The sequence below is a fragment of the Arthrobacter sp. Dra40 genome, from assembly GCF_059091905.1.
This window is the reverse complement of the sequence record NZ_JBNHHB010000028.1, coordinates 1-57671: the sequence shown is the minus strand read 5'-3', so window position 1 is coordinate 57671 and position 57671 is coordinate 1. Positions and strand designations below refer to the sequence as shown.

54 protein-coding genes (1 of these 54 running past the window's edge) are annotated in these 57671 nt (G+C 66.5%); 34 read left to right on the top strand and 20 right to left on the bottom strand.

Translation table 11 applies throughout. The features are described 5' to 3' along the window. On the bottom strand, positions 1-848 hold the 5' portion of the coding sequence (coaA, locus tag AC5RWT_RS14200; RefSeq protein WP_494045963.1) for a type I pantothenate kinase. 130 nt of this gene lie to the left of the window's left edge; only the first 848 of its 978 coding nucleotides appear in the window; the start codon lies at positions 846-848; its stop codon lies beyond the left edge, outside the window. A gap of 152 nt (positions 849-1000) precedes the next feature. Between coaA and glmS the strand changes: the two genes are divergently transcribed. Beyond that, positions 1001-2902 carry a glutamine--fructose-6-phosphate transaminase (isomerizing) gene (gene glmS / locus AC5RWT_RS14195; protein WP_494080736.1) on the top strand — a complete coding sequence of 634 codons (1902 nt, stop codon included), beginning with the start codon at positions 1001-1003 and terminating at the stop codon, positions 2900-2902. A 240-nt stretch (positions 2903-3142) separates the two neighbouring features. Further along, positions 3143-3493 (top strand): holo-ACP synthase, encoded by a 351-nt coding sequence (locus AC5RWT_RS14190; protein ID WP_494080735.1) that lies wholly within the window; start codon positions 3143-3145, stop codon positions 3491-3493. Between the two features lie 3 nt (positions 3494-3496). On the opposite strand, the gene AC5RWT_RS14185 is transcribed toward AC5RWT_RS14190, so the two are convergent. Further along, positions 3497-4060: a dihydrofolate reductase family protein gene (locus AC5RWT_RS14185; protein ID WP_494080734.1), complete on the bottom strand. Its 564-nt coding sequence runs from the start codon at positions 4058-4060 to the stop codon at positions 3497-3499. Between the two features lie 175 nt (positions 4061-4235). On the opposite strand from AC5RWT_RS14185, the gene AC5RWT_RS14180 reads away from it, so the two are divergent. Further along, positions 4236-4625, top strand: coding sequence for a VOC family protein (locus AC5RWT_RS14180; RefSeq protein ID WP_494080733.1), 390 nt, complete (start codon positions 4236-4238; stop codon positions 4623-4625). A gap of 12 nt (positions 4626-4637) precedes the next feature. Here AC5RWT_RS14180 and AC5RWT_RS14175 read toward each other — a convergent pair whose 3' ends face one another. Beyond that, positions 4638-5003, bottom strand: coding sequence for a hypothetical protein (locus AC5RWT_RS14175; protein ID WP_494080732.1), 366 nt, complete (start codon positions 5001-5003; stop codon positions 4638-4640). A gap of 9 nt (positions 5004-5012) precedes the next feature. Then, positions 5013-6737 carry a glycoside hydrolase family 10-like protein gene (locus AC5RWT_RS14170; RefSeq protein ID WP_494080731.1) on the bottom strand — a complete coding sequence of 575 codons (1725 nt, stop codon included), beginning with the start codon at positions 6735-6737 and terminating at the stop codon, positions 5013-5015. A gap of 255 nt (positions 6738-6992) precedes the next feature. On the opposite strand from AC5RWT_RS14170, the gene glgX reads away from it, so the two are divergent. From glgX to AC5RWT_RS14130, 8 genes are all read left to right on the top strand, one after another. Continuing rightward, the gene (gene glgX / locus AC5RWT_RS14165; protein WP_494080730.1) at positions 6993-9308 is read left to right on the top strand and encodes a glycogen debranching protein GlgX; all 2316 of its coding nucleotides are present in this window, start codon (positions 6993-6995) and stop codon (positions 9306-9308) included. Further along, positions 9305-11611, top strand: a complete 2307-nt coding sequence (gene treY, locus AC5RWT_RS14160) for a malto-oligosyltrehalose synthase (protein ID WP_494080729.1) — start codon at positions 9305-9307, stop codon at positions 11609-11611. The genes glgX and treY overlap by 4 nt, the downstream gene beginning before the upstream one ends. Next, on the top strand, positions 11608-13416 hold the full coding sequence (gene treZ / locus AC5RWT_RS14155; RefSeq protein ID WP_494080728.1) for a malto-oligosyltrehalose trehalohydrolase: 1809 nt from the start codon (positions 11608-11610) through the stop codon (positions 13414-13416). Before treY ends, treZ begins: the two co-directional genes overlap by 4 nt. A 10-nt stretch (positions 13417-13426) precedes the next feature. Continuing rightward, complete coding sequence (locus tag AC5RWT_RS14150) at positions 13427-14602, top strand: DUF6226 family protein (protein WP_494080727.1); 1176 nt, start codon at positions 13427-13429, stop codon at positions 14600-14602. A gap of 54 nt (positions 14603-14656) precedes the next feature. Continuing rightward, positions 14657-16309 (top strand): NAD(P)H-hydrate epimerase, encoded by a 1653-nt coding sequence (locus AC5RWT_RS14145; RefSeq protein ID WP_494080726.1) that lies wholly within the window; start codon positions 14657-14659, stop codon positions 16307-16309. Positions 16310-16653: 344 nt separating this feature from the next. Then, a complete protein-coding gene (locus tag AC5RWT_RS14140) occupies positions 16654-17052 on the top strand; it encodes a hypothetical protein (RefSeq protein ID WP_494080725.1) in 399 nt (132 codons plus the stop codon). 214 nt (positions 17053-17266) lie between these two features. Beyond that, the gene (gene mgrA, locus AC5RWT_RS14135; protein WP_494080724.1) at positions 17267-18307 is read left to right on the top strand and encodes an L-glyceraldehyde 3-phosphate reductase; all 1041 of its coding nucleotides are present in this window, start codon (positions 17267-17269) and stop codon (positions 18305-18307) included. Between the two features lie 3 nt (positions 18308-18310). Continuing rightward, on the top strand, positions 18311-18766 hold the full coding sequence (locus tag AC5RWT_RS14130) for a GNAT family N-acetyltransferase (RefSeq protein WP_494045976.1): 456 nt from the start codon (positions 18311-18313) through the stop codon (positions 18764-18766). A gap of 52 nt (positions 18767-18818) precedes the next feature. On the opposite strand, the gene AC5RWT_RS14125 is transcribed toward AC5RWT_RS14130, so the two are convergent. Then, positions 18819-19220: an SHOCT domain-containing protein gene (locus AC5RWT_RS14125; RefSeq protein WP_494080723.1), complete on the bottom strand. Its 402-nt coding sequence runs from the start codon at positions 19218-19220 to the stop codon at positions 18819-18821. Positions 19221-19658: 438 nt separating this feature from the next. On the opposite strand from AC5RWT_RS14125, the gene AC5RWT_RS14120 reads away from it, so the two are divergent. The 3 genes from AC5RWT_RS14120 to AC5RWT_RS14110 all read left to right on the top strand — a co-directional run bounded on the left by AC5RWT_RS14120 (position 19659) and on the right by AC5RWT_RS14110 (position 22084). Beyond that, on the top strand, positions 19659-20075 hold the full coding sequence (locus AC5RWT_RS14120) for a hypothetical protein (RefSeq protein WP_494045978.1): 417 nt from the start codon (positions 19659-19661) through the stop codon (positions 20073-20075). Between the two features lie 134 nt (positions 20076-20209). Next, entirely contained in the window at positions 20210-21379 is a 1170-nt protein-coding gene (locus AC5RWT_RS14115) for an AI-2E family transporter (protein WP_494045979.1), read from the top strand. Positions 21380-21433: 54 nt separating this feature from the next. Further along, a complete protein-coding gene (locus AC5RWT_RS14110) occupies positions 21434-22084 on the top strand; it encodes a GAP family protein (RefSeq protein WP_494045980.1) in 651 nt (216 codons plus the stop codon). A gap of 46 nt (positions 22085-22130) precedes the next feature. Here the strand turns inward: AC5RWT_RS14110 and AC5RWT_RS14105 are convergent, their stop codons facing one another. The 3 genes from AC5RWT_RS14105 to AC5RWT_RS14095 are packed head-to-tail and all read right to left on the bottom strand — an operon-like array spanning position 22131 to position 23909. Next, positions 22131-22592 (bottom strand): DUF3817 domain-containing protein, encoded by a 462-nt coding sequence (locus AC5RWT_RS14105; RefSeq protein ID WP_494045981.1) that lies wholly within the window; start codon positions 22590-22592, stop codon positions 22131-22133. A 38-nt stretch (positions 22593-22630) separates the two neighbouring features. Next, complete coding sequence (locus AC5RWT_RS14100; RefSeq protein WP_494045982.1) at positions 22631-23482, bottom strand: class II glutamine amidotransferase; 852 nt, start codon at positions 23480-23482, stop codon at positions 22631-22633. Between the two features lie 40 nt (positions 23483-23522). Continuing rightward, entirely contained in the window at positions 23523-23909 is a 387-nt protein-coding gene (locus AC5RWT_RS14095) for an SHOCT domain-containing protein (protein WP_494045983.1), read from the bottom strand. Positions 23910-24309: 400 nt separating this feature from the next. On the opposite strand from AC5RWT_RS14095, the gene AC5RWT_RS14090 reads away from it, so the two are divergent. The 3 genes from AC5RWT_RS14090 (at position 24310) to AC5RWT_RS14080 (ending at position 28991) form a co-directional block, all read left to right on the top strand. Beyond that, positions 24310-25689: an ATP-binding protein gene (locus AC5RWT_RS14090; RefSeq protein ID WP_494080722.1), complete on the top strand. Its 1380-nt coding sequence runs from the start codon at positions 24310-24312 to the stop codon at positions 25687-25689. Between the two features lie 64 nt (positions 25690-25753). After that, on the top strand, positions 25754-26386 hold the full coding sequence (locus tag AC5RWT_RS14085; RefSeq protein WP_494080721.1) for a TetR/AcrR family transcriptional regulator: 633 nt from the start codon (positions 25754-25756) through the stop codon (positions 26384-26386). Positions 26387-26390: 4 nt separating this feature from the next. Beyond that, positions 26391-28991: an MMPL family transporter gene (locus AC5RWT_RS14080; RefSeq protein ID WP_494080720.1), complete on the top strand. Its 2601-nt coding sequence runs from the start codon at positions 26391-26393 to the stop codon at positions 28989-28991. A 39-nt stretch (positions 28992-29030) separates the two neighbouring features. Here AC5RWT_RS14080 and AC5RWT_RS14075 read toward each other — a convergent pair whose 3' ends face one another. From AC5RWT_RS14075 to AC5RWT_RS14060, 4 genes are all read right to left on the bottom strand, one after another. After that, positions 29031-29342 (bottom strand): MmcQ/YjbR family DNA-binding protein, encoded by a 312-nt coding sequence (locus AC5RWT_RS14075; protein WP_494045987.1) that lies wholly within the window; start codon positions 29340-29342, stop codon positions 29031-29033. A gap of 46 nt (positions 29343-29388) precedes the next feature. Continuing rightward, the gene (locus AC5RWT_RS14070; protein ID WP_494080719.1) at positions 29389-29685 is read right to left on the bottom strand and encodes a hypothetical protein; all 297 of its coding nucleotides are present in this window, start codon (positions 29683-29685) and stop codon (positions 29389-29391) included. Between the two features lie 90 nt (positions 29686-29775). Further along, positions 29776-30159, bottom strand: coding sequence for a hypothetical protein (locus AC5RWT_RS14065; RefSeq protein WP_494080718.1), 384 nt, complete (start codon positions 30157-30159; stop codon positions 29776-29778). Positions 30160-30208: 49 nt separating this feature from the next. Further along, positions 30209-31546 (bottom strand): family 4 glycosyl hydrolase, encoded by a 1338-nt coding sequence (locus AC5RWT_RS14060; protein WP_494080717.1) that lies wholly within the window; start codon positions 31544-31546, stop codon positions 30209-30211. A 211-nt stretch (positions 31547-31757) separates the two neighbouring features. Between AC5RWT_RS14060 and alr the strand changes: the two genes are divergently transcribed. The 6 genes from alr to tsaD all read left to right on the top strand — a co-directional run bounded on the left by alr (position 31758) and on the right by tsaD (position 36698). Continuing rightward, positions 31758-33068, top strand: coding sequence for an alanine racemase (gene alr / locus AC5RWT_RS14055; RefSeq protein ID WP_494045991.1), 1311 nt, complete (start codon positions 31758-31760; stop codon positions 33066-33068). A gap of 50 nt (positions 33069-33118) precedes the next feature. Continuing rightward, positions 33119-33796 (top strand): tRNA (adenosine(37)-N6)-threonylcarbamoyltransferase complex ATPase subunit type 1 TsaE, encoded by a 678-nt coding sequence (gene tsaE, locus AC5RWT_RS14050; protein ID WP_494080740.1) that lies wholly within the window; start codon positions 33119-33121, stop codon positions 33794-33796. Between the two features lie 123 nt (positions 33797-33919). Then, the gene (locus tag AC5RWT_RS14045) at positions 33920-34339 is read left to right on the top strand and encodes a VOC family protein (RefSeq protein ID WP_494045993.1); all 420 of its coding nucleotides are present in this window, start codon (positions 33920-33922) and stop codon (positions 34337-34339) included. Positions 34340-34417: 78 nt separating this feature from the next. Further along, positions 34418-35086 carry a tRNA (adenosine(37)-N6)-threonylcarbamoyltransferase complex dimerization subunit type 1 TsaB gene (tsaB, locus tag AC5RWT_RS14040; RefSeq protein WP_494080716.1) on the top strand — a complete coding sequence of 223 codons (669 nt, stop codon included), beginning with the start codon at positions 34418-34420 and terminating at the stop codon, positions 35084-35086. A gap of 35 nt (positions 35087-35121) precedes the next feature. After that, positions 35122-35634, top strand: coding sequence for a ribosomal protein S18-alanine N-acetyltransferase (rimI, locus tag AC5RWT_RS14035; protein WP_494080715.1), 513 nt, complete (start codon positions 35122-35124; stop codon positions 35632-35634). Continuing rightward, the gene (tsaD, locus tag AC5RWT_RS14030) at positions 35631-36698 is read left to right on the top strand and encodes a tRNA (adenosine(37)-N6)-threonylcarbamoyltransferase complex transferase subunit TsaD (RefSeq protein ID WP_494080714.1); all 1068 of its coding nucleotides are present in this window, start codon (positions 35631-35633) and stop codon (positions 36696-36698) included. Before rimI ends, tsaD begins: the two co-directional genes overlap by 4 nt. A gap of 31 nt (positions 36699-36729) precedes the next feature. Here tsaD and AC5RWT_RS14025 read toward each other — a convergent pair whose 3' ends face one another. Together AC5RWT_RS14025 and AC5RWT_RS14020 are read right to left on the bottom strand one after the other, a co-directional pair. Next, positions 36730-37878, bottom strand: a complete 1149-nt coding sequence (locus AC5RWT_RS14025; RefSeq protein ID WP_494080713.1) for a glutamate--cysteine ligase — start codon at positions 37876-37878, stop codon at positions 36730-36732. A gap of 89 nt (positions 37879-37967) precedes the next feature. Beyond that, positions 37968-39230, bottom strand: coding sequence for a THUMP-like domain-containing protein (locus AC5RWT_RS14020; protein WP_494080712.1), 1263 nt, complete (start codon positions 39228-39230; stop codon positions 37968-37970). A gap of 145 nt (positions 39231-39375) precedes the next feature. Here AC5RWT_RS14020 and AC5RWT_RS14015 point away from each other — a divergent pair, with 145 nt between their 5' ends. Both AC5RWT_RS14015 and AC5RWT_RS14010 read left to right on the top strand, forming a co-directional pair. Continuing rightward, positions 39376-39555, top strand: coding sequence for a hypothetical protein (locus AC5RWT_RS14015; protein ID WP_494046000.1), 180 nt, complete (start codon positions 39376-39378; stop codon positions 39553-39555). A gap of 79 nt (positions 39556-39634) precedes the next feature. Continuing rightward, positions 39635-40234 (top strand): maleylpyruvate isomerase N-terminal domain-containing protein, encoded by a 600-nt coding sequence (locus AC5RWT_RS14010; RefSeq protein WP_494046001.1) that lies wholly within the window; start codon positions 39635-39637, stop codon positions 40232-40234. Positions 40235-40244: 10 nt separating this feature from the next. On the opposite strand, the gene AC5RWT_RS14005 is transcribed toward AC5RWT_RS14010, so the two are convergent. Then, complete coding sequence (locus AC5RWT_RS14005) at positions 40245-41594, bottom strand: MFS transporter (protein WP_494080711.1); 1350 nt, start codon at positions 41592-41594, stop codon at positions 40245-40247. 236 nt (positions 41595-41830) lie between these two features. On the opposite strand from AC5RWT_RS14005, the gene AC5RWT_RS14000 reads away from it, so the two are divergent. Then, the gene (locus AC5RWT_RS14000) at positions 41831-42220 is read left to right on the top strand and encodes a VOC family protein (protein WP_494080710.1); all 390 of its coding nucleotides are present in this window, start codon (positions 41831-41833) and stop codon (positions 42218-42220) included. Between the two features lie 61 nt (positions 42221-42281). On the opposite strand, the gene AC5RWT_RS13995 is transcribed toward AC5RWT_RS14000, so the two are convergent. From AC5RWT_RS13995 to AC5RWT_RS13980, 4 genes are read right to left on the bottom strand one after another with little or no spacing between them, the layout of a single operon-like run. Then, positions 42282-43040, bottom strand: a complete 759-nt coding sequence (locus tag AC5RWT_RS13995; protein WP_493940042.1) for an iron ABC transporter ATP-binding protein — start codon at positions 43038-43040, stop codon at positions 42282-42284. Next, positions 43037-44044 carry an iron chelate uptake ABC transporter family permease subunit gene (locus tag AC5RWT_RS13990; RefSeq protein WP_494046003.1) on the bottom strand — a complete coding sequence of 336 codons (1008 nt, stop codon included), beginning with the start codon at positions 44042-44044 and terminating at the stop codon, positions 43037-43039. Before AC5RWT_RS13990 ends, AC5RWT_RS13995 begins: the two co-directional genes overlap by 4 nt. Further along, positions 44037-45068: an ABC transporter permease gene (locus AC5RWT_RS13985; protein ID WP_494080709.1), complete on the bottom strand. Its 1032-nt coding sequence runs from the start codon at positions 45066-45068 to the stop codon at positions 44037-44039. The genes AC5RWT_RS13990 and AC5RWT_RS13985 overlap by 8 nt, the downstream gene beginning before the upstream one ends. Before the next feature lie 54 nt (positions 45069-45122). Further along, positions 45123-46070 (bottom strand): siderophore ABC transporter substrate-binding protein, encoded by a 948-nt coding sequence (locus AC5RWT_RS13980; RefSeq protein WP_494046005.1) that lies wholly within the window; start codon positions 46068-46070, stop codon positions 45123-45125. Between the two features lie 347 nt (positions 46071-46417). Between AC5RWT_RS13980 and groES the strand changes: the two genes are divergently transcribed. The 3 genes from groES (at position 46418) to guaB (ending at position 50191) form a co-directional block, all read left to right on the top strand. Next, entirely contained in the window at positions 46418-46714 is a 297-nt protein-coding gene (gene groES / locus AC5RWT_RS13975; RefSeq protein WP_127511177.1) for a co-chaperone GroES, read from the top strand. A gap of 134 nt (positions 46715-46848) precedes the next feature. Further along, on the top strand, positions 46849-48453 hold the full coding sequence (gene groL, locus AC5RWT_RS13970) for a chaperonin GroEL (RefSeq protein ID WP_494080708.1): 1605 nt from the start codon (positions 46849-46851) through the stop codon (positions 48451-48453). Positions 48454-48685: 232 nt separating this feature from the next. Further along, on the top strand, positions 48686-50191 hold the full coding sequence (gene guaB / locus AC5RWT_RS13965; RefSeq protein WP_127511179.1) for an IMP dehydrogenase: 1506 nt from the start codon (positions 48686-48688) through the stop codon (positions 50189-50191). Positions 50192-50367: 176 nt separating this feature from the next. Here guaB and AC5RWT_RS13960 read toward each other — a convergent pair whose 3' ends face one another. Further along, complete coding sequence (locus AC5RWT_RS13960) at positions 50368-51366, bottom strand: hypothetical protein (protein WP_494080707.1); 999 nt, start codon at positions 51364-51366, stop codon at positions 50368-50370. Between the two features lie 219 nt (positions 51367-51585). Between AC5RWT_RS13960 and AC5RWT_RS13955 the strand changes: the two genes are divergently transcribed. The 5 genes from AC5RWT_RS13955 to guaA all read left to right on the top strand — a co-directional run bounded on the left by AC5RWT_RS13955 (position 51586) and on the right by guaA (position 57655). After that, positions 51586-52725 (top strand): GuaB3 family IMP dehydrogenase-related protein, encoded by a 1140-nt coding sequence (locus AC5RWT_RS13955; protein WP_353917477.1) that lies wholly within the window; start codon positions 51586-51588, stop codon positions 52723-52725. Between the two features lie 25 nt (positions 52726-52750). Further along, positions 52751-54475 carry a glycerol-3-phosphate dehydrogenase/oxidase gene (locus AC5RWT_RS13950; protein WP_494046009.1) on the top strand — a complete coding sequence of 575 codons (1725 nt, stop codon included), beginning with the start codon at positions 52751-52753 and terminating at the stop codon, positions 54473-54475. A gap of 73 nt (positions 54476-54548) precedes the next feature. Further along, entirely contained in the window at positions 54549-55442 is an 894-nt protein-coding gene (locus tag AC5RWT_RS13945; RefSeq protein WP_494080706.1) for an SURF1 family protein, read from the top strand. Between the two features lie 5 nt (positions 55443-55447). Beyond that, positions 55448-55939 (top strand): DUF3817 domain-containing protein, encoded by a 492-nt coding sequence (locus AC5RWT_RS13940; protein ID WP_494080705.1) that lies wholly within the window; start codon positions 55448-55450, stop codon positions 55937-55939. 126 nt (positions 55940-56065) lie between these two features. Then, a complete protein-coding gene (gene guaA / locus AC5RWT_RS13935; protein WP_494046012.1) occupies positions 56066-57655 on the top strand; it encodes a glutamine-hydrolyzing GMP synthase in 1590 nt (529 codons plus the stop codon). Positions 57656-57671: the final 16 nt, after the last annotated feature.

The window sequence follows — 57671 nt, the reverse complement described above, 5'->3', positions numbered from 1 at the left end:
AGCGCCGTCTCGGTGGCCTCGGTGTCGGTGAGCGAGGCGTAGCGGTGGAAATAGGATTCCGGGTCGGCGAACGACGTCCGTCGCAGTTTGTGGAAGCGGTTGACGTACCACTGCTCAATATAGGAGGTCTTGGCGTCCACATAAATGGAGAAATCGAAAAAGTCGCTCAACGCCAGTCCGGTCCGTCCGTCCGCCCGCGGGCGCGCCGGAGCCAACACGTTCAGACCTTCAACAATCAAGACATCCGGGCGGTGGACCACCACTTCCTTGTCCGGCACGATGTCGTAGGTCAGATGCGAGTACCAGGGCGCCCGCACTTCTTCGGCACCGGACTTGACCTCGGACACGAACCGCAGCAGCGCCCGTTGGTCGTAGGACTCCGGGAAGCCCTTGCGTTCCATCAGGCCGCGCCGCGCCAGTTCGGCATTCGGGTAGAGAAACCCATCAGTGGTGATCAGTTCCACGTTCGGGGTGTCCGGCCAGCGGCGCAGCATCTCGCGCAGCACGCGTGCCGTGGTGGACTTTCCGACGGCGACCGAACCGGCCACGCCGATCACGAACGGGGTGCGGCGGGTGGTTTCGCCCAGGAACGTGGTGGTGGCTTTGTGCAGCTCGCCGGCCGCGCCCACATACAGGTTGAGCAGGCGGGACAGCGGCAGGTAGACCTCGCGGACCTCATCCAGGTTCAGGGCGTCGCCCAGGCCCCGGAGCCGCTCAATATCATCCTGGTCCAGGGGCTGTTCAATCTCGTTGGACAGCCGGGACCAGGTCTGCCGGTCCAGCTCAACGTATGGTGTGAAATTACTCTCACCGCTTGACGCCGTCGTCTTCGGTGTCGCATCAGTCACCTATGAATTGTGCCTGCTGCGGGTTTCAAATCCCAAAAGGCGCGCGACGGCGGCGCGCCGGGTTACGCCGCCAGCTCACCCTCAGCGGCTGATGGCCGGGCGAAGGGGACATGCTGTCAGCAGCTGGTCTGCGGGCAGGTACCCTTAACCCCATGTGTGGAATCGTAGGATATGTTGGCCGCCGCGACGGCGGGGCCGGAGTCGGCGTTGCTGATCACAGCGCCCTGGATGTTGTGCTCGAGGGTCTTCGCCGCCTTGAATACCGCGGCTACGATTCCGCGGGAGTGGCGGTCATTTCCGAGTCCGGAATCGAATCGCGGAAGAAGTCGGGCAAGCTGAGCAACCTGCTGGACGAACTTGAGGCCGACCCGCTGCCCGAGTCGCTGACCGGCATCGGCCACACCCGCTGGGCGACGCACGGCGGCCCCACCGACCAGAACGCGCACCCGCACCTGGCCGACGATGACCAGCTTGCCGTGATCCACAACGGCATCATCGAGAACTTCGCCGAACTCCGGGCGTCCCTTTTGGCCAAGGGCTACACGCTGCGCTCGGAAACCGACACCGAAGTGGCCGCAGTGTTGCTCGGAGACATTTACCGTTCGCTGGTGGCCAAGGACCCTGCCACCGCCACCTTGGCCAAAGCCATGCAGGCGGCCTGCCAGCGGCTGGAGGGTGCCTTCACCCTGCTGGCCATCCACCGGGACCAGCCCGACGTCGTCGTCGCTGCTCGCCGCAACTCGCCGCTGGTCGTGGGACTGGGCGAGGGCGAGAACTTCCTGGGCTCCGACGTTTCCGGTTTCATCGACTTCACCCGCCGCGCCGTGGAGCTGGAGCAGGACCAGATCGTCACCATCACCCCGGACGCCTTCGAAATCACGGACTTCTTCGGCAACACCGCCCAGGGGACCGAATTCGAGGTCAACTGGGACGCGGCTGCCGCGGAAAAGGGCGGCTACCCGTCCTTCATGGAGAAGGAAATCAACGACCAGCCCGAGGCTGTCGGCCAAACTCTGCTCGGCCGGGCCGACCTCAACGGCCGGCTGACCCTGGACGAGCTGCGGATCGATCCGGAGCTGCTCAAGACGGTCAGCAAGATCATCGTGCTGGCCTGCGGCACCTCGGCCTACGCCGGCCAGGTGGCGAAGTACGCGATCGAGCACTGGTGCCGGATTCCGGTGGAGGTGGAGCTTTCGCACGAGTTCCGCTACCGCGACCCGATCGTGGATGCGAACACGCTGATTGTGGCCATCTCCCAGTCCGGCGAAACCATGGACACCCTGATGGCCGTCCGCTATGCCAAGGAGCAGGGCGCCAAGGTACTGGCCATCTGCAACACCAACGGTTCAACCATCCCGCGTGAAGCCGATGCAGTGCTCTACACGCACGCCGGTCCGGAAATCGCCGTTGCCTCGACGAAGGCCTTCCTGGCGCAGATCACCGCAGCCTACCTGCTGGGCCTCTATCTGGCGCAGCTTCGCGGCAACAAGTTCCAGGGCGAGATCAGGGACATCCTGGCCGATCTGGGCAAGATCCCGGCCAAGATCCAAAATGTGCTGGACAACGCCAAGGACATCAAGGACCTGGCTGTCCGCATGGCGGACACCAAATCGGTGCTGTTCCTCGGCCGGCATGTGGGCTTCCCCGTCGCTATGGAAGGCGCGCTGAAGTTGAAGGAACTGGCCTACATCCACGCCGAAGGCTTCGCCGCCGGCGAGCTCAAGCACGGACCCATCGCACTGATCGAAGAAGGTCAGCCGGTCTTCGTGGTGGTGCCCTCGCCGCGCGGACGCAATTCGCTGCACTCCAAGGTGGTCTCCAACATCCAGGAGATCCGGGCCCGCGGCGCCAAGACCATCGTCATCGCTGAAGAAGGCGACACTGCGGTCAAGGACTTCGCGGAGTTTGTCTTCTTCGTGCCGGAGACGCCCACCCTGTTGGCTCCGCTGCTGACCACGGTTCCGCTGCAGATCTTCGCGTGCGCACTGGCGACGGCCAAAGGCTTCGACGTGGACCAGCCGCGCAACCTGGCCAAGAGCGTCACCGTCGAATAACAGGCAGCAGGCAAGCATGGCCACACGCCTCCTCTTTGCAGCGCCCCGATCCCCGTACAACAGGATCGGGGACTGCTCCGTTCCCCAGCGTCGGGTCCGCGCGGGGCGGGCAGCGCTGCGGTTGCGGGTGCGGCTGCTGTCGGTGCCGCCGGTGCGGTGCACGCTCCGCTCCGATTCGGAGCCCGCGCTGGCGCCCCGGTGCGCCCGCTCGCCGTGGGCCGTTCGGGCCGGAGCCGGGAAATGATCGTTGGCATCGGCGTGGACGTGGTGGAAGTTTCCAGATTCCGCCGGCAGTTGCAGCGCACCCCGGCTTTGCTTGAGCGGCTTTTCACCCCCGCCGAGCGTGAGCTCAATACCAGGTCGCTGGCGGCCCGCTTTGCCGCCAAGGAAGCGATCGCCAAGGCATTGGGCGCTCCCTCGGGAATGAACTGGCAGGACTGCACCATCTGCGTCGACGCAGGGGGAGACCCGTATCCGGAATTCACCGGCACCGTAGCCGCGGCGGCCAAGACCCGGGGTGTGAAGTACTGGCATCTGTCCATGAGCCACGACGGCGATCTGGCCACGGCCATGGTGGTAGCTGAGAAGTAGCGGTTAGCCGCCCGCCACCCGGTAATGCAAGTACACCACTCCATTGCCGAAGCGCCGCTCGTCCAGCAGCCTGAGATCCACTTTCATATCCTCCGCCAGGAAGCGCTTCCCGCCACCGACCACGACGGGCGAAACGAAAAACTGGCACTCATCGACCAGACCTGCCTTAAACGCGTGGCTGGCCAGATCCGGTCCGCTGATGCTCAGGTCTTCAGCTGCCTCGGTTTTCATGCGTCGTATGGCCTCCGGGTCAAACTCCCGCTCGATCCGGGTATGGGCGCTCGCGGCCTTTTCCAAGGTCCGGGAATAGACCACCTTGTCCTTGCGCAGCCACGACGCTGCGAAGTCTCGTTCGACGGCCGGAACGTCCGGGCCGGTTGGCACCCTTTCCCAGAAGACCATTACCTCATACATCCGGCGACCGAGAAGATACGTTCCGACACGATCCTCCAGGTCATTCACGAACGAATGAACTTCGTCGTCGGGCATGCTCCAGTCAAAGTTGCCGTTCTGGTCGGCAATGTAACCGTCCAGGGACATGATGGCCGAATACAACAGTTTTGCCACGATCACTCCTGGGCTGATCGGAAGGGCGGGGGCGTCGTCCCATTGTTCCCGACCTCGTCCGCCAGGGGAACGGGTTCAGCAATCGCCGGCGCCGCGGATCCCGCCTATTCCGCGCCAACAGCGCGATGTATTCTGCTGACACTGGCAGCAGGCCATGATCGAGGGAGAATGAGCCGTGACAGCACCGGACCAGTACGCAAGCGTCCGCTATCTGGTGGACGACGTGGGGGCGGCCGTCGACTTCTACACAAAGATTTTCGGCTTCACCGTCCACACGCAATTCCCCGGCTTTGCCGACGTGACGCGCGGCCCGCTGCGGCTGTTGTTATCAGGGCCGCCCAGTTCGGGGGCCCGCGCCACGCCGGCGGAGTATGCGGCCCCCGGGTGCAACCGCATCCACCTGATCGTCCAGGACCTGGACGCAGAGATCGGCCGGCTGCGCGGTGCGGGGCTGCAGTTCCGCAGCGACGTGGTGGAAGGCCCAGGCGGTCGCCAGATATTGCTCACCGACCCGGCCGGGAATTTAGTGGAACTGTTCCAGCCCGCACAGCAGGGAACGGAGTGACGGCGGACGCCCTCAGCCGCCGCCCAGGTTTTTGACGTACCCGTAGGCCTCGTCGACGACGCTGCGCCATAACTGCTCGGTGGCTGGCGCGTCGTTGGGCACCGCAGGGAAAGCCACCCATTCCTTCATCGTCCGTTGTCCCATGGTCACCGGTTCTGCCGCTCCGGAAACAACAGCAGTTTCTGCGCGCTGCCGTGGAATCTTGACGATCAGCCGGTGTCCGTGGCCCAGGAACGCGAAGATCTTTCCACCGACCCGCAGGCCAGGACTGCGGAACATGGTGCCGCTTTCAACCAGCGGGTCATCGGAAAACCGGCGGGCCAGAGCCTTGAGCAGGACAAGGTCCTGGTCGCCGTCTGACCGGGGCGGTTGCAACATCACATCCTCTTAGGCCCGAATAAAGATGGCGGAGGCCGCGGCGGATTCGACCATCAAGTCGCTCATGCCGACCACCAGGTACCAATAGGTGTGTCCGCGAACCGCGCCCGTGTCCACAAAACGCTCCGGATTGCCGCGGCGCCGGTGCACGCGCCGGAGCGCTCCGGCCTGGGAGGGGATCACGGCAGCCGCGGCGCCGTTGGATTCCCAGCGGTAGATGGCATAGTGCCGCGGCAGCGTCCCGCTGGTGGCGCCCCTCCAGATGAGTTCGACGGCGGTGCCGTTCCACCGTGCGCTGGTGATCAGCGGCGCGTAGGGTCGTTGGGCGCCCAGGTGGGACATCACCGGAGTCATGGCCACGCGCCGGTAGAACTTGTCCTTCACCAGGCCGATGCTGTTCAGCCGGTTGGCCCGGACCGAGGTGGCGGAGAAATAAACCTGCCCGCTGACCCCTGAGGTTGCCCGGCACTTGGCCGTGTGGTTGTAGAGTTCCCGCGGGTTCTGCCAAGCGGCTCCCTGGGCGGCGTCGCCCACTTTGTAGGCTCCCTCTCCGATGTAGAGCTTGCAGTTGGTGCCCTTGACCTGCGCCGCCCACCAATTCACCAGCGTGTTGTAGTCCGCGGCGGCATTGCCCTGGTGCCAGTAGAGCTGCGGGACCACATAGTCGATCCAGCCCTGCTTCACCCAGAGCCGGGAATCGGCAAACGTGGCGTCGTAACTCTGTAGGCCGGAGGTGGCCGATCCCCGGCTGTCGGTCGACTTGTTGCGCCAAATCCCGAACGGGCTGATGCCGAACAGCATCCGCGGCTTTGTGGCGAAAATCTTGGCGTTCAGGTCGCGGACGAAGCTATTGACGCTGCGCCTGCGGAAATCCGGCAGGCTCTCGCCCGCGCGCCGGTAGGTGTTGTAGGCGGCCGAGTCCGGGATGCTCTGCCCCGCGACCGGGTAGGGATAGAAGTAATCGTCCAGGTGGATGCCATCGACGTCGTACTTCGCCGCGACTTCCGCGATCACCTTGATGATGAAGCTGCGCACAGCGGGGATGCCGGGGTTGTAGTAGCGACGGCCTGCGAAGGTGAAGGTCCAGCTGGGATTTTTTCGGGCCGGATGCCAGGAAATCAGGTCGGCCAGATTGGTTGTCAGGGAGACACGGAACGGGTTGAACCATGCGTGCAAGTGCAGGTTCCGAGCATGCGCCTGGCTGATCGCGTAGGCCAGGGGATCGTAGCCCGGGTTCCGTCCCTGTGTGCCGGTCAGGTAGCGGGACCAAGGCTCGCCCGCAGCGGAGGGCCAGAAGACGTCTGCGGCCGGGCGGACCTGCAGCATGACGGCATTCAGGTTCCGGTTGCGGGCCAGATCCAGCCAGTTGCGCAGTTCGGTCTGCTGGGCCGCCGCCGTCAGGCCGGGTCGGGACGGCCAGTCGATGTTGAGCACGGTGGAGAGCCAGAAGCCGCGGAACTCGTGCTTGGGCATGTCCGTGACCCGGGCCGGTTCGCGGGCGGTGACGCGGTAGACCCTGTTGATGACCGCCGCCGCCAGGCTCAACTCGAGCGGGACTCCGGGGCCGCCGGCGGTGACCGCCCGGGAGAGACTGCCGCCGAGCAGGCCTGCCGCGCAGAACACGGTCAGGGCCGTCGCCGTGGTGAACTGGCGCCGGGTGACGGCGCCGCTGGATCCCGAACCGCCGCCAGTCATGGCCAGCCCCCGCTTCACCAGAACCTGATAGTAGGTCAACGATACGCCCGCAGCGACCCGGTCGACAGTAGTACCGGTCGTTGTGTAGGCCCGGTGGCGCCGACGTGCCCGGACGCGACCCTCAGGCCTCAGCTGTCAGGGCAATTCGGCGGGTCCGGGACACGGCGGATTCCGCGCGGTGCCGCGCTCCGTCGTCGTTGTCTGGCCTTTGTGACCGACGAACCGGGATGCCATTGTCCCGGCCATGGGGTAAGAAAGGATGAGGGGATCCCCATCGATGATCAGGAGTTGCGCATGGAAGTTTGGCCGGGAGACGCCTACCCGCTGGGGGCAACCTACGACGGCAACGGCACCAATTTTGCCGTGTTCAGCGAAGCAGCGGATGCCGTGTTCCTGTGCCTGTTCGACGACAACGGCGCCGAACAGCGGATCGAACTGAAAGACGTCGACGGCTACGTGTGGCATTGCTATCTGCCCCAGATCCAGCCGGGGCAGAAGTACGGTTTCCGGGTGGAGGGGCCCTACGATCCCGGCCAGGGGCTGCGCTGCAACGTGAATAAGCTGTTGCTGGACCCTTATGCGAAGGCCGTCAGCGGCCAGATCGACTGGGCTCAGCCGCTGTTCGGCTACAACTTCGGGGACGAGGACTCCCGCAACGACGAAGACTCGGCGGAGCACATGATGCTCGGCGTCGTCGTCAATCCCTATTTCGACTGGGACGGCGACCGTAAGCCGCGCACGCCGTACCACCGCTCGGTGATCTACGAGGCCCATGTGAAGGGCCTGACGCAGCTGCATCCGGAAATCCCGGAAGAACAGCGCGGCACCTACGCGGGCATCGCGCATCCGGCGGTGATCGGGCACCTGCAGAAGCTGGGCGTCACGGCAATCGAGCTGATGCCGGTCCACCAGTTCGTCAACGACAGCACGCTGCAGGACAAGGGACTGTCCAACTATTGGGGCTACAACACCATCGGCTTTTTCGCGCCGCAGAATACCTACTGCTCCTCCGGCGATACCGGGCAGCAGGTGCAGGAATTCAAGGCGATGGTCCGGGAACTGCACCTGGCCGGCATCGAAGTGATCCTCGACGTCGTGTACAACCACACGGCAGAAGGGAACCATTTGGGCCCCACGTTGTCCTTCCGCGGGCTGGACAACGGGGCGTACTACCGGCTGGTGGAGGACCAGCCGCAGTACTACATGGATTACACCGGCACGGGGAACTCGCTGAACGTGCGCCACCCCCATTCGCTGCAGCTGCTGATGGACTCGCTGCGCTACTGGGCGTCGGAGATGCACGTGGACGGATTCCGCTTCGACCTCGCCTCCACGCTGGCCCGCGAGTTCTACGACGTGGACCGGCTGTCGACCTTCTTCGAAATGGTGCAGCAGGACCCGATCGTGTCCCAGACGAAGCTGATCGCGGAGCCGTGGGACATCGGTCCGGGTGGCTACCAGGTGGGCAACTTCCCGCCGCTGTGGACCGAGTGGAACGGGCTGTACCGGGATACCGTCCGCGACTTCTGGCGGGGTGAACCCTCCACTCTGGGCGAATTCGCCTCGCGCATCACCGGCTCGTCCGATCTCTACGAGGCCACCGGCCGGCGTCCCGTCGCCTCCATCAACTTCATCACCGCCCACGACGGCTTCACCATGCGGGACCTGGTGTCCTACAACGAGAAACACAACCAGGCCAACGGCGAAGACAATAACGACGGCGAGTCGCACAACCGGTCGTGGAACTGCGGTGTCGAGGGACCCACGGATGACCCCGCGGTTCTTACCCTGCGGGCCCGCCAACAGCGGAACTTCCTGACCACTCTGCTGCTAAGCCAGGGCGTGCCCATGATCGCCCACGGCGACGAGCTGGGCCGCACCCAGCTGGGCAACAACAACGTGTACTGCCAGGACTCCGAGCTGTCTTGGGTGGACTGGAACAACGTGGACCAGCCGCTGCTCGAGTTCGTGGCCGCCATCAACCGGCTCCGGGCTGAGCACCCCACCTTCCGGCGGCGGCTGTTCTTCGATGGGAAGCCCGTCCGCCGCGGCGAGGGCGAACCGCTGAGCGACGCCGAGTGGCTGACCCCGGAGGGGACCCGCATGGAACCCGAGGACTGGGACGAGGCCCTCGGACGGTGCATCGGACTGTTCCTCAACGGGCACGGCATCCGCGGGCGCGACGACCGCGGGCAGCGGATCACGGACGAGCATTTTTTGGTGTATTTCAACGCCGACGACGACGATGTGCCGTTCGTCCTGCCGCCGCGGGAATATGCGCCGGCGTGGGACGTCATCATCAACACCGCCGGCGGCGAGGACCTGACCGGCCCGCTCAAGGCCGGGGAGATCGCGCCGGTGGCGGCGAAGTCCACCATGGTGCTGCGGGCCCACTCGGCGCCGGAAGAAGAACCCGACCATTCCGTGGCGGCCTCGGTGGCAGCCATGGCTGAGGCGGAACGGGCGGCGGAGCCCGAGCAGGCAGCGGAATCCGAGGAGGCCGCGGAATCAACCGCGCCGGAACAGGATTCTGGCCCTGCGGCTGAGCAGGCCGCCGACTCCGCTTTGGAACCGGCGGCCAAGGACAAGAACGGGAAGCAGAAGGGATGAGGGCCCCGGCGTCGACCTACAGATTGCAGATCAGGGAATCACTCACGCTGTATGACGCGGCGGACTTGGTGCCGTATCTACACAACCTCGGCGTCGACTGGGTGTACCTGTCGCCCCTGCTCACCGCGGAACCGGGATCCGACCACGGCTACGACGTAGTGGACTTCGGTGCGGTGGATCCGGCTAGAGGCGGGATCGACGGTCTGCGCGCGCTCTCGGCGGCCGCGCGGAAGGCCGGGCTGGGCGTCCTGGTGGACATCGTCCCGAACCACATGGGCGTGGGGACCCCGGCCAATAACCGCTGGTGGTGGTCGCTGCTGGCTGAGGGCCACGGGTCACGCTATGCCGAAGCGTTCGACATCGACTGGGACGCCGGCGGCGGAAAGATCCGGATTCCCGTGCTCGGCGACGGCGATGCGGAACTGGATGCGCTGGAACTGACCAACGGCGAGCTGCGCTACTACGAGAACAGGTTCCCGGTCGCCGCGGGGACGGCCGACGACGGCGCCACCGCACGGGAAGTCCACGAGCGCCAGCACTACCAGCTGGTGAACTGGCGCCGGGCCGACGCGGAGCTCAACTACCGCCGGTTCTTCGGCGTGAACTCCCTGGCCGGCGTCCGGGTGGAGGTGCCGTGGGTCTTCGATGAATCCCACGCCGAGATCAAACGCTGGTTCGACGAGGGCCTGGTTGACGGGCTGCGCGTGGACCATCCGGATGGGTTGGCGGACCCGAAGGGTTACCTGCAGAGGCTGCAGGAGCTGACCGGCGGCGCCTACGTGCTGGTGGAGAAGATCCTGGAGCCGGGGGAGACGCTGCCGGCGGACTGGGCGTGCGCGGGAACCACCGGGTACGACGCGCTGGCGGAGGTAGACCGGCTGCTGGTCGATCCCGACGGGCGGGAACGCCTAACCGAGGCGGCGCCGGTCCAGCCGTACCAGCACATGATCCATGACACCAAACGGGGAATCGCGGACGGCATCCTGCGTTCCGAGGTACTGCGCTTGGCGCGGCTGGTCCCGGCCGACGCGGGAGTGGACTTCGATATCGCCGCGGATGCGCTCGCGGAACTGCTGAGCTGCTTTCCGGTGTACCGGAGTTACCTGCCGGTCGGCGCCGAGTACTTGGAGGAAGCCGGAATCGCGGCCCAGGCGCGCCGCCCGGACCTCGCCGAAGCGATCACCACCCTGTTGCCGCTGCTGCAGCCGCAGGGAGTGCTGACCGAACTGGCGGTGCGCTTCCAGCAGACCTCCGGGATGGTGATGGCCAAGGGCGTGGAAGACACTGCGTTCTACCGGTACACGCGGCTGACCTCCTTGAACGAGGTGGGCGCCGACCCGTCCATCTTCGCGGTGGAGCCGTTCGAGCTGCACACACGGCTGATCCGCCGGCAGCAGGACCTGCCGCTGGCGATGACCACGCTTTCCACGCACGACACGAAACGCAGCGAGGACACCCGCGCCCGCATCTCGGTGCTCTCCGAACTGGCGGACCAATGGCCGGCGCGGCTGGCGGAGCTGGACCGGCTGGCTCCGTTCGGAGACCTGCCGTTCGCGGACCTGCTGTGGCAGGCGGCGCTGGGAGCGTGGCCGGTCAGCCGGGAACGCGCCCACGCCTATGCGGAGAAGGCGGCCCGCGAAGCCGGCAACAGCACGTCGTGGATCGACCCCAATGCCGATTTCGAAAAGCACCTGCATGCCGCCGTGGATGCGGCGTTCGACGACCCGGAGGTGAACCGCGTGCTGGTCGGACTGGTGGAGGAAACTGTGGCTTTCGGCCGGAGCAATTCCCTGTCCGCCAAGCTCATCCAGCTGACCATGCCCGGAGTCCCCGACGTCTACCAGGGCACTGAGTTCTGGGACCACTCGCTGGTGGATCCGGATAACCGCCGCCGGGTGGACTTCCAGGCCCGGCGCGTGGCGCTCGAGGATCTGGGCCGGGACGGGACGCCGCCGGTGGACGACGGCGCGGCGGCCAAGATGCTGGTGGTCGCCCGGGCACTGCAGCTGCGCCGTGACCGGCCGGAGCTGTTCACCGGCTACGAGGCCATTTCGGTACGGGGACCCGCCGCCGAGCACGCGTTCGGCTTCGACCGCGGCGGCGCGATCACGCTGGCCACCCGGCTGCCGGTACGGCTACAGCGGGACGGCGGGTGGCGGGACACCGCCGTCGTTATTCCGCCGGGGCAATACCGGGACGTGCTGAGCGGGCGGAGCCACACCAGCAACGGCGTTCTCCAGCTGTCCGGTGTGCTGGCCGAGTTGCCGGTGGCGCTGCTGGTGCGCGGGGCGGAACTGTCATGAGCAGGGACTTCGCGGTGTGGGCGCCGCGGGCCGGCACGGTGGAACTGCGGGCGGGCACCTCACGGCTGCCGCTGCAGGGACCCGACGGCGACGGCTGGTGGCGGCTGGTAGACACCGCAGCCGTGCCCGAGGGGGTGGCCGACTACGGCTACCTGCTGGACGGAGAGGACACGGCGCTGCCCGATCCGCGGTCGCGCCGCCAGCCGGACGGGGTGCACGGACTGTCCCGGACGTTCGACGCCGGGGCTTACCCGTGGCGGGACCAAGACTGGGTTTCCCCCGGGCAGGGCGGGGTGATCTACGAACTGCATATCGGCACCTTCACCCCCGAGGGAACACTGGATGCTGCCGCTGAGAAGCTCGACTACCTGGCCGGACTCGGCGTGGACTACGTGGAGCTGCTGCCGGTGAATGCGTTCAACGGAACACACAACTGGGGCTACGACGGCGTGCTGTGGTTCGCCGTGCAGGAGAGTTACGGCGGGCCGGCCGCCTACCAGCGGTTCGTGGATGCGGCGCACGCGAAGGGCATCGGCGTCATCCAGGACGTCGTCTACAACCATCTGGGTCCCAGCGGAAACTACCTGCCGCGGTTCGGGCCGTACCTGAGCAGCGGCAGCGCGAACACCTGGGGCGATTCCGTCAATCTGGACGGGCCGGGCTCGGACGAGGTGCGCCGCTTCATCACGGACAACGTGCAGATGTGGTTCCGCGACTACCACGTGGACGGGCTGCGGCTGGATGCGGTGCATGCGCTGCGGGACGAGCGGGCCGTCCACATCCTGGAGGAGATCGCGGCGGTCACGGACGACTGCGCGGCGGAGCTGGGCAAGCCGTTGTTCCTGATCGCCGAGTCGGACCTGAACAACCCGCGGCTCATCGAGTCCCGGGAGTCGAACGGCTACGGGCTGGCAGGGCAGTGGAGCGACGACTTCCACCACGCCGTGCACGTGAACCTCACCGGCGAAACCAGCGGCTACTATGCCGACTTCGCCGGACTGGGAGCGCTGGAGAAGGTGCTGCGGGACGGGTTCTTCCACGACGGCAGCTATTCCTCGTTCCGGGAACGGCACCACGGCAGGCCGATCAACAAGGAGCGGGTGGCGGCACCGCAGCTGGTGGTCTGCACCCAAAACCACGACCAGATCGGCAACCGCGCCGCCGGCGACCGGCTCACCGGCAGCCTCGGCTACGGGCAGCTGGCGCTTGCAGCGGTGCTGAACCTGACCGCGCCGTTCACCCCCATGCTGTTCATGGGCGAGGAGTTCGCCGCGTCCACCCCGTGGCAGTTCTTCACCTCGCACCCGGAACCGGAGCTGGGCGAAGCGACGTCCACGGGCCGGCTTAAGGAGTTCGAACGGATGGGCTGGGACCCGCGGGTCGTGCCCGACCCGCAGGACCCGGGCACCTTCCGCAACTCGAAGCTGGACTGGACGGAGCCGGACACCGGCGACCACGCGCGGATGCTGGAGCTGTACCGGCGGCTGATCGCGCTGCGGAAGCAGAATCCCGAGCTAACGGACCCGGACTTCGCGGCCGTGTCGGTGCAAACGGACCCGGACGCCGGATGGCTCATCCTGCACCGTGGCCCGTTGGCCATCTGCTGCAACTTCTCCACCGAGTCGCGCACCCTCCCGGCAAGGACGGGCACGGTGGTGCTGGCAACCGACGACGGCGCTGCCTTCGCCGCCGCGGACGCCGCCGGCACCGCGGGAGGTGCTTCGCCCGACGACCCCGGAGAGTCTGTCCGGCTGGTTCTGCCCGGCCACTCGGCCGCCATAGTCCGCAGCGGGGCCGCACGCTAGGATCGGCTTCATGACTGACGCAGAGGACTTGTTCGAAGGACCCGCCACCGGGCCGCCTCGACCTGTCTACTCCACCCGGGCGCTGTACCGGCCGGAGGCGGAAGGATCCGAGGTCCGGCACGTCGGCGGCTACGCACCGTTCGTCGGCTTTTGTGCCCGGCAGGGCGAAGACGCTGCCGGACTAGCGGCCGATCCGGTCCGGCTGCTGGAGTTCCTGCGGGACCATGCCGCCGCGCTGCTCGCCGAACCGGAACTGGGGAAAGCGGCGGAAGTGTTCACCGGCAACACCGTGGTGGCGCAGCGGCCGGACGCCCGGTGGCGCAGCGTGGAAGGCGGCATTACCGAGGCCGGGGACCACGAAATGAGCCTGGTCGTCCAGGGTTTGGTGGAGCGGCTGCACTCCGCCGACGCGAAACAGTTCGCGGAGTCCCTGGCGACCATCCGTGACTGGGCCGAGTCGGACCCGGAGCCGCTGCCACGGTTCGAGGAGCACGACGGGAATCTACCGCAGCCGGTTCCGTTGCCCGCCGGCTGGAAACCGTACGTTCGGCCGGACCTTCCGGTGGAGGTTTACCGCGATCCGGACGGAGAACAGATTCCCTACGGCACCCGGTGGGGCGATGGAGAGGCAGCGTCGGATTCCTACAGCGTCACCAGCAACACCGAGCGCTTCAGCGGCCTCCACGCCGTGGCCGACAGCCTGATTGAACATCTGGCCTCCACCTACGCGGCCAGCACCAGAGACGTCACGGCGGAAACAGCCGCCCGGATGCGGGGCCAAGTGAGCGTGCTCCGGGCGGTCCGGGTGGACCCCGCCAGCCCGGATGCAGCGCCCCTGGTCTTCACGTTTACCGATTTTCCCGGCGTCCTGCTGCACAGCGGTCTGCTGCACAGCACGCCGTTTCCGTCCTGCGGCTGCGACGCCTGCGATGAAACTTTGGACTCCGGGGCGACCGGGCTGGAGCAGCAGGTGCTTGCCGTGGCTGCCGGAGGCTTCGCGGAGCGCTACCCGTTGGGGAACCACCGGCGTGCCGAATACCAGTTGGTGCGGGTGGACGGCTCGGGCTGGGAGGGCGGCGGCGGCGAGCCCTCCCACGAGTACACGGACGACCAACTCTGCGAGGCCGAACGGACGCTGAAGTTGTTGTCGAACGGCTGGCAGCCCTGGCCGCTGCGGCAGCAGTGACTCGCCCTTCACCGTCCGACTGTCGCCCCAAGGTTGCCTGACCGAAAGGACTGCATGATCGAGGCCTGGACCCCGGACCAGATCCGTGCCGCCGAACGCCCGCTGCTCAACGACGGACAAGGGCCGGAACTGATGGCCCGCGCGGCGGCAGGGCTGGCCGCCGGCATCATCCGCGAACTCAAACGCGCGACCGGCCGGATCTATGGCGCCCGGCTGGTGGTGCTGGCCGGGAGCGGCAACAACGGCGGCGACGCCCTCTTCGCGGCGGCATCGGCAGCAAAACGCGGTGTCATGACGACGGCGGTGCTCACCTCGGAGCGGGTGCACCCGGAGGCGTATGCTGCCTTCGAGCGGGGCGGCGGCCGCGTGATCCGGCTGGATTCGGCGGCTGCTGTTGGCGCGTCGGGTCTGGCTGATGCGATCCGGGCGGCGGCAGGCGTCTGTGCGGCCGCGGACGTGCTGGTCGATGGGATCGTGGGCACCGGTGCCGCCGGCGGACTGCGCGGCCCGGCGCGGGAGCTGGTGCAGACGCTGCTGGATTCCGGCGAAGGAAACGGCCGCGGGACGCTGGTGGTGGCCTGCGACCTGCCCAGCGGTGTCGACGCGGAAACCGGCCAAGTGGACGGACCGGTGCTGCCCGCAGACCTCACGGTCACCTTCGGCGGGGCCAAGGCCGGTCTGTTCCTCGATCCGGCGGCAGCGCTCGCCGGCAGGATCGAGACCGTGGACATTGGCATCGGCCGACTGCTTCCGGAGCCTGCGCTTCGGCGGCTCGAAGCGCAGGACCTGGCCATGCTCTGGCCGGTGCCGCGGCGGACCGACCACAAGTACACCCGCGGGGTGCTGGGCATCGCCGCCGGATCCGCCTTCTATCCCGGGGCGGCGCTGCTCGCGACCAAGGCGGCGGCGGCCACCGGCGTGGGCATGATCAGGTTTCTGGGACCGCCGGAGGTGTGCCGGCTGATCAACCTGCAAACGCCGGAAGCCGTCTGTTCGCAGGGGTTGGTGGCGGATTCCCGTGTTCAGGCGTGGCTGGTGGGCCCTGGAACCGACGGGGACGAGGAGCAGCGCCGGCGCGCACGGGACGCCATCGCTTCCGGTCTGCCGGTGGTCGCCGATGCCGGGGCCTTCGACGTGCTCCCGGCTGAGCTGGGACCGCATGTGGTCCTGACCCCACACGCCGGCGAACTGGTGCGCATCCTTGAAGCACAGGGCGTGGCGACGGACCGGAACCATGTTGAAGCCTCGCCCGCCGAATTCGCCGCGCTGACAGCAGGTCTCACCGGCGCCACCGTGCTGCTCAAGGGCGCCGTGACAGTGATCGCCGCACCAAACGGCCTCCTGTTCTGCCAAGACGACGGGCCCGACTGGCTGGCCACGGCCGGATCCGGCGACACGCTCGCCGGGATCCTCGGAACCCTCGCAGCGACCGTCCGGACGGAGCAGCTGGACGCGGCCGGATTCGGGGAGCCAGAGCGCTGGGCGGTGGTTGCCGCCATGGCCGCCTGCCTCCACGGCCTGGCCGGGGCGGAGGCAGCGCGACGCGGCGAAGTGGCATCGGCGCCGGAACCGGGCGCGACGCAGGCAGGCAGCGGGCGGAGCGCACCGCCGTCGTTATCCGAGCGGGGCCGGCCGCTGGCGGCCTCCGATATCAGCGCCGCAGTCCCTTCGGTGGTGGGCCGGATCATCGCCGGTCGGAACCAGTAGCCGCACGTTGGCAGGAGGGTGGGATGTGGAACGGCGCAGGGTCCCGCGCGGCACCGGAAAAATGGCTTCCCCGGGGTACCCGGCTTGGCCTGTTTCAACTACGCTTTAGGCACGTGTTATCCGCACCGTAGGGGCCGGGGCGGAGCACTGGAGTCATGATCCTCCGGAGGGATGGCAACCTCATGTAACCACCAATGGGCCGGGGGCAGTCCCGTGGTTCATCCGGCGACAGTAAGCGGCAGCGGCGCCAGAATGCCGGGGGCCCCGCCAAAGCCGTTGATCGATGACAGGCGGACGCGCCTTCCGCGTCCGGGCCACCCGGAAATCACGGAAGCACCTTAGTGATGAAAACTTCAGCAACATGGCGGGCGTGGTTGATGATCGCCGGCGTTCTTTTGGGACTTCTCGCCAGCATGGGCTTGGCAGCGCCAGCCGGTGCCAGCACGCTTGCCGCGACGGCTTCGCCTTCCCAAGCGGAGAGAGGCAGCGCGGACCTGTCGCTGCGCAGCCTCGGTGGGGGCGGTTACCGGGTACGGGGCTCGGCCTACGAAGCCAACCGCGTCCATGTCTGGATTGTCAATGTCTCCCGGAGCCGGGCCGTCGATGAGTTCTACGTCCAGACCCATCACGGCGACTTCACGGCCCGCCGCGGCGGCTTGCAGTGCGGCCGCACCTACAAGGCCGTCAGCTACAGCAGCGGTGACGGCTGGGTGTCGAGTAGCAAGGTCAGTTTCCGCTGCTAGCACCACCAGCCACTCCAAGCCCTCAATCAGTATCCCGCCAAGGGGTACCCGGTGATGGGGAGGACGGGAGGTCCCGGTCCTTCCCGTCGCTTTGTCGTCATCCGAGCGGGGCCGGACGCTGAAGGGTTTTCGCTATCGGCTGCCCAGTCCCCGCGGGTGTGGGCAGGATCATCGCCGGTCGGCACCTGCTGGCCCTCGATGGCATGATGAGGGGATGGCGTTTGAAGCTGAACAGAACCGGTACCAGAACATGCCCTACCGCCGGGTGGGACGAAGCGGCCTGAAACTGCCCGCCGTATCGCTGGGGCTCTGGCACAATTTCGGCGACGACAAGCCGTTTGAGGTACAGCGTGCCATCCTGCGCCGGGCCTTCGACTTGGGCGTGACCCACTTCGATCTGGCCAATAACTACGGTCCGCCCGAGGGTAGCGCCGAGACGAATTTCGGCCGGCACATGCGCGAGGATTTCTTGCCGTACCGCGACGAACTGGTCATTTCCACCAAGGCGGGCTACCTGATGTGGCCGGGGCCGTACGGCGAATGGGGTTCGCGTAAATACCTGCTGTCCAGCCTCGATGCCTCGCTGAAGCGGATGGGGCTGGACTACGTGGACATTTTCTACAGCCACCGGCCGGATCCCAACACGCCACTGGAGGAGACGATGGGTGCGCTGGACCAGGCGGTCCGTTCCGGCAAGGCCTTGTACGCCGGCATCTCCTCCTACACGCCCGAACAGACCCGGGACGCCGCCCGCATCATGCGCGCACTCGGAACGCCGCTGCTGATCCACCAGCCGTCCTACTCCTTGCTGAACCGCTGGGTGGAAGATGCCACCCCGAGCCTGCTGGAGGTGCTGGACGAGGAAGGCATGGGCTGCATCGCGTTCTCGCCGCTGGCCCAGGGAATGCTCACGGACCGCTACCTGAAGGGGGTCCCAGAGGATTCCCGCGCGGCACAGCAGAAGTCGCTGTTCCCGCAGATGCTCTCCGAAGAGAACCTGGACCGGGTGCGCGGGCTGAACCAACTGGCGGAGAGCCGCGGCCAGTCGCTCGCGCAAATGGCCATCGCCTGGGTGCTGCGCGAGCAGTCGAAGGGGGCCCCGGTGGCTTCGGCGCTAATCGGGGCGTCCAGCGTCGCGCAGTTGGAGGACAGCCTCGCTGCCGTAGCCAAACTCAATTTCACCGGCGAGGAAACCGACGCCATTGACCAGTTCGCGGTGGACTCCGACATCAACATCTGGAAGCCGAAGAGCTAGACCGTGGACCGTCCGGCCGCGACAGACGAGACGCCCGTGGACGTCAGTCTCACCGACGCGGCCGCGCTGGATTTCGATCAGGTGCTCGCGTTATACGACTCCGTCGATTGGACCGCCTACACCTCGTCGCCGCAGACAGTCTCCGCTGCCCTGTCCGGTTCCGCCGCCATCGCAGTTGCCCGCGCCGGCACCGAGCTGGTTGGGCTTGCCCGGGTGGTATCCGACGGGGCGTCGATCTGCTATCTGCAGGATGTGCTGGTCCGTCCGGGCTTCCAGCGTCGGGGGATCGGCCGTCGGCTGGTGCAGCTGGTATTGCAACCGTTCTCGCACGTCCGGCAAAAGGTCCTGCTGACGGACGACGAGGCCGGCCAGAAGGCGTTCTACGAATCGCTCGGCTATTCGCAGGTCACGGATAACGACGGCGGAGCCCTGCGCGCCTTCGCCCGGTTCGACGCCTGACGCCCCGGCTGCCGTGGCGACCGACGGCGGGGGAGCTTCCCGAGGTTCTTGCTTAGGGAACGCGGAGGCCATGGAGCGCATGCGTCTTGATGGCCGCGTATTCGTCGGCCGAGATCGTGCCCTTATCCAGCAGGGATTTCGCCTTCGCGATCTCGTCGGAGGGACTGGTCCCGGCGACGTCCCCAATGTATTTGTTGACCACGTCCTGTGTGTTCAGGGCGCGTTGCTGGCTTCTTTCGGCCATGCCGGTTCCCCGCGCTATGAGATAGACCAGCACCGTGAGGAAGGGGAGGAAAATCATGAAGACGATCCATACAGCCTTCCACCAGCCATTGAGCGAGCGGTCTCTGAACAAGTCGGCGACGACGGAAAACAGGGTAATGAGGTAGGCGACGAACGCGACCGTCCAAAAGAGGAACCAGAAGAAGTCCCAAAAGTCTTCCCATAAGCCCACGATCAGTCCTCTCGGTCGCACCTCGGAGCCAAAGGCCGCGGGATGCACTATCCCGCCACGTTTCCGGCGTTCTAGGCTTAAGGATCGTCGTCCATCGTTGGAGCCACCTCATCCATTCCGGGTGAGGTGGGTGGCGGCGGACCTCTGTCGGCTCTGCTACCTCCTTCCGGCTCGTCTGGCCGTCTGGTCGCTGACAGGTATTCGCGTCCTTCCTCGGAAGGAGCACCGCCGTCGTGCTCCTCGTCTACGGCAGGGGCAGCCCCGTGGCCATCGAACGCAGGCAACCCTGAAAACCTCTCAAGCAGACGGGGATCTGAATTCACCCCCGATGGGTGAAGCACACCCCCAGCGGCCCGACTCACACTTGAAGAGTCTGTTGACCTGTCCGTCAATGGCCGACGGCGCCGGCCCCACCGGCATCCAAGAGAGGAACAGTCAATGTCGAAACAACACCCGGTTCTGATAGGAACTGCAGCCTTAGGGCTGGCCGTGGGGATGCTGACGGGCTGCTCTGCCAGTCCCGAGGAGAATGTTGCGAAAGCATGCGGGGCATCCGATGCCTTCGCAGCTGCTTTGCAGAACTTTCGAGAGACCCTGACGCCGGATGCCACCATCGAGGAGATCCGCTCGGCACGGGAAGAGGTCAGCAATACCTACAACGATCTCAAGGGGGCAACCACAAACGTGGCGAAGGACAGGACCGACGCACTAGCTTCCGCAATGGGCGAGCTTAAGTCTGCCGTGGACGACGTTCCCGATGACGCCACCGTTCGGCAAGCGGTTACTTCCTTGAAGAACGAAGCAGACAACGTCAAAACCGCTCGTGACGGAGTAGCGAGCGAGCTCAACTGTTAAGTCCGATGCCTCGAGGGCTGGTTGGTCCAGGACCGGCAGAAGCGACCCGCGGTCTGCCGGGGACCGCCGCCACCGTCCCCTTCTGACGACACATCCGCGCCCCTAGACTACGACTAGCGGCGAAGGAGGGGGCAATGGAGCCTGAATCATCGGGACCCGAAGCATCCGAACCGGTCTCGCGTCCTGGCATTCCCCGCGCTACCACCATCCTGCTGGCCCTGGGCGGCGCGACCGTCGCAGCCTTCGGAATCGCAGCGATCCGCGGGATCTTCACACCGATCTTCCTGGCGTTGGTGATCACCATCTGCGTGCATCCGGTTCGGCTCTGGATGCAGCAGCACGGAGTCCCACGGGGAATTGCCACCGGAGCCACCATCGCCGCGGGATTCGCCGTACTGATAGGCCTTACTGCGGTATTGATGACAGCACTCGCTCAGTTCTCCGCGCTGCTGCCGCAATATGCCCCCCAGCTGCACCAATTGGGCGCCTCGATCGCCCAAATGCTGGAGTCCGTGGGAGTCGGCTCCGAGCAGGCGCAGAGTGTACTGCAGACATTCACGCCCGGCCGCATTATTGGGTTTATCACCGACTTGCTCGGGAACATCACGGGTCTGGTCGGCGTCCTCGTGATCATCCTGACAATGCTCATCTTGATGGCGGTTGACGGAGGGCGGATGGCCGCCCTGCTGAACCATCTGCAGTTTCATCGGCCGGCCATGGCCACTGCCTTAAGCGGCTTCGCTGTTGACGTACGCCGGTATACAGTGGCCACTACCATCTTGGGAGCCGCCCAAGGCCTGTTCAACTGGCTCGTCCTGTTCATCCTGCAGGTCCCTGGCGCCATGGCCTGGGGCGTCTTGTCGTTCATCTGCAGCTTCATTCCCAACATCGGTTACTTCATCGCCATTATCCCGCCGCTGGTCTTTGGTGCCCTGAGCGGAGGCTGGCCCGTTGTCCTGGCCGTCATCCTCACCTATGGCGTGATTAACAGTGTCATCCAGTCGATTATTCAGCCCAAATACATTGGCAATGCGGTGTCGCTGAGCGAGACTTTGACCTTTGTCTCGGTTCTTTTCTGGGCCGCCGTCCTCGGAGCGGTCGGTGCCATCCTCGCCGTTCCGCTCACCCTGCTGGTCCGCACCATGCTGCTCGACTCGGACCCGTCCAAGGTCTGGCGTCGGGCTTTGACGGGGGACAAGAAGGACATCGAATCCGCCCTGAAGCTCGAAGACGACGCCATCCGCGCCCGCCGCCCACGGCGGAGACCGCACCGCCCGCACTCCGATGGCACACGCGGGAAATGATGTCCCGCCAAGCTGCCGTCAGGGCCGGGTGAGCACCGAATGCTGCAACTCATCGTGAGCCTTGTGCCAGTCGCTGTAGCCGGGGCGATGAGCACGGTGCCCGCCGGTATCACCATCATCATTCTGCTCGCGCCTCATCCGCGACGGCGTGCCTTGGCGTTCTTGATAGGAACCATCACCGGATCGGTCGTGATCGTCGGTCTATCCTCGGTTGGGCTCGGGTTCATGTCGGTCATTCCGCGGTGGAACGAGGATGAGCTGACGGCAGCGGTGGGCCTGTTAATCGGAGCTTTCCTGATCCTCTACTCCGTTTACCTTTTCGGGCGAAAAGGCAGGCGGGAGAGCGCCATGCTGGGCAAGATCACCGCAAGGTTCCGGTCCGCCCGCACGTGGGAATTCATCGGACTGGGCCTGGGACTGAATCTGCGTCCGAAGGCACTCGTGCTGGCCGTCACCGCCGGGGTGCTGATCAGCGTCCAAGAGCCGTCGCCCCTTGAGGGAACCTTGTTGGTTCTCGGCTATGCAGTTGTCGCCCAGTCTGCGGTGGTGCTGCCGATTACCTATTGGGTGCGCGCCCCGGAACGAGCCGAAGGGCAACTGGCGGCTGCCTATGCCTGGCTGCAACGAAACGGCCGAACGGTGACGGCGGTGACGATACTCGCCATGGGCGTGTTAATCGCCGGCTACAGTCTTCTCCAACTGTGAGGCCGGCGAGACGGAAACACGGAACCGGAGAGCTGCGGCTCGCGAATTATGAAAACCAGGTGCCGGGCGGTCCCGCAACCAGCAGGACGCTGAAGACCACTGCCACCGCTGCGAGAGCCACCACGACGGCGGTGACTGGCTTGGTGAGGACCCACGCCTGAAGCTTCTCCAGTAAACCCTGAGGCCGTTCGCCGCCGGCAGCCAGCCGCCATCCGCCGTCTAGTCTGCCGCGGCGGTCCATCGCCCGTTCCATGGGAATCGTGGCATACGGGACGAAGGCCGCGGCCAGAGCCAGCGTGCCCTGGCCGAGGGACCATTTCTGGTTCACCCAGGTGAAGCAGGTGCTGGTCACATAGCAGAGGAACACGAAGCCGTGCAGGCCGCCGCCGATACTCACTCCGAGTTCGGTGGTGTGGGTGCCGTATTTCAGCACCAGACCGGCCAGAAGCAGGGTCCAGGTGACAGCCTCTGCTAAAGCGACGGTCCGGAACAGGGTGCGCGGAGACACATGCGGTCCTTGGGTTGGGGAAGTGGATCCCTCCCAAGTTACCGTCCGGGGGTCGCTGCGGCTGAATCCTCGGGCTGGAATGGTTGCATGGTTACTTCGCCGTCATGCACGACGACGCACGTTGACTCCGGCACTTCCTGCCAGGCTCCCTGCAGATCCCCCAAAGGTTCAGAAACTACGATCCGCGCGTCATCGGAGACATGTTCAAGCAAGACGTTATCGGGATACTGGGCCCGGAGAGTCGAGACGTCCGTGCTGTGGAACAAGGACCGAGAACGGCCTTCGCTGGAGTAGCGGAAGGCCCACGTCGCCTCGCCATTGGTTGTGGCCACCGTCATCTGCAGCGGGTGCTCGATGCCGTGGCTTTCGCCGACGCTTTCGATAAGTCCAACCGCAGCAGCGACCGCTGCGGGCGGGTTCTGCTCCAAGCCGAAAGTGAGGGCGAGCATGAAGAATACTTCGGAGTCAGTTGAGCCTTCGATCAGGGGAAAGAGGCCGGGCTCCACGGCCAGCGCCAGGTCACGCCTGACTGCCAAAAAGTCCCTGATGAGCCCGTTGTGCATCCACAGCCAACGCCCGTGGCGAAACGGATGGCAGTTCGTCTGCTGCACGGCCGTGCCGGTGGTGGCACGGATGTGCGCAAACACGCGGCCAGCGGACGCCTGAGACGAGAGTTCCTGCAAATTACGATCGTGCCAGGCGGGCTCCGTGCTGCGGAAGACGCCCGGCGTGGGCAAGGTGCCGTACCAGCCCACGCCGAAGCCGTCCCCATTGGTCGTTTCGGCTCCCAGTCGTGAGTGCTTGCTCTGCATCACGAGCGAATTGGCAGGTTTAAACAAAAGCTCGTCCAAGCGCATGGGCGATCCCGAATACGCTAGCCAGCGGCACATGGGCTACCTCCTCAGGGCGCGCGTCAGGTCAGGGCCGGCGTCAGGCCAGGACGCGGGTCTTGATCTTCGCGTAGTCACTTTCCGTGATGGTTCCGGAGTCCAAAAGCGCTTTAGCCTTCGAAATTTCCTCGCTTGGACTGGTCTGGGCGACATTACGGATGTACGACTCGGTGTACTCCTGATTGAGGCGGGCGCGCTCGGCTGAACGCTCCGTCATGCCGGAACCCCTGGCGATGAGATAGATCAAGGCCGTCAGGAACGGTACGAAGATCAAGAAAATCATCCAGACTGCCTTGAGCCAGCCGTTGAGAGTGTTGTCGCGGAAAATATCGCCAATGATCATGAACACCGCGATCAAGTAGGTCGTGAATGCGAACACCCAAACAAACCACCAGATGATGCTCCAGAAGTTCTCCCAGAAGTCCATCGGAAATCCTATTCGTTATGTTGGTCCATGACCGTGGATATCGCGGCCCGGGATGATTCCACACAATCGCAACTCCGCGGGCTTATCCAGGGGCTGCGAGACTGCCCTCTTCTCGGCCACCGTCGGAGGCTCGTGAAAAGTGAGCCTCCGATAGGTAGAGCCAGTATCGTGCGGCTTTCAGAGCCGGCGCCTCATCCGGCAAGGGTGAGATTCCCGGGCTGGTTCATAGCCTTTTCGGAACCTTCGGCGGCGGCGATATTCTCCCTTGTGCCGGCCCGCGAGGCTTGGGAAACTCAAGGCGGATGTACTGCAGACCGCTGAATCCACGCCACGCTTTTCGGAAGCCGGGACAATGGCCACAAACCATGCTGATGACCACTCACTAGCAGATGACGGCTTCATGGCATCGTCTGTGGACGGGCGCTCCTTTAGCTTCCAGGGCGAGGGCCGAGAACGGCTTGATATTGGTTCGCTGGTTTCCCTCGACGTGCCGGACCGACTGCCGATGATGGGCCAGATCCATCAGCTCCGGCTGGGGAAAAGCGGCGTCATGAGCGGCTCGGGGAGGATCATCGGATCCTTCAGTTCCGAAGGGATGGCCACAGCGGGCCCCGCCGTGGGGTTTCGTGGGGCGGGGATGGCCGCCGCCGACAGGGGCTTGGTCGAGCTGCTCCATTCTTCCTCCGGCGCCTTGTTGGAGGTTGGTACTCTCACGAACACGGACCACTTCGACGCACGGTTGATTCCGAAAAAATTCAACCGCCATACGTTTTGGTGCGGACAAAGCGGGTCAGGAAAGACCTACGCCTTGGGTGTTGTCCTTGAAGAGATACTGCTGCGGACAGGGCTGCCGATGGTGATTCTCGACCCCAACGCGGACTTCGTACTGCTGGGTGAATCGACCGACAAGGCAACAGCCGGTCCCGCGGCCCTGCTGGCCTCCAGAAACGTTCGCGTCTTGCGTCCGAATGTCGAGGGAATGGAGCCGCTGCGGGCCCGTTTTTCAACCATGTCGACCCGCTCCCAGGCGGCAGTACTGCGGCTCGACCCGTTGATTGACCGTGCGGAGTACAACGACTTCCTGCATATAGAAAACCTCATCGGCGGAGCCGAGCCGGAGGCCATCGTCGACCAACTGCGGAGGGCCCAAACACCAGGGTCCGATGCCTTGGCCTCCCGGATAGAAAACCTCAGGCTCGCCGACTGGCGGGTGTGGGCACGCCACGACGCCGCGGCTTCCGAGATCCTCGCCGACCGGCCGGACGCCACGGTGCTCGATCTGGGCGGGTTCGATTTCGCCGAAGAGTCCCTGGTGGTGGTTCTGTCCGTCCTCGACAGTCTCTGGGAGGCGCGGGATGCTCGGGAGCCGCTGCTCATCGTGATCGATGAGGCCCACAATCTCTGCTCCTCCGAGCCTGGCAGTCCCTTGCAACGAGCCGTACGCGAACGAATCGTCCAAATTGCCGCCGAAGGGCGGAAATTTGGTTTGTGGCTGCTTTTGTCCACCCAGCGGCCGTCCAAGCTCGATCCGGACATCATCTCGCAATGCGACAATTTGGCCCTCATGAAGATGAGCTCGCCGAGCGATCTGGACGGACTGGCGTCCACCTTCGGGTTCGTCCCCCGGGCATTCCTTGAGCTATCGCCGTTCTTTCGGCAGGGCGAGGCACTCTTTGCCGGCGGGTTCGTTCCGGCGCCGGGTCTGGTGACGGTGCGGACGCGATTGACGCGGGAGGGTGGATCCGACGTAGGTGTGCCGATGAGGCAAATGCCCAGGTAGTTCCGCCGTGCGTGCACACCGGGCAATTTTGCATGGTGTGCAAGTTTGGTTCTAAGCTGTGGGGGTGAGCGCAGACAGCGGGGCCCCTGTGGAGGGGCGGCGCGAAAAGAACAAGGTGGCAACCCGCGCAGCCATCACTGCCGCGGCGTTGCGGCTCGCCCGGGAGCACGGGCCCGGCGGCTTTACCGTTGACCAGTTGGCCGTCGAGGCGGAAGTCTCGCGCCGGACCTTCTTCAATTACTTTCCGTCCATCGAGGCCGCGGTCACGCTGCCGGTGGAGGAATTCCTGGAGGAGTCTTTCGCGAGGCTCGACGAGCGCTCCGCCGACGAACCGATCATGGACGCCGTGCTCGCCACATTGGGCGGCGATATCAGCCAGGAACGGCTGGCGCTGCTCTGCGAGATCTACCAAATGGGTGCCGACGACGCGCAGCTTGAACGCATGCAGCTGCAGATCTGGCGCCACGCCCAGCAGTCGCTCGAAGACGGGCTGCGCCACCGGCTGCCGGAGAGCGCCGGCGAACTGACGGTCACCGCGCTCGCCGGATCGCTGATTGCCTGCGCCCAGGCCGCCATGCGGATGGCAGCCACCCAGACTCCCGACGGCGAGGCGCCTGGTCCGTCGGCCTTCCGGCAGCAACTGCTGGAGAGCCTCGACCTGCTGCGTACCGGCTTCAACATCAACCACAAGGACTAATCGGATGGCTTCACTGCTCTACAGACTCGGCAAGCTGGCCGCGCGCAAGCGCTGGTGGTTTGTCTCTGCGTGGCTGGTGGTCATGGTGGCCGTCGGCGGTTCCGTCGCAGCCTTCATGGGCACGCTGTCCAACAGCTTTACCATTCCGGGCACCCCCGCCCAGGCGGTGGCGGATGAGCTGCAGGAGAAACTGCCGGACGCCTCCGGCGGACTCGGCACCATTGTGTTCACGACGGCGGACGGCACGGCATTCACGGCCAAGCAGGAGGATGCCATTGCCCAGATCTCCGCTGGCCTGACGGATCTGGACGCCGTCAAACGCGCCACAGATCCGGTGGACCTGCAGGCTTCCCTGGACACCGCACCGGAGAAAATTGCCGACGGCGAAGAGAAACTGGAAGCCGCGGCGCAGAAGCTCGACGACGGCCGGGCCGAACTGGATGCGGGCAAGGCGCAGTTGGAGCCGGGGCTGCAGCAGGTGCAGGTCGCCGAGGCGCAGATCGAGCAGCTTGAGGCCGCCGGCCAAACCGCTATGGCCGAGCAGGCCCGTGCCCAGCTGGAGCCGCAGCGGGCCCAACTGGAAGCGGCGCAGGCGCAGTTGGATAAAGCCGAACAGCGGCTGGAAGACGGCCGGGCAGAGTATGAATCAGGCGTTGCCGATCTAGAAGCGGCCAAGCTGCAACAGCAGTCATCGGAGGGACTGAGGTTCGTCTCCGAGGACGGTTCGGCCGCCTTCGTCCAGGTCCAGTTCGAACAGGACATGATGTCGGTCTCCAAGGAGGACCGCGAACAGGTCCAGCAAGTCACCGAAGCCGGCCTGGTTTCCGGCCTTCAGGCGGAGTACAGCAAGGACATCGTCGAAGATATCTCCAGCCTGTTCGGTGCAGCCGAGGTCATCGGTATTGCCGTGGCCGCCGCGGTGCTGGTGCTGATGCTCGGCACGCTGCTGGCTGCCGGGCTGCCGCTGCTGATGGCGCTGGTCGGCGTCGGCGTGGGCGTGGGCGGCACCATGGCCCTGAGCGGTGTAGTCGAGATGAGCTCCGTTTCGCCGGTACTGGCGCTCATGTTGGGGCTGGCCGTGGGCATCGACTACTCGCTGTTCATCGTCAACCGCCACCGCACCCAGTTGCTGTCCGGCGTGCCGCTGATCGAGTCCATCGGCCGTGCCACCGGAACCTCCGGCAATGCGGTGCTCTTCGCCGGGCTCACGGTGATCATCGCGCTCGCCGCGCTGGCGGTGCCGGGCATCCCGTTCCTGACCGTGCTGGGACTGGCCGGAGCCGCAACGGTGGCCGTCGCCGTCGTCGTTGCTTTGACCTTGACCCCGGCGCTGCTGGCCGTCATTGGCAGGCGGATTCTGTCCAAGCGGGCGTGGGCCAAGGCCGGGCTGACCGGACCGGTGGCCGCCGATGCGCAGGGTTCCGCGCCGGGACACGAATTCCACAACGATCCAAAGCGCAGCTGGGGCAAGTCGGTCACCAAGCACCCGTGGCTGGCGCTGATCGCGGGCGTGGCCGTGCTGGGCGTGATGGCGGTGCCGGCTGCCGAGCTGCGGCTGGGTTTGCCGGACGGCAACTCCGAGCCGGCGGACTCGACGGCCTACCGCTCCTACACCCAGCTGGGTGAAAACTTCGGCGAAGGCATCAACGGTCCGCTGATCGTGGTGGCCGACCTGCCGGCCGGACTGGAGGGGGCCGAGACGGACGAGACCCTGCTGCAGCTCTCGCAGGAACTGCGCGCCATGGATCACGTGTCCGCCGCCGTTCCGACCGGAACCAGCGAAGACGGCCGCACCGCGGTGCTGCAGGTCATTCCGGAGGAAGGCCCGGCCGCAGAGAGCACCGAGGATCTGGTCCACAACCTGCGGGCGGAGACGGACACACTCGAGGAGAGCACCGGCGTCGGGATTTCCGTCACCGGCCAGCCGCCGATGCAAATCGATGTGTCCAACAAGCTGGCCGACGCCATGCCGGCCTACCTGGCTATTGTCATCGGACTCTCGCTGATCTTGCTGCTGCTGGTCTTCCGTTCCATCTTGGTGCCGCTGCTGGCCACCGCCGGTTTCTTGCTCTCGCTCGGTGCCAGCTTCGGCGCCGTCGTGGCGATCTACCAGTGGGGCTGGCTGGGCAACCTGTTCGATGTGCATGACCCGGGGCCCATCCTGAGCTTCCTGCCCATGATCATGATCGGGGTGCTCTTCGGACTGGCGATGGACTACCAGATGTTCCTGGTCTCCGGCATGCGCGAATCCTATGCACACGGCGAAGACGCCAGGGCCGCCGTGGTCAGCGGCTTCAACCACGGTGCCAAGGTGGTTACGGCCGCGGCCATCATCATGGTCTCTGTTTTCGCCGGGTTCATCTTCTCCCACCTGACCATGGTCCGGCCGATCGGCTTCGCGCTGGCATTGGGCGTGCTGCTGGATGCGTTCGTGGTGCGCATGACGCTGATTCCGGCGGCCATGCACCTGTTCGGCAAGGCCGCCTGGTGGATGCCCCGGTGGCTGGACAAGATCCTGCTGAACGTGGATGTGGAAGGCGCTCAGCTGGTTCAGCAGGTGGACAAGCCCGAGCAAGCCCTGGCTCAGGCGGCCGGGATTCGCTAGGAAACGCGGACCGGAAGCCTCGGTGGCCGGCACCATTCCTCAGGGAAGGTGCCGGCCGCCTGCGATGCGGAACGATTCATCGAGCAGTTCCTCGAGCTCGGCCGGTGAAACCTTCGCCAAATGCAGGAGCACCAGTTGCGGCGACCGCTCATGGTGCGGCGTCCAGAAGAAAACGTCCGGGTCCGTGCCGGCCAGCGCCTCGCGTTCCTCGGTCTTGACGGTCAGCACGCCCGGCTCCCAGATGCGGGCCATGAGCGTTTTCGCGAACCACGCCGGCCGGCCCCAGCTGGGCCGTTCCGTGACACCGGGCAGGGCCAGGCAGAGGCGGCGCGCATCGTCTTCGGTGGGCATGCAGCTACCTTGCCACCGCCGCGCACACCGGCGCCAGCGCCGCTGGTCAGCTCCGGCCGCCGCCCGCGCCTTCGGTGCTGGCTCCGCCCTCGGTACCGTCTTCGTCTCCCGGCGTGGGCTTGTCGCCGGGGATAGGCGCAGGGGCCGGCGCTTGCTGTTGCCGCTCCTGTTCGATCCGCGCCTCGTAGCGGCCCGGGGCGAAGATTTCCTCCATAGCGCCGAACATGCCGGAGAGCCCCGAAGACCCGGGGCCGCCATGCCACGGCCGGGACGCCATGGCAACGGTCGCGGCGATAATCAATGCCACCAGACCCAGGGCGACCAGCCCGCCGATAAAGTCCATGGGGCGATTATCCTCCCGGGATGTACGATCCGGCCGACGAGGATCAGCAAGCGAGGAATAGCCGGAGAGGCTCCGGCCGATCAGGATCCCTCAGCCGGCGTTCGGATGCCGAGCGGGCCGGGTTGTCTGGCGCAGGACAACCGCCGCGATCGCCGTCCCCAGGGCGGGCAGGTAGAACCAGCCAACACTTGCCATGCCCAGGACGATGAACCCAAACAACAAGGCGCTGCAGATGATGCCCGCCAGCCAGGCCGCGCGTCCGGGAACCAGAAGCGGAATCAGTGTCAGCACCAGCGGAACAGCCAGAGGAATGAGGATGGCAGCTGGATGGGTCTGGAGCAGCGTGAGCGATTCGATGGTGCGTTCGGGCTCGGCTCCGGGGGAGCCGGACACTGTCTCCTGCACGACCGTGGGCAGGAGCAGGGCTGCGGCGCCGGCTGCCAAGGCCAGTATGCAGGCCGCAAACTGGAGCACGGTCGCGACCCTTGAAGGTGGACCGCTCGCACCCGGTGCCCGCTCCATCTCAGTTCCAGCGGTATCCGTGGGCCTGTTCGTAGGCCTCGAGCAGCCGGTGGGCCACGTGGCCGGAGGTGATCAGCGGGTGGATCATGAAGGCCCGCAGTGCGGCGGCCCGTTCGCCCTGTCCGCCGCGGATGACCTCCTGCTCCACCGCTTTAATTTGGGTCATCAAGCCGGCTTGGTGCAGGGTCAGCGGTTTCACCGGCAGGGCACGGGCGCCGTCCGCATCGACCACCGACGGCACTTCGATGACGGCGTCCTCCGGCAGCTGCGGGATGGTCCCGGCATTGCGGACGTTGAGGATCTGCTCGCTGCGCTCGCCGGTGAGCAGGGCACGCATCACGTCCAGGGCAACGTGTTCGTAGCCGCCGGCCGCGCGGTCCTCCTCATCGCGGGAAACGCCGATCTCGCGGGCCTCGGACAGATAGCTTTCCTCACGGCGCCGCAGGGCGTCCTCCCACTCCGCGTACGGAGTCCCGGAGGTCTGCAGCCTGCCGTACAACTCCTGCTGCAGTTCGTGGATCGACTCGCCGCGGGTTTGGGCGGCGCCGGCCAGCGCCATGGTGGCTTCGCGGCGGAAGTAGTAATAGAACAGGTAGGCATTCGGGATGACGCCCAAGACCTGCAATTCCCGGGTCCCGAAGATGCGGCCCTCTTCAAACGACTGCAGCCGCGCTGGGTCGGCGAGCAACTCCGGCAGGCGATCCCCGCCGTCGTGCTCCAATCCGCGCAGCCAACCCAAATGGTTCAGGCCCACATAGTCCACGCCCGCCAATGAGCCGCGGCGCAACGGGGCGCCGGCGGCGTTGGCGGAACGCCGCACCAGCCCGAGGGGCGTGTCGCAGATGCCGATCACCCGGTGGCCGAGCACCGGCAGCACGGCTTCGGTGACCAGCCCGGCGGGATTGGTGAAGTTGATCAGCCAGGCATCGGGGCTCAGCTCGCGCAGCCGCCGGGCGATGTCCAGGGCGGCAGGGACAGCGCGCAGGCCGCAGGCAATGCCTGCCGCGCCGGTGGTCTCCTGGCCCAGCAGGTTCAGCCGGCTGGCAATGCGCTCGTCCTGGGTCCTGCCCTGCGTGCCGCCGGGACGAATGGCTGAGAAGACGATGTCGGCCCCGGCCAACGCGTCATCGAGGTTGCGCGCGCAGTCAATGTCCGGCGGCCGGACGCCTCCGGGCAGCGGAGCATCCGCCAGCACCCGGGCGATCGCCTGTTGCCTGGCGGGGTCCACGTCGTGGAGCACCAGTCGGTCCACCAACCCCGCCGCCGGACCTTCGGCCAGCGCACGGTAGATCAGCGGCACGCGGAACCCGCCGCCGCCCAGAATGGCAAGTGTTGCCACTGCTTCCCCCGAACATTGACATTGGATGACAATCGGCGGACCCGAGCCCGGGACGCGCCCCTTGCTTGTATTCTGCCAGCTAGGGCAAACCATGCATCCTCGCCGTGAACTCGCGCGCCGGCCGAAGAGTCCTGCCGGCGCGTCGCATGCGGTGCCTTTGCTCCGCGTAACCCTTCAGCTGGAAGCAAGCTTCGGATGGGAGAATGGATCTGTGAGCTCTACAACGTCACCGCTGCCCTATGACCGCCAAGCCGTCATCAACCTGGACGCGATCCGCGCAAACGTGCGGCACCTGCGCGAGATCGCAGCCCCCGCCCGCGTGATGGCCGTGGTCAAGGCGGACGCCTACGGCCACGGTGCCATTCCCGTGGCCCGCGCCGCGCTGGAAGCCGGTGCCGGCTGGCTGGGCGTGGCCCACTTCACCGAGGGACTGGCACTGCGCGAAGCGGGCATCGACGCACCCATCCTGGCCTGGCTGCACACCCCGGACACTGACTTCGCCGCCGGCATTGAGGCGGGAATCGACGTCGGTGTTTCCGGATGGGAGCTGGAACCTGTGGTCAAGGCCGCCCGGCAGCTGGAACGTCCGGCGCGCGTGCACCTGAAGATCGACACCGGCCTGGGCCGCAATGGCTGTCCGCCGGCACTTTGGGAGGACCTGGTCAACCGGGCCGTGGAGTATCAGGAACTGGGGCTGCTGCGCGTGGTAGGGGTGTTCTCCCACCTGGCCGTCGCCGACGAACCGCACCGGCCCGAGACGGACGAGCAGGTGGACCGCTTCCGGGAGGCGGTGGCCGTGGCAGAAAACGCCGGGCTGGACCTGGAAGTCCGGCATCTGGCGAACACTCCCGGCACGCTCAGCCGCCCGGATGCGCACTTCGACCTGGTCCGCGTGGGGCTGGGCATCTACGGGCTGTCGCCCTTTGAAGCGCAGACCCCCGAGGAACTGGGGCTGGTGCCGGCCATGACGCTGCGCGCCCGGGTGGCCAATTGCAAGCACGTGCCGGCCGGCCAGGGCGTCTCCTACGGGCTGAACTACCTGACCACCGAGCCAACCACGCTCGTCCTGGTGCCGCTGGGCTATGCAGACGGCATCCCGCGCAGCGCCTCCGGCGTGCAGGTGGCCATCGCGGGACAGCGCTATGACGTGGTGGGCAGGGTGGCCATGGACCAGTTCGTGGTGGATTTGAGGACCAACGACGTCGGTGACCTCACGGGTGAGGAAGTGATCCTCTTCGGCCCGGGCCCGGATGTTCCCGATGCCCAGGACTGGGCGGCCGGCGCGGACACCATCAACTACGAGATTGTCACCCGCGTGAGTCCGCGCGTCCCGCGCTACTACACCGGAACCGCCGAGGAAGACGACGACGGCGCGGAAGCCGTCGCTGCGTCGGAACCGGCGGGGCTCACCGCCTCCGCGGCGGAGCAGGCCGCCGCGGCCGCCCAAGTCCGCGCCGCGTTGGCCACGGCGGAGGACCGGAACACGGACAGCGCCGGGGACACCGGCGCGGTGCTGGCATGATCGGCGGCATGACGGGCGCTGGCATGACCGGCGCCACGGCGGGTGCTGGCATGACGGGCGGGGCGGGCCAGCCAGGCGCGGCAGACGTGGCCCGGGAGCAGCAGCTCACGCCGGTGTGGGAGCGCGAGTTCCACGTCTCCTCCGCGGAGGAGACGCAGGCGCTCGCTGCCCGGCTGGGCAGGATACTGCGGGCCGGCGACCTGGTGGTGCTCAGCGGAGAGTTGGGCGCGGGGAAAACCACTTTCACCCAGGGCCTGGGGGAGGGACTCGGCGTTCGGCCGGGCATCATTTCACCCACGTTCGTCCTGGTGCGCAGCCATCCGAGCATGAACGGCGGCCCGGACCTGGTCCACGTGGACGCGTACCGACTGGAGTCCGAGGGCGAGATCGACGACATCGACCTGGAGAACACCATGGACGAGGCCGTGACGGTTGTTGAGTGGGGCCGCGGCCGCGTGGAGCACCTCTCCGACAGCTGGCTGGACATTTCGCTGGTCCGGCCCACCGGGGCGGACCTGGTGAACCGCCCGGCCGAAAGCGCCACGCCGGCGGCGGCGGCCGGCGGCGGCCCCGCGTCCGGCTCTGTGGCCGGAACGGCAAAGGGCGCCGCGGGCACGCAGGCGAGCCCCGGCGTCGTGCTGGATTTTGAAGAGCCCGACGACGGCGAGCCCCGGCTGATCCGGATGGCCGCCTACGGGCCGCGCTGGGCCGCGTACATCTTCGCCTGACGCCTTAGGGTTGCCCTGCACGATTTACCGCAGTGGGAGGCGCTGCAGGCGCACTCGGTCTTCACGGCCCCCCGGCACAGGTCCATAATCGAGGGCGAGAGCAGACCCGCGAGGAGGCCAACCATGGACACTGCGCTAACCCCGTACCTGGGATTCCGCGACCAGGCCAAAGAAGCCATGACCTTTTACCAGTCGGTGTTCGGCGGTGAGTTGACGCTGAACACCTTCGGCGACTTCCACGCCAGCGACGACCCGGCCGAAATCGACAAGATCATGCACTCGCAGCTGGCCACCGAGCGCGGCCTGGTGCTGATGGCCGCGGACACACCGAACAGCATGGACTACACGCCCGGTTCCAGCCACTCGCTCTCGCTCAGCGGCGACAACGAGGCCGAACTGCGCGGCTACTGGGACAAGCTGATCGACGGCGCCAACGTCACCGAACCGCTGCAGCAGGCGCCCTGGGGCGACACCTTCGGCATGTGCACCGACAAGTTCGGCGTCCAGTGGATGGTGAATATCGCCGGGCCACCGCCGTCCTGACCGGTCCCCAAGCGCGGCCCCCACGGGGCGCCGGGGCCGCTGCGAGGGGCCGCGGTAGACCTCAAGTAAAATTGATGCGTGCTGATCCTCTCCATTGATACCTCCGCCATCGCCAGCGCCGCGCTGCTGACCGGACAAGGAGAGACCCTGGCCGCCTTCGCCACCGAGGACACGCGCAGCCACGCGGAAGTGCTGGCGCCCGGAATCGGCAAGATCATGACGACGGCGGACGTCACCGGCGCAGACCTCGACGCCCTGGTGGTGGGCGTGGGCCCGGGACCGTTCACGGGCTTGCGCTCCGGCATTGCCACCGCACGGTCGCTGGCCTTCGCCTGGGGCAAGCCGCTGCACGGCGTGATGAGCCTGGATGCCATCGCCGTGGACGCCGCCTTGGATGCATGGCGGGCAGGCGTGGACGAGTTCGTGGTGGCCACCGACGCCCGGCGCAAGGAAGTGTACTGGGCCCGCTACCGCAGTACCGGCGGCACGCATGAACTGCTGGACGGCCCGCATGTCAGCGCACCGTCCGAGGTCCCGGACCTGCCGGCCTACGGCATGGGCGCCGGGCTGTACCCGGAGCAGCTGCGCGGCGTCACCGAGTACAGCGGCACGCAGCCCACGGCCGAGGCGCTGGGCCGCACCGCCGTCGTCAAGCTGGAAAAGGGGCTGGGCCTGCTGGAGACCGCGCCGCTGTACCTGCGCGAATCCGACGCGAAGGTCCCCGGGCCGCGGAAGCGAGCACTGTGACCGCCGGGGCGCAGCCCGCGGGCCGCATCAGGGCGATGACCGAGGCCGATGTGCCGGCGGTGGACGCGCTGGAGCAGAAATTGTTTCCGGCCGATGCCTGGCCCACCGAAATGTTCTACGAGGAACTCGCACAGGACACCCGCAGCTACTACGTGGCCGTGGATGCGCTCGGCGAGGTGATCGGCTATGCCGGCCTGATGTGCGTGCGGCCGATCGCCGATGTGCAGACCATCGCCGTGGTGCCCGAGCGCGAGGGGCAGGGGATCGGCAGCAGGCTGCTGACCCTGCTGATCGAGCAGGCCGCGGAGCAGCAGGCGGAGGACGTCCTGCTCGAAGTGCGTGCGGACAATCCGCGGGCGCAGCGGCTCTACCGCTGGTTCGGCTTCGAACAGATCCACGTGCGGCCCCGCTACTACCGCGGCGGAACCGACGCGCTGATCATGCGGCTGAAGCTCAAGGACTGGGCCGGCCTGCCCGGTGCTGGCCGGGACGCGGCAGCGGCGGGCAGACCAGACGACCAACCGGAAACGACGGAGGAGACCCGATGAACCGCACCGAGCCGCTGGTCGTGGGGATCGAATCCTCCTGCGATGAAACCGGTGTCGGCATCGTCCGCGGCGACACCCTGCTGGCCAACACCGTTTCTTCCTCGATGGACGAGCACGTTCGCTTCGGCGGGGTGATCCCGGAGATCGCCTCGCGCGCCCACCTGGACGCGTTCATCCCCACGCTGGAGCAGGCGCTGGACACCGCCGGCGTCAGCTTGGACGAGGTGGACGCGCTTGCCGTGACCTCCGGGCCCGGGCTGGCCGGTGCCCTGATGGTGGGGGTCTGCGCAGCCAAGGCGCTCTCGCTGGCCACCGGCAAGCCGCTGTACGCGATCAACCATCTGGTGGCCCACGTGGGCGTCGGCGTGCTGGACGGGGGAGTGCTGCCGGAGAACCTGGGCGCGCTGCTGGTGTCCGGCGGACACACCGAGATCCTGCGCGTGCGCTCCCTGACCGACGACGTGGAACTGCTCGGCTCCACCATCGACGACGCGGCCGGCGAAGCCTACGACAAGGTGGCCCGCATCCTCGGCCTGGGTTATCCCGGCGGTCCGGCCATCGACAAGCTGGCCCGCGAGGGTGATCCGAGGCGGATCCGCTTCCCGCGCGGGCTGAGCCAGCCCAAGTACATGGGGTCGGCGGAGGCGCCGGGGCCGCACCGCTACGACTGGTCGTTCTCCGGCCTGAAGACGGCTGTGGCCCGCTGCGTAGAGCAGTTCGAGGCCGCGGGCGAGCCGCTTCCGGTGGCCGACATTGCGGCGTCCTTCCAGGAGGCGGTGGCGGACGTCATTACCGCCAAGGCCATGCTGGCCTGTACCGAGCACGGCATCAACAACCTGCTGCTGGGCGGCGGCGTGGCAGCGAACTCGAGGCTGCGCGCGCTAACCGAAGAGCGCTGTGCCGAACACGGTATCTCGCTGCGGGTACCGCCGGTGTCCCTGTGCACCGACAACGGGGCCATGGTCGCCGCGCTCGGCGCCCAGGTGGTGATGGCAGGCGGCCAGCCGTCCGGAATCGAGTTCGCGCCGGATTCCTCCATGCCGGTCACCAGCGTGCACCTGTAAGCAGGGGCGGCCGCCGGCTGTCCGTCCGGGGTTAAGCGCTACCGCGAAGCTGACCGACCGCATCCAGCACGACGGCGCGCAGGTCGCCGTCGTGCTCTGCAGCCACCCGGCGCTGGCGCTGGTAGCCGGCACCGGCGTCGATGATTTTCTCCACGTCTGCCAGCTCCTGGCTGCAGCCAAGCTTCTGCGCCACCGGTTCCAACCGGTTCAGCACATGCTCGCGCAGGTGCTCGGTGACCGGCATTTCCTTGCCGGCGGCGTTGAGGATGATGATGGCGTCCATGCCGTAGCGGGCGGCGCGCCACTTGTTCTCCTGCACGTGCCACGGGGGCATGGTAGGGATGGCCCAGCCGTTGTCCAAAGCGGTGGAAAACTCGTCCACCAGGCACTGGGTGAGCGCGGCGACGGCGCCGACGTCCTGCAGCGTGGACAGCCCGTCGCAGACCCGCATTTCAATGGTGCCCAGCGCCGGAACCGGCCGGATGTCCCAGCGGATCTCGCTGATCGTGTCGATCACCCCGGTGGTGAACATGTCCTGGACGTAGTCCTCGTACAGCGCCCAGCTGGGGAACTGGAAGGGGAGCCCGGCGGTGGGCAGCTGCTGGAACATCAGCGCGCGCTGCGAGGCATACCCGGTGTCCTCCCCGGCCCAGAAGGGGGAGGACGCGGAGAGGGCCTGGAAGTGCGGGAAATAGTTGAGCAATCCGTCCAGCACCGGCAGGGCCTTGTCCCGGTGGTCCAGGCCAACGTGCACATGCACGCCGTAAATTACCATCTGATGGCCCCACCATTGGGTCCGGTCGATCAGCTTGGCGTAGCGAGCTTTGTCCGTCACCGGCTGCGACCGCGGGGCGGCGAACGGATGGCTGCCGGCGCAGAAAAGCTCCACGCCCATTGGATCGGTGACGTCGCGGACCGCTGTCAAGGCGCTGCTCAGGTCGGCCTTGGCCTCGCTGACGGTGTGGCAGATACCGGTGACGAGCTCCACGGTGTTCAGCAACAGCTCCTGCTTCACATGCGGGTGCTCGTCGTCGTCTTTCAGCTCAGGATGGCCGGCACGGACAGCGTCCAGCACCTGCTCGGCCACGGAGACCAGCTCGCCGGTTTGTGCGTCCACCAGTGCCAGCTCCCACTCGACCCCCAAGGAGGATTGGGCGGACTGGGCAAAATCGATGTTCAAACGCTGCTCCGTATCTGGCGGTACCGGCTGCCGCCGGAGATGCACGTCTCGCGCAGAACGGGCGGCGACACTGAACTGATTCTAATGCGTCAGGGCCTAGCCGCGCGCTCACGGCTGCGGCCGCCGGCGGCAGGTACAGGCTCGACGACGATCGCCACCCGGTCCTCACCGATCCGGGTCAGCACCAGTGTGGCCTTGTTCGGTCCCTTGCCGGAACCGGTCAGCAGGGTTTTGCGCAACTCGTCCGGGGTGACCGAGGTGCCGCGCTTCTTGATCTCCAGCGTGCCGATCCGGTTGGCCTTGACCCACGCCTTGAGCTTCTTGACGTTATAGGGCTTGACCTCCAGCACTTTGTACGCGCGGCCAAACGGGGTTTCCTGCAGCCGCGGCGCACAGATGTAGGCAATGTGCTCATCCAGCAGGTGCCCACCCAGGCCGCGGGCCAGGTCGGCGACCAGTCCCGCGCGGATTACTGCGCCGTCGGGTTCGTATAGGTAGCCCTCGGCCGGCCCGGTCTGCACGTCCTGCTGCGCCGGATCGAAGCTGATAGCACTGGTCAGTTCGGCGGTGCCGCCGGCACCAATCACCAACGCTGCACGCCGCACGCCGGGGCGCGCCAGCGAGTTGAACCACAGGGCAGCCTCGGTCACGTCCCCGTTGACGGAAACCCATTGGACCTCGCAGTTCTCCGGCACCGCGTCATGGGGGATGCCCGGCCCCATCTTGACTCCTACCGGCAGGCCCCGGTTGGCGAGTTCCTCCACAAAGGACAGCGGCGGCGAGAACGCCTCCGGATCGAAGATCCGGGTGGTGCCCGACGTCGTCGTGGTCCGCCGTGCCGGATCCAGCCACACGCCGTCGATCCCGGTCAAGTCCACGTCTTCGGCTTCCGCGTTGACCACGGTCGCCTCCGGCCACGGCATCAGATTGATGGTGGCCACTGCGGCGGTGGTCTCATCACGTTCGACGGCGGTGACCCTGCGGTCCAGGGTGGCCAAGGCCATGGAGTCCGCGCCGATTCCGCAGCCGAGGTCCGCGACGTGTTCCACCCCGGCAGCCTGGAAGCGCTGGGCGTGCAGGGCCGCGATGTTCAGCCGGGTGGCCTGTTCCAGCCCTGCCGGTGTGAAGAGCATCTTCTCCGCGAACGGGCCGAATTTTGCCTCGGCCTTGGCCCGCAGGCGCGATTGCGTCATCGCGGCGGAGACCAGTTCGGGGGAATGGCCGGCCTTGCGCAGTTCGGTTCCGGAGTGCAGGCTCTGGGCCTCGGAGTACGGGCCGAGCGAGTTCAGCAGCTCCCAGCCTTCCGGGGTCAGAATCGGGGCGATGCTTTCGGCGTGGGTCTCGGATGCCATGGTTTCAAGCCTAGTGCAGCCGATTCAATCCAGCGCACGGCCCTTGTTCGTGCCGACGGCCGGCCATGGGTAGTTCTCCCCATGGCCGAATGAACGGGAAATCCGTAGGATCAGAAGGAAGCTTACTGTGAAGGAGGCCCGGATTATGTCAGCACCCTGTGACTGGAGTGACATCGATACGGACGCTTGCCAGGCGGAAATTGAAGCGGAACTGGGCGAGTTGATCGCGGCCAGCAATCGTGTCCACCGCGGATGGCAGGCCCTGTGGGAAGAGGTCGCCGCTCCCGCACCGGCGTGGCAGAGGGATATGCGGCGCCTGGCCTGAGGCACGCCATTCCCACCCGGACCGCACCGGCCACGCCGAAGCGCTGGCCGTGCACCGCCGCCGGCCTTAGCATGGGCGCATGATCGAATCGGCGGCAACTTTCCTGTCCGCGGGACGCTACTTCCGGGAAGTCCTGGCCAACGTGCCGTCTACTGCGTGGAACGCGCCCGGATTGGATGAGTGGACCGTCAGGACCCTGGCCGGACACACCAGCCGCGCCCTGTCCACGGTGCTGACGTACTTGGGACGTCCGGCCGAAAAGGTCCAGGTGGAATCTGCCGCCGACTATTTTCTGGCCACCGGGCTGGCCAATGATCCCCGCGTCACCGAGCGGGCCATAGCGGCGGGCAAGGAGCTGGGACCGCATCCGGTGGATATGGTGGACCGGCTGCTGGCCCAGTTGGAGAACACGCTGCCGCTGGCCGAAGACCGGATCATCGAAACGGCTGCGGGCGGGATGCGCTTCCGCGACTATCTGCCTACCAGGATCTTCGAACTTGCGGTGCACACTTTGGACCTATCCCGTGCATGCGGCTTGGTGGCCGAACTGCCCAGTGACGTAGAACTGGAAGCCGGCCGGTTGGCCATCCAGATCGCCTCCGAACGCGGGGACGGAGCGATGGTTCTGCTGGCGCTGACCGGCCGGACCATCCTGCCGGGCGATTTTTCCGTGGTGTAGTCCTGCCGAACTAGGCCCGGTTGCGGATGCCGGCGGCGGAGACCGCGCCGCCCGCGAAGAGCAGCAACGCAGCGGCCAGAGCGGCGCGGCGGAACCCCGCATAGTCCAGCATGCCGCCGGTGATGGCGCCGGCTGCGGCGATGGCCACCAGCCCGGCGATGCGCGCCACCGCGTTGTTCACTGCGGAGGCGATCCCGCTGCGTTCTGCCGTTACCGCGCCGAGCACCGCGGCGGTCAGCGGAGAGACGGTGACCGCCAGTCCCAGTCCTGCCAACAGCACGCCCGGCAGGATTTGCTGCCAGAAGGCCAGAGGCTCGTGCGCGAACATCATGAGCAGGAACCCGGCCCCTGCCAGCAGCGGGCCGGCGGCCATGAACAGGCGCGGCCCGTAGCGGCCGGAGAGCCGGCCGAACCAGGCGGCAAACGCGAGCGAGAGAACACTCATCGGCAACGTCGCCAGGCCGGCGGCGGCAGCGCTGAAGCCGGCGGCCTGCTGCAGGAAGACCGGCAGCGCGAACAGGCCCAGGGACAGGCCCGCGTAGACCCCCGCCGTGGCGAGGTTTCCGACGCCGAAGTTGCGCACGCCGAATATCTGCAGCGGCATCATCGGGTGGGGCGCTCGGTGTTCCCACCACAAAAAGAGTCCCAGACTTATCAGCCCGGCGGTCAGTGGGACCAGCACCCATGGGTCTGACCAGCCGAGCCGTTGCTGCTCGATCAGCGCGAATACGGGTCCGGCGAGGCCCGCGGCGGCAAGGCAAGCGCCCAGGACGTCGATCGGTGCCCGGGGCTCCTGCCGGGGCGGATCTGCGAGCCGGGCCATCAGCCAGAAGGTGGCGGCGATGGGCAACACGTTCACGGCAAAAACCACCCTCCAGCTCACCGTGTCCACGAGCAGGCCGCCGAAAACCGGGCCGATGATGTAAGCCGTGCCGGTCCAGCCGGTCCATACGCCGATCGCCCTGTGCTGCTCCCTGCCAGCGAAGGTCATGGTGATCAAAGCCAGCGAAGCCGGCACCAGCAGCGCCGCGCCTGCGCCTTGGACAATCCGAGCGGCCACGAGACCGGCTGCCGTCGGCGCCGCAGCGCAGGCCAGCGAAGCCGCCCCAAAGACCATGAGGCCCAGCCTCAGGATCCGGATCCTGCCGAACACGTCGGACAGGGCGCCGGCCACCAGGATCAGCGAGCCCAGGGACAGGAGGTAGCCGCCCACCACCCATTGCTGGACGGCCAGGCCTCCGCCGAGGTCGCGGTCGATGGCCGGCAGCGCCACGTTGACGACTGAGGCGTCGAGGAAGGCCACGAACGAAGCCAGAATGGCGACGAGGAGGATTCTGGCTTCCTCGGGACTCCTCCGCACAGAAGCAGGCCGCGGGTGTTCCGAGCGAGTTGGCGGACCGGGCGAAGCCATGAACCGGGATGTTACCGCGTCCGGATGCTGCTTTCACAGGCAGAGCCACCTTGGCCTTCTACACCGTCCATCGGGGGAGGGCCGTCAGTTACCCGCAGATTCCACGCCAGCGGGTTGACCACTGGTCCGGCCCCTCCGGCTGTGCCAGTCTGGGAGTGTCCGCCCGCAGAGCGAAGGAGACCACCATGGACAGCGTCGGGTTTACCCCCGCCCATGCTTTCAGCGGCTTCAGTGTCAATGACACCGCCGCCGCCAAACAGTTCTACGGAGGGATCCTGGGACTCGAGGTGGCCGAAGGCCCCATGGGCACCTTGGAACTGGGTCTTCCGGGAGGCGCCAAAGTCATGATCTACCCGAAACCGGACCACCAACCGGCCACGTTCACCATCCTGAACTTCGCCGTCGAGGACGTCGAAGCCGCGGTGGATCAACTCAACGGCCGCGGGGTGGAGACCAAGATCTACAACGATCCCGACCTGCCCACCGATGACAAGGGCATCATGCGCGGCAACGGGCCGGACATTGCGTGGTTTAAGGATCCGGCCGGGAACGTATTGGCCGTCCTGAAGCAGTGAAGGCTCGGCGGCTGCTCGCGCCCGCCGAGTATCACCCGGCCGGTCATCGCCGGCTGGGAGGTCAGGCGAAGTAGACGCCGATCCGGTTGCCTTCGATTTCCTCTATCCGGATGTCGATCTCGTAGACATCACGCAACACCTCGGGGTGCATGATCTGCGCCGGCGGCCCCTGGTGGACCAGCCGGCCGGAGCGCATCGCGATGATGCTGTCCGAGTAGCAGGAGGCGAAGTTGATGTCGTGAATGACCAGCACCACGGTCTTGCCCAGTTCGTCGGTGAGACGGCGCAGCAGCCGCATCATTTCCACCGCGTGCTTCATGTCGAGGTTGTTCAGCGGCTCGTCCAGCAGCAGGTAGTCGGTGTCCTGCGCCAGGACCATGGCGATGAAAGCGCGCTGGCGCTGGCCGCCGGAGAGCTCGTCCACAAACTTGTCCGCCATGGAGGTCAGGTCCAGGTACTCCAGGGCCTGTTCGATGTGGGCCTTGTCGTTGACCGTCGGCCGGCCGTTGTTGTGCGGGAAGCGACCGAAACCCACCAAGTCGCGGACGGTCAGGCGGACCGTCAGCTGGTTGTCCTGGCGCAGGATGGCCATCTTACGGGCCAGTTCCTTGCCCGCGGTCTTGCTGACATCGAGGCCATCGATGGTGACGGCTCCGGCATCCATCGGCAGCAGCCGGGAGACCATGGAGAGCAGCGTGGACTTGCCGGCTCCGTTGGGCCCGATGATCGACGTGATGCCGCCGTCCTTGATGTAGCAGCTGACATCGTCCACCACCGTCTGCGTGCCGTAGGTCTTGGAGACGCCGGAGACGTGGATCATTTGACGGAGCCTTTCAGCAGCAGGGCGATAAACAGCAGGCCGCCAGCGAATTCAATGACAATGCTCAGCGCGGTGTCGAAGCTGAACACCTGCTCAAGCACCAGCTGGCCGCCGACCAGTGCGATGGCGCCCAGCAGGACGGCGATAGGCAGCACGTAAGTGTGGCGGAAATGCGAGCAGAGCAGGTAGGCCAGGCTGGCCACCAGCAGGCCGAAGAAGGTAATCGGACCCACCAGCGCGGTGGAGACGGCCACCAAAACGGCGCAAACCATCAACACGGTGGTAACGGCCCGCCGGTGGTTCACGCCCAGGTTCAGTGCGGTGTCCCGTCCCAGCGCCAGCACGTCCAGCTCCCGGCGCATCCGCCACACGGGAATACTGGCGGCAGCAACCGTCACTGCCGAGACGGCAAGCAGCAAGCCGTCCACGTTGTTGAAGCTGGCGAAGAACAGGTCCTGCAGGATAATGAATTCGCTCGGATCGATCAGCCGCTGCAGCAGCGAGGAGATGCCGCGGAACATCGTGCCGAAAACGATCCCCACCAGCAGCATCAAGTGCAGGCTCTTGCCGCCGCCGGTGAACAGCCAGCGGTAGAGCAGGAAAGAGAACGCGACCATCAGCATGACTTCGATGACGAAGCGCGCCGGTGCGCCCATGCTCAGCAGCGCCTGGCCGCCAATGGCGAAGGTCAGCCCGGTCTGGATCAGCATGTACAGGGCGTCGAAACCCATGATCGACGGCGTCAGGATCCGGTTGGCGGTCACCGTCTGGAACAGCACGGTGGACACGCCTACGGCGTACGCCACCAGCAGCATCGACCCGATCTTGATGGCCCGCCGCGGAAGGATGTAGCCGAGGTTGCCGCGCAGGTCGATGGTCATGAACACGGCGACCAGGACGGCGGTGAGCAGTCCCAGCAGGATGATCCACGTCCGCGGCCGGACGGTCTTGATGGTGCGGCGCTTGTGCTGCGTCAGTGCGGCGGGCAGAACCGTGTCAGCCATTTTTGCGGGTCCTCAGCAGCAGGTACAGGAAAATGGCGCTGCCGACCGCGGAGACAATCACACCCACGGGAATCTCGTACGGGAACCGAATGGTGCGGCCAATGATGTCGCACAGCAGTACGAAGCCGGCGCCGAACACCGCCACCCACGGGACCGCGCGGCGGACGCTGTCGCCGAACACCAGCGAGACCAGGTTGGGCACCACCAGGCCCAGGAACGGAATGGCGCCGATGTTGACCACCACCACGGCGCTGATCAGCGAGACGATGATCAGCCCCAGCGTCATCACGCGGCCGTAGTTCAGGCCCAGGTTGGTGGAAAATTCCTGGCCCATGCCGGCCATGGTGAACCGGTCCGCGCACAGATATCCGACCACGGCCAGGACCGCAACGATCCAGAGCAGTTCGTAGCGGCCGCGCAGCACGCCGGAAAAGTCGCCGATCATCCAGCTGTTCAGCGACTGCAGCAGGTCGTACCGGTAGGCAAAAAAGGTGGTCACGGCCGCGATCACGCCGCCCAGCATGATGCCCACCAGCGGCACGATCAGCGTGTTGCGCAGCGGTATCCGGCGCAACACCAGCAGGAACAGCCCGGTTCCGGCAGCCGCGAATACGGTGGCCACCGACATCTTGGCCAGCAGCGTTGCGCCGGGGATTGCCACCGTGACCACCAGGATGCCCAGCGAAGCGGATTCCACGGTTCCCACGGTGGACGGCTCCACGAACTTGTTCCGCGCCATCAATTGCATGATCAGCCCGGCGATGCCCAGTGCCGCGCCGGCCAGGATCACGGACAGGGTCCGCGGCAGCCGGCTGATCCAGAAGATGTCCCAAGCGGTCTGGTCACCGGCCAGCAGCGCCGGCAGGGAGACATCGCTGACCCCCACGAACATGCTGGCACAGGCCAAAATAACGACGGCGGTGCCCGCCCAGGCGAGCTGCGCACCGGATCCCCGGGGGCGCGAATGCCGGACCGCGGCTGCAACCGGGGCCGGAGCTGGAGTGGAAATCGTGGAGGAGGCCATAGATCGGACCACCGCGCAGGCCGCCGGCAGGGAAGCCGGCGGCCCTACGGGGTGCTACTTCGTAATGGCTGCCTGGACGGCGCTGATCATCGCGTCCGTGTTGTTCAGGCCGTAGCCCACCAAGTACCAGGAGGCTGAATCCAGGTACGTGATGCTGTCGTTCTTTGCCGCTTTGGTGCCGTTGACCAGTTCATTGTCCAGAACGGCGGTGGCTGCCTCACCGGATTCGCCGACAGCCGAGTCGCGGTCGATCACGAACAGGTGGTCCGGGTTGGTTTCCGCGACGAATTCGTGGGAGATCGCCTCGCCGTGCGGTCCCTCGGACTTCACGTCGGCGGCGGGCTGCACGCCCAACACGTCGTGGACGATTCCGAAGCGGGATCCGGCGCCGTAGGCAGTCATTTCGCCGCCGCTGGTCATCAGCACCAAGCCGGTGCCGGCGTCGGCAGCTTCGGCCTTGGTGTCCTCGATCTTGGTGTCGATGGCAGAAAGCTTCTCTTCGACTTCAGCTTCCTTGCCGAAGATCTCGCCCAGAGTCGTGGAGACTTCCTGGAAACTCTCGACCGGCTCGGCGGTATCGACGCTTAGGTCGATGGTCGGGGCGATCTTGCTCAGCTCTCCGTAAGCCTCAGCGGTACGGCCGGAGATGATGATCAGATCCGGGGCGCCTTCGCTGATCGCCTCGAAATCAGGTTCCTTCATGGAACCGATCTTGGTGTAGCTGTCTTCGCCATACTGCGCCAGGGACTCGGGGTACACGGCCTCCGGGACGCCGTCCACCTCGACGCCCAGGGCGGTGAGGCTGTCCAGCACGCCCAGGTCAAAGGTGTAGACGGTCTCCGGGTTCACGGGCACGTCCGTGGTTCCCGAGGCATGCTCAACGCTGATCGTCTCTGCATCGGCGCCTGCTGCGGCATCGGTCTGCTGACCGCACGCGCTCATAGCGAGCATGGAAACGGCTGCGGTCACAACCATCAGGCCGGACTTCAGGGGCTTTTTCACTAACACTCCATCGTTCGTCAATGCCGGGCCCGAGGGAGGAGCCGGCATTAGGCAACATAAACGTTTGCTATTTGCGCGCACTGTGAAAACTATCGGGTTAGGTTAGCCTTACGCAACTTGGCCCGATGTCCGAAATGCCTCGCGGCGTCACATGGGGCTCGGCAGGCGGGTTGAATCCGCTTCTGGCTGGCACTCGCCTTGACCGAGTGCTAACCCTTCTCATAGAGTCGCAGTTAGCACTCTCCCCGTGTGGGTGCTAATACAAGGAACCGCCTGCCGGCACCGCGACGACGGCAGACATCTCCTTGGCCAAACCTATTCGTAGCTCATGAAAAGGAGAGAGCCGAGTGTCGGTCTCCATTAAGCCTCTTGAGGATCGTATTGTTGTCCAGCCGCTCGAAGCAGAGCAGACCACGGCCTCCGGCCTGGTTATCCCGGACACCGCCAAGGAAAAGCCGCAGGAAGGCAAAGTTGTCGCGATCGGCCCCGGCCGCGTCGATGACAATGGCAACCGGGTTCCCGTTGACGTAGCCGAGGGTGACGTAGTCATCTACTCGAAGTACGGCGGAACCGAGGTCAAGGTCGGCGGCGAAGAGTACCTGGTGCTCTCTGCCCGCGACGTGCTGGCCATCGTCACCAAGTAAGGCCCATCAGCTGAGTCCGGCGGCTCGGGCGCGCGCAGTCGACGCCCGCAGCCGGAACCACGGACAACCGAAATGCCCCGGCTGCCGCTGTATTGCAGCGCAGCCGGGGCATTTCGCGTGAAAGGAACAAATTCATGGCAAAGCAGTTGGAGTTCAACGACGCGGCCCGCAAGGCGCTGGAAGCCGGCGTCGACAAGCTCGCCAATACCGTCAAGGTCACTCTCGGCCCCCGCGGCCGCAATGTGGTCCTGGACAAGAAGTGGGGTGCCCCCACGATCACCAATGACGGCGTGACCATCGCCCGTGAGGTGGAGCTCGACAATCCGTATGAGAACCTTGGCGCGCAGTTGGCCAAGGAAGTCGCCACCAAGACCAACGATGTCGCCGGCGACGGCACCACGACCGCTACCGTGCTGGCCCAGGCGCTGGTCAAGGAAGGCCTGCGCAACGTGGCCGCCGGCGCCGCACCGGGAGCCCTCAAGCATGGCATTGAGGTAGCGGTCGAGGCCGTTTCCGCGCGCCTGCTGGAGAACGCCCGCGAGGTCGAGGACAAGGTGGCCGAGGTTGCCACCATCTCGGCCCAGAGCCCCGAGGTCGGCCAGTTGCTGGCCGAAGCCTTCGACAAGGTGGGCAAGGACGGCGTCATCACCATCGAAGAAGCCTCCGGCATGGAGACCGAACTGGTGCTCACTGAAGGCATGCAGTTCGACAAGGGCCTGCTGTCGCAGTACTTCGTCACCGACCAGGAGCGCCAGGAGGCCGTCCTCGAGGATGCGCTGATCCTGATCTCCCAGGGCAAGATCTCCACGGTGCAGGAATTCCTGCCGCTGTTGGAGAAGGTGCTGCAGGCCAACAAGCCGCTGTTCATCATCGCCGAAGACATTGACGGCGAAGCCCTGTCCACCCTGGTGGTCAACAAGATCCGCGGCACGCTCAACGTCGCTGCTGTGAAGGCACCGGGCTTCGGCGACCGCCGCAAGGCCATGCTGCAGGACATCGCGGTGCTCACCGGCGCCCAGGTGGTGTCCGCCGACCTCGGTCTGAAGCTGGACCAGGTTGGCCTCGAGGTGCTCGGTACCGCGCGCCGGATCACTGTCACCAAGGACAACACCACCATTGTGGACGGTGCCGGTTCCGAGGCCGATGTGGCGGACCGCGTGGCCCAGCTGCAGGCAGAGGTGCTGCGCACCGATTCCGATTGGGACCGCGAGAAGCTGCAGGAACGCCTGGCCAAGCTGGCCGGCGGTATCGGCGTGATCAAGGTCGGCGCTGCCACCGAGGTCGAGATGAAGGAGAAGAAGCACCGGATCGAGGACGCAGTGTCCTCCACCCGCGCGGCTTTGGAAGAAGGCATCGTTGCCGGCGGCGGTTCCGCCCTGGTTCACGCTGCCCAGGCTCTGGACACCGACCCGAACGTGCTGGCCCTTGAAGGCGATGCAGCCACCGCCGTCGGACTGGTCCGCCGTGCGCTGGCCCAGCCGCTGCGCTGGATCGCTGAAAACGCCGGTCACGAGGGCATGGTCGTCGTCTCCAAGGTGAGCGAACTGACCGTCAACAACGGCTTCAACGCCGCCACCGGCGAATACGAGGACCTGTTCGCCGCCGGTGTTATCGACCCCGTGAAGGTGACCCGTTCGGCGCTGCGCAATGCGGCCTCGATCGCAGCCCTGGTGCTGACCACCGAAACCCTGGTTGTCGAGAAGCCGGCCGACGAGGACGAGCACAACCACCAGCACTAACAGCTTGTAGGGTCGCCGCGCCACGCGGAGACCCACGGGCACGCAAGCACCGAGGGGATCAGGCCAAGCCTGGTCCCCTCGGTGCTGCCCGGCATGGCCGTTAGCTCCACCACATCCGCAGCGGGCAGAAATACCGGGTGCGCCGGAAACGTTTAGGATGTAACCAACCTCAGGAACCGGTCTTCGGACCGTGTCCGGAGGCCGCCACCGGTATCGCTCGAAAGGCCCTGCAGTGTCCGAAGAATTCAACCCGTTCGCTTTCGAGGGTCTGACCTACGACGACGTTCTCCTGTTGCCCGGCCCCACGGATGTCATTCCGTCCGAGGCCGACACCAGCTCACGCCTGACCCGTCGAATCACCGTGCAGACCCCGCTGCTCTCCGCCGCCATGGACACAGTGACCGAATCCCGGATGGCCATCGCCATGGCCCGCCAGGGCGGTCTGGGGGTGATCCACCGCAATCTCTCCATCACGGACCAGGCCGAGCACGTGGACCGGGTCAAGCGCAGCGAATCCGGCATGATCACCAACCCGGTGACCATTGCACCGGACGCCACGCTCGCCGAGCTGGACGAGCTCTGCTTTAACTACCGGGTTTCCGGACTGCCGGTGGTGGACTCCGAGGGCAAGCTGTTGGGCATCTGCACCAACCGCGACACCCGCTTTGTGCCCCGCGCCGACTACCCGACCACCAAGGTGCACGAGGTGATGACCTCGATGCCGCTGATCACCGGCAAGGTGGGCATCAGCCGCCCCGACGTGATCGAACTTCTGGGCAAGAACCGGATCGAAAAGCTGCCGTTGGTGGACGACGCCGGCATCCTGCAGGGCCTGATCACCGTCAAGGACTTCGACAAGGCCGAGCAGTACCCGCTGGCTACCAAGGACGACGACGGCCGGCTGCGCGTCGGCGCCGCCGTCGGCTTCTTCGGCGACGGCTACGAGCGTGCCATGACCATGATCGAGGCCGGCGTGGACGTGCTGGTGGTGGACACCGCCAACGGCCACAGCCAGGGCGTGCTGGACATGATCGCCCGGCTCAAGAAGGATCCGGCCGCGGCGCACGTGGACGTCATCGGCGGCCAGGCGGCCACCCGCGAGGGTGCGCAGGCACTGGTCGACGCCGGCGCCGACGCCATCAAGGTGGGTGTGGGCCCCGGATCCATCTGCACCACCCGCGTGGTGGCCGGTGTGGGCGTCCCGCAGATCACCGCCATCTACGAGTCGGCCAAGGCAGCCATCCCGGCCGGCATCCCGGTGATTGCCGACGGCGGCCTGCAGCACTCCGGCGACATTGGCAAGGCCCTCGTCGCGGGCGCCGACACCGTGATGCTCGGCTCGTTGCTGGCCGGTGCCGCCGAGTCCCCGGGTGATCTGGTGTTCGTCAACGGCAAGCAGTTCAAGGCCTACCGCGGCATGGGCTCGCTGGGCGCCATGCAGACCCGCGGCAAGAACACGTCCTTCTCCAAGGACCGCTACTTCCAGGCCGATGTACCCGACGACGAGAAGCTGATCCCCGAGGGCATCGAAGGCCAGGTGCCGTACCGCGGCCCGCTGTCGGCCGTCGCGCACCAGCTGGTGGGAGGCTTGCGTCAGACCATGTTCTACACCGGCGCCCGCACCGTTGCCGAGCTCAAGGCCAAGGGCAAGTTCGTCCGGATCACTGCGGCTGGCCTGAAGGAGTCCCACCCGCACGACATCATGATGACCGTGGAGGCACCGAACTACAAGCGGTAGCCCCCAGTCCGCCGACGGCGCCGTTCCCCGCAACAGGGGAGCGGCGCCTCTCGCGTTAACCAGCGGCAGGACTTTCGCCGGCGCTTAGACACCTCCCTCGTTCCTCGGTCGGCGATGCGCGCCTACACGAAAGTCCCGCCGCTCCAGTGACGGCGCGCCGGCCGGTGAGCCGGTGCTCAGCCGCGCGGCGACGGCACCGGGGGCGCGCCGACGGGCTGCGACCAGCCGCGCGTATGGACGGGACAGCGCATCGGTGCGTGGGCGCGGGCGCGCAAGTGGCCACCGACCGCGACACGGGCGAGCCAACGCAACCGACGTCGGAAGATCAGCAGCGCGATGATCACGATAACCGCAGTGTCAGGCCAGCGCGGCGCCGGCCAGTTATCCGGCGCGGACGGATACGCCCCATCGGAGAGCCCGGCGGCTCGCTCGAAGTGGTTGCGGGAGGAGGGGAACAACGCTCCGTCGATGATGTACGCCGCCGGAAATGCGAACGGGCCGGCGAGCACGTTGCACACGGCCCACTGGTCGACGTGCCGCGACTCGTGCTTGGCGAGTTTCGCCTCCTCGGTCCGGGTCTGGGAGATGTTCGGGCCGTAGCGGACATACTGGCCCTCGTCCGCTATGGCATATCCGTTGACGCTCAATGCGCCCGCTGGGTCTACCGGCGGCATCCATGCAATGAATACGTCGCCGAGCATTGTGCCGCCACCGCTGGTCCGCGGCGGGTGCCAGAACATGACCCACAACGACGGACCTGAGCACGATTCCATATCAAGGCTGCGCCCGGTCAGGACCCCGACGCCGCTGATAGGGGCGACCAGAAAATTGCGGGTGATGCTCCACGGGGCTGGTGGTGAAATCCGCAGACGCGGCTCAGGCTTGATTTGCCCGTCGGCAGTGATGTGGCTGTGGCAAGGGATTTGCGGGGCGAGTGCCTCCTGGGCGCGGGCTCCGGCACCCGCGACGAGGAGGGCCGCCACCACAAAGACGGCGATCCCGCGCACTCGCTGGTGGAAGGCGCAGACGGTGCACGACGCGGCTCTGCGCAACCGACGCGAATGAAGGGAGGGCATCGAGTAGATGAGCCCGGCGATGCCAAAGCACAGGGTGGACGCCAAGCCACGCGCGAACGGTCGCGCGTGCTCAACGGACCGCGGGATTCTTCCGCCCATGACTGACCACTTCCCGCTCCGGCTACCCGCGGCCGGCCAGCGGCACCGTCAAGAGCGGGCCTACGGTGCGCTTGCCTGCCGTGCGGCAGATCGAGCGTACCGCCTGCGCCGGCCCGACGCCAGCAGTCGGAGGGGCCCGGCAGTCGGGCGCGGCGGCGTAAGTCTCCATCCGCGTCCGCTCCCCGGTGAAGCGTTCCAACAGTGGGATAACCTAGAGCCGTGACTTACGAGATTGAAATTGGCCGTGGCAAGCGTGGGCGCCGAGCCTACTCCCTCGATGACGTGGCGATCGTCCCGTCGCGCCGGACGCGCGACCCGAAGGACGTCTCCGTCAGTTGGCAGATTGACGCGTACAAGTTCGACGCCCCGGTGATCGCCGCCCCGATGGACTCGGTGATGTCTCCGGCCACCGCCATTGCGCTGGGCAAGCTGGGCGGCCTCGGCGTGCTCAATCTCGAAGGACTGTGGACGCGGTACGAGGATCCGCTGCCGGTGCTGGATGAAATCGAGGCCCTGGGCACGGAGAATTTCAACCCGGCCGCCACCAAGCGGATGCAGGAACTCTACGCGGCACCGGTTCAGCCGGAGCTGATTACCTCCCGCCTGGCCGAGATCCGCGAGGCCGGTGTCACCGTGGCCGGTTCGCTGACCCCGCAGCGCACGCAGGAGCACTACAAGACCGTGCTGGCCGCCGGCGTGGACATCTTCGTGATCCGCGGCACCACGGTCTCAGCAGAGCATGTGTCCAAGACGCAGGAGCCGCTGAACCTGAAGCAGTTCATCTATGAGCTGGACGTGCCGGTGATCGTCGGCGGCGCCGCCGGTTACACCCCGGCCCTGCACCTGATGCGCACCGGCGCGGCCGGCGTGCTGGTGGGCTTCGGCGGGGGAGCGACGACGACCACCCGCCGGGCGCTGGGCATCCACGCACCGATGGCTTCGGCGATTTCCGATGTGGCCGCCGCGCGGCGGGATTACATGGATGAATCCGGCGGCCGCTATGTGCATGTGATTGCCGACGGCGGATTGGGCTTCAGCGGTGACATCGTCAAGGCCATCGCCATGGGAGCCGACGCCGTCATGCTCGGTTCCGCACTGGCCCGCGCCGAAGAAGCGCCCGGCCGCGGCTGGCACTGGGGCCAGGAGGCCCACCACGACGAGCTGCCGCGCGGAGACCGCGTGAATGTGGGCACCGTCGGTCCGCTGGAGCGGGTGCTGCACGGGCCGTCGAACCACACGAACGGCACGTCCAACCTGGTGGGAGCGCTGCGTCGGTCGATGGCCACCACCGGGTACTCCGACCTGAAGGAGTTCCAGCGCTGCGAAGTGGTGCTGGCACCGATCCAACCCGGCGACTGAATCCCGATCATGGAAGGCTGAGGCGATGACCACCGGTGCCCTGAGTCCCGAAAGCCGCGAGCAGTCCCTGGCCGCCTTGCGCGCCACCGCCGAGCGCGGGGCCGAACTGGACGTACTGATCGTCGGTGGCGGCGTGGTCGGTGCCGGGGCGGCACTGGACGCGGCAACCCGCGGGCTGGACGTGGGCATCGTGGAGGCGCGGGACTGGGCATCGGGAACGTCGTCGCGGTCTTCCAAACTGATCCATGGTGGACTGCGCTATCTGGAGATGCTCGACTTTGCCCTGGTGCGTGAGGCGCTGCAGGAGCGCGGGCTGCTGCTGGAGCGCATTGCGCCGCACCTGGTGCGGCCGGTGCCGTTCCTGTATCCGCTGACCAAACGGTTCGTGGAGCGGCCCTACGTGGGCGCGGGCGTGGCCCTGTATGACGTGTTGGCGGCGGCCACGGGGCGCGGCCGCGGCGTGCCCTTCCACAAACATTTGTCCCGGCGCGGGACCCTCCGGGCGGCACCCAGCCTGAAGAAGGACGCCATGGTGGGGTCCATCCGCTACTACGACGCGCAGGTGGACGACGCCCGGCTGGTCGTGAACCTGGTCCGCACGGCCGCCGCGTTCGGTGCGCAAGCGGTCAACCGGCTGGCGGTCATCGACTTCCTGCGCGAGGGCGAACGCGTGGTCGGCGCCCGCGTTCGCAACCAAGAGGACGGTAGCGAGTTCAACATCCGGGCCAAGCAGGTGCTCAATGCCACCGGTGTGTGGACGGACGAAACCCAAGCGATGGTCACCGAACGCGGCCAGCTGAGCGTCCGGGCGTCCAAGGGCATCCACCTGGTGGTGCCGCGGGACCGCTTCCAGTCCACGGTGGGCCTGATCCTGCGCACCGAGAAATCGGTGCTGTTCGTCATTCCGTGGGGCCGGCACTGGATCATCGGCACCACCGATACGGACTGGAACCTGGACAAGGCCCATCCGGCGGCCTCGTCCAAGGACATCGACTACCTGCTCGAGCACGTCAACCAAGTGCTGCAGCGCCCGCTCACCCGGGAGGATGTCGAAGGCGTCTACGCCGGACTCCGGCCGCTGCTGGCGGGCGAAAACGACTCCACGGCGAAGCTCTCGCGCGAACACGTGGTGGCGCACCCGGTCCCCGGGCTGGTGGTGGTGGCCGGCGGCAAGTACACCACTTACCGCGTGATGGCCAAGGACGCCGTGGACGAAGCCGCGCGGGCGCTGGACGAGCGCGTGCCGCCGAGCTGCACCGATACCATCCCGCTGCTCGGCGCCTCCGGTTTCAAGGCCGCGTGGAACAAGCGCAGCCGCACAGCCGACCGGACGGGCATCCACGTGGCCCGGGTGGAGCACCTGCTCAACCGCTTCGGTTCCATGGCCGGCGACGTGCTGGACATCATCACCGAACGGCCCGAGTTGGCCGAACCGCTGCCCGGCGCCGACGACTACCTGGCGGCCGAAGTGGTCTATGCGACCACGCACGAGGGAGCCCGGCACATCCACGACGTCCTCACACGCAGGACCAGGATCTCCATCGAGGCCTGGGACCGCGGTGTCTCGGCCGCGCCGGTGGTGGCGAACCTGATGGCGCCGATCCTGGGCTGGAGCGAGGAACAAGTGGAACGCGAGGTGAAGCATTATCTGGCCCGGGTGGAAGCAGAACGGCTCAGCCAGGAGCAGCCCGACGACGTCTCCGCCGACAGTGCCCGGATGGGCGTCGACGACATCGTGCCGCTGGCCTGAGGGCGCGGGTGCCGCCCACCGCCGACCCCGGCGTGGATTCGTTTTCTACAGGCTTGCGAAGTACCTTTAAAGGGTGCTCAAGACTGCCCTGAAACCCCGCTGGATAGCGGCTCTGGTGCTTGCGCTGGCGCTGTCCACGGTGTTTGTGCTGCTGAGCCAGTGGCAGTTTTCCGCCTCCCAGAGTAAACCGCCGCCGCCCCCGGGCGAGACCGAAACCGTCAAGCCGCTGACCGACGTCTTCACGCCGGGCATCCCGATGACCGCCGCCACTGCGGACCAGATGGTCAGCGTGGACGGCAGTTTTATCCCCGGCGCCCAGGTGCTGGTCCAGGGCCGTCTGCAGGACGGCGCCAGCGGGCTCTGGGTGGTGGACGCCTTCGCGGTAGACGGCGTCAAGCAGTTCCGTGAAGACGTGGTCATCCCCGTGGTCCGCGGCTGGATCAAGGACCCGACGGACGCCGTTCCCGCCCCGGAAGGCGAGGCCAGCGTCGTCGGGCGCCTGCTGCCCACCGAGGCGCCGCTGCCCGGGGCCCGGCCCGCCGGGCAGGTCGCATCGCTCTCGGTTGCCGAGCTGATCAACCGCTGGGACGTGCCGAGCTACGCCGGCTTCGTGGTCGGTACCGGCTTCACCGTTGCCGGCAAGGACCTGGGCACGGCGACCGACGGCACGGCCATGCAGCCGGTAGTCGTTGGACCGCAGCCGCAGGAAGCGCCGGTCAACTGGATGAACGTCTTCTACGCGGTGGAATGGGTGGTGTTCGCCGGCTTCGCCATCTTCCTCTGGTGGCGGCTGGTGGCCGACGACTACCGCCGCGACCTGGAGGACGCCGAAGACGCGGCCGCGGAAGCCCGCTCCGCTGCACAAGCCGAAGGATCCGGCGCGGCGGGCCCGGCAGAACCTCATGCCGCCGACCAAGACGGCGCCGACCAGACCACACCCAGCAACACACCCCACGCAACGAGGTAGTCCACGTGACAGAAAACGCTCCAGACCGTTCCGCCGCGACCCAGCGCCCCGCCAAGCGCCGCTTCGCCGGGACGCACACCCAGATCCGCTCCGCCCTGACGTTCTACAAGATCACCTCCTACATCACCGGCATCATGCTGTTGCTGCTCTGCGCGGAGATGGTGCTGCGCTACGGCCTCAATTTGTTCCTGTTCGCCAACGCCACCAATACGCTGACCGGGGAGACCTTCGCGCTCGGCCTGGCGCAGGCCGAACCCTCGGTGGTAGAAGGCGTGAATCTCTCCATCGCGGTGCTGGTGGCGCACGGCTGGCTGTATGTGCTCTACCTGATTGCCGACTTCCGGCTCTGGTCGCTGATGCGCTGGCCGTTCACCAAGTTCGTGCTGATCGCCCTGGGCGGCGTGATCCCGTTCCTGTCCATCATCTTGGAGCGCAAGATCCACCGCGAGGTGGAACACGAACTGGCCGCCCACCCCGAAGCCGCCAAGCGCTACTGACCGAGGAGGCCACCGGCCTCAGGCGAGGAGCACGACGGCGGTGCGCACCGCCGTCGTGCCTTAACTCACGCTGGGAAGCCCGACCTCAAAGTGCGTGGCCCCCGGCACGGCGACTATCCTGTAGGGGTGACTACTCCTCCCCCCGCCACTACGGACCACCGGCCTGTCCTCGTTGTTGACTACGGGGCTCAGTACGCGCAACTGATTGCCCGCCGCGTACGCGAAGCCAACGTGTACTCCGAAATTGTTCCGCACACCTTCACTACCGAACAGCTGATGGCCAAGAACCCGGTGGCCATCATCCTCTCCGGCGGCCCGTCCAGCGTGTACGCCGAGGGAGCTCCCCGGGTCGGCGCCGACCTGTTCGAGGCCGGCGTCCCGGTATTCGGCATCTGCTACGGCTTCCAGGCCATGGCGAACGCTCTGGGCGGCACCGTGGCGGAGACCGGCCTGCGCGAGTATGGCGCCACGGACGCCACCACGGTGGGCGAGGGACGCTCGATTCTGGCCGGAACCCCGGCCTCGCAGAATACCTGGATGAGCCACGGCGACTCGGTGCAGCAGGCGCCCGAAGGCTTCGACGTGCTGGCCAGCACGGCCGGCGCCCCGGTGGCGGCCTTCGCGAACGAGGAAAAGAAGCTGTACGGCGTGCAGTGGCATCCGGAAGTCAAGCACTCCGCGCACGGCCAGAAGGTGCTGGAAAACTTCCTGTTCCAGGGCGCCGGGCTGAAGCCCAACTGGACCACCGGCAACATTGTCGAAGAGCAGGTGGAGCGGATCCGCGCGCAGATTGGTGATTCCCGCGTGATCTGCGGCCTCTCCGGCGGCGTGGACTCCGCCGTCGCCGCAGCCCTGGTGCAGCGCGCCGTCGGCGACCAGCTGACCTGTGTGTTCGTGGACCACGGGCTCCTGCGCGAGGGCGAAGCCGAGCAGGTGGAGCGCGACTTCGTCGCCGCCACCGGCGTGAAACTGTATGTTGCCAACGAGCAGCAGCGCTTCCTCTCCGCGCTGGCCGGGGTCACCGATCCGGAGACCAAGCGCAAGATCATTGGCCGCGAGTTCATCCGCGCCTTCGAGGCAGCCGAAAAGGCCGTGCTGGCCGAGGCGGCCGCGGAGGGCGAGTCGGTGAAGTACCTGGTGCAGGGAACCCTCTACCCGGACGTGGTCGAGTCCGGCGGCGGCGAGGGTGCCGCGAACATCAAGAGCCACCACAACGTGGGCGGTTTGCCCGAGGACCTGCAGTTCGAGTTGGTCGAGCCGCTGCGCACGCTGTTCAAGGACGAAGTCCGCGCCGTCGGCGCGCAGCTGGGCCTGCCGGCCGAGATCGTCGGCCGCCAGCCGTTCCCCGGCCCGGGCCTGGGCATCCGCATCATCGGCGAAGTCACGCAGGAGCGCCTGGACCTGCTGCGCAAGGCCGACGCGATTGCCCGGGCGGAGCTGACCGCCGCCGGCCTGGACCAGGAAGTCTGGCAGATGCCGGTGGTCCTGCTGGCCGACGTGCGCAGCGTGGGCGTGCAGGGCGACGGCCGCACCTACGGACACCCGATCGTGCTCCGTCCGGTCTCCTCCGAGGACGCAATGACCGCTGACTGGTCGCGCCTGCCCTACGACCTGCTGGCCAGGATCTCCAACCGCATCACCAACGAAGTGGACGGGGTCAACCGCGTGGTGCTCGACGTGACGAGCAAGCCGCCGGGCACCATCGAGTGGGAGTAGCCACAACGGGCAGCCG

Coding starts and splice junctions, on each gene's coding strand:
- AC5RWT_RS14100 (WP_494045982.1), bottom strand. CDS start 23,482: ATGTGCCGCTGGCTAGCGTATTCGGGATCGCCCATGCGCTTGGACGAG.
- AC5RWT_RS14115 (WP_494045979.1), top strand. CDS start 20,210: ATGGAGCCTGAATCATCGGGACCCGAAGCATCCGAACCGGTCTCGCGT.
- AC5RWT_RS14095 (WP_494045983.1), bottom strand. CDS start 23,909: ATGGACTTCTGGGAGAACTTCTGGAGCATCATCTGGTGGTTTGTTTGG.
- AC5RWT_RS14080 (WP_494080720.1), top strand. CDS start 26,391: ATGGCTTCACTGCTCTACAGACTCGGCAAGCTGGCCGCGCGCAAGCGC.
- AC5RWT_RS14120 (WP_494045978.1), top strand. CDS start 19,659: ATGTCGAAACAACACCCGGTTCTGATAGGAACTGCAGCCTTAGGGCTG.
- AC5RWT_RS14140 (WP_494080725.1), top strand. CDS start 16,654: ATGAAAACTTCAGCAACATGGCGGGCGTGGTTGATGATCGCCGGCGTT.
- AC5RWT_RS14010 (WP_494046001.1), top strand. CDS start 39,635: ATGATCGAATCGGCGGCAACTTTCCTGTCCGCGGGACGCTACTTCCGG.
- AC5RWT_RS14145 (WP_494080726.1), top strand. CDS start 14,657: ATGATCGAGGCCTGGACCCCGGACCAGATCCGTGCCGCCGAACGCCCG.
- AC5RWT_RS13960 (WP_494080707.1), bottom strand. CDS start 51,366: ATGGGCGGAAGAATCCCGCGGTCCGTTGAGCACGCGCGACCGTTCGCG.
- AC5RWT_RS13950 (WP_494046009.1), top strand. CDS start 52,751: ATGACCACCGGTGCCCTGAGTCCCGAAAGCCGCGAGCAGTCCCTGGCC.
- AC5RWT_RS14090 (WP_494080722.1), top strand. CDS start 24,310: ATGGCATCGTCTGTGGACGGGCGCTCCTTTAGCTTCCAGGGCGAGGGC.
- tsaE (WP_494080740.1), top strand. CDS start 33,119: ATGACGGGCGGGGCGGGCCAGCCAGGCGCGGCAGACGTGGCCCGGGAG.
- AC5RWT_RS14045 (WP_494045993.1), top strand. CDS start 33,920: ATGGACACTGCGCTAACCCCGTACCTGGGATTCCGCGACCAGGCCAAA.
- AC5RWT_RS14000 (WP_494080710.1), top strand. CDS start 41,831: ATGGACAGCGTCGGGTTTACCCCCGCCCATGCTTTCAGCGGCTTCAGT.
- AC5RWT_RS14020 (WP_494080712.1), bottom strand. CDS start 39,230: ATGGCATCCGAGACCCACGCCGAAAGCATCGCCCCGATTCTGACCCCG.
- mgrA (WP_494080724.1), top strand. CDS start 17,267: ATGGCGTTTGAAGCTGAACAGAACCGGTACCAGAACATGCCCTACCGC.
- AC5RWT_RS13990 (WP_494046003.1), bottom strand. CDS start 44,044: ATGGCTGACACGGTTCTGCCCGCCGCACTGACGCAGCACAAGCGCCGC.
- treY (WP_494080729.1), top strand. CDS start 9,305: ATGAGGGCCCCGGCGTCGACCTACAGATTGCAGATCAGGGAATCACTC.
- AC5RWT_RS13985 (WP_494080709.1), bottom strand. CDS start 45,068: ATGGCCTCCTCCACGATTTCCACTCCAGCTCCGGCCCCGGTTGCAGCC.
- AC5RWT_RS13995 (WP_493940042.1), bottom strand. CDS start 43,040: ATGATCCACGTCTCCGGCGTCTCCAAGACCTACGGCACGCAGACGGTG.
- glmS (WP_494080736.1), top strand. CDS start 1,001: ATGTGTGGAATCGTAGGATATGTTGGCCGCCGCGACGGCGGGGCCGGA.
- AC5RWT_RS14190 (WP_494080735.1), top strand. CDS start 3,143: ATGATCGTTGGCATCGGCGTGGACGTGGTGGAAGTTTCCAGATTCCGC.
- AC5RWT_RS14175 (WP_494080732.1), bottom strand. CDS start 5,003: ATGTTGCAACCGCCCCGGTCAGACGGCGACCAGGACCTTGTCCTGCTC.
- groL (WP_494080708.1), top strand. CDS start 46,849: ATGGCAAAGCAGTTGGAGTTCAACGACGCGGCCCGCAAGGCGCTGGAA.
- treZ (WP_494080728.1), top strand. CDS start 11,608: ATGAGCAGGGACTTCGCGGTGTGGGCGCCGCGGGCCGGCACGGTGGAA.
- glgX (WP_494080730.1), top strand. CDS start 6,993: ATGGAAGTTTGGCCGGGAGACGCCTACCCGCTGGGGGCAACCTACGAC.
- AC5RWT_RS14070 (WP_494080719.1), bottom strand. CDS start 29,685: ATGGACTTTATCGGCGGGCTGGTCGCCCTGGGTCTGGTGGCATTGATT.
- AC5RWT_RS14075 (WP_494045987.1), bottom strand. CDS start 29,342: ATGCCCACCGAAGACGATGCGCGCCGCCTCTGCCTGGCCCTGCCCGGT.
- AC5RWT_RS14015 (WP_494046000.1), top strand. CDS start 39,376: ATGTCAGCACCCTGTGACTGGAGTGACATCGATACGGACGCTTGCCAG.
- tsaD (WP_494080714.1), top strand. CDS start 35,631: ATGAACCGCACCGAGCCGCTGGTCGTGGGGATCGAATCCTCCTGCGAT.
- AC5RWT_RS14150 (WP_494080727.1), top strand. CDS start 13,427: ATGACTGACGCAGAGGACTTGTTCGAAGGACCCGCCACCGGGCCGCCT.
- rimI (WP_494080715.1), top strand. CDS start 35,122: ATGACCGAGGCCGATGTGCCGGCGGTGGACGCGCTGGAGCAGAAATTG.